The sequence below is a fragment of the Gordonia araii NBRC 100433 genome (genome assembly GCF_000241265.1).
GTDB classification, from domain to species: Bacteria; Actinomycetota; Actinomycetes; order Mycobacteriales; family Mycobacteriaceae; genus Gordonia; species Gordonia araii.
The window spans coordinates 112441-161693 of the sequence record NZ_BAEE01000021.1; the positions used below are offsets into that span (position 1 = coordinate 112441).

The 49253-nt window shown below is 69.5% G+C and carries 51 protein-coding genes (1 of these 51 running past the window's edge); 27 read left to right on the top strand and 24 right to left on the bottom strand.

Annotation, left to right across the window (positions count from 1 at the left end; translation table 11 throughout):
- Positions 1 to 434 carry the 3' portion of an SDR family oxidoreductase gene (locus GOARA_RS03700; protein ID WP_007320951.1) on the top strand. The gene continues 331 nt to the left of window position 1, outside the view, so only the last 434 of its 765 coding nucleotides appear in the window; the start codon falls outside the window, past its left edge; the stop codon is at positions 432 to 434.
- On the opposite strand, the gene coaA is transcribed toward GOARA_RS03700, so the two are convergent.
- Positions 420 to 1358, bottom strand: coding sequence for a type I pantothenate kinase (gene coaA / locus GOARA_RS03705; protein ID WP_007320952.1), 939 nt, complete (start codon positions 1356 to 1358; stop codon positions 420 to 422). The two genes, GOARA_RS03700 and coaA, sit on opposite strands and share 15 nt — an antisense overlap.
- A 92-nt stretch (positions 1359 to 1450) precedes the next feature.
- Between coaA and GOARA_RS03710 the strand changes: the two genes are divergently transcribed.
- The 4 genes from GOARA_RS03710 (at position 1451) to phoH2 (ending at position 6446) form a co-directional block, all read left to right on the top strand.
- Positions 1451 to 2689: a hypothetical protein gene (locus GOARA_RS03710; RefSeq protein WP_007320953.1), complete on the top strand. Its 1239-nt coding sequence runs from the start codon at positions 1451 to 1453 to the stop codon at positions 2687 to 2689.
- 46 nt (positions 2690 to 2735) lie between these two features.
- Complete coding sequence (glyA, locus tag GOARA_RS03715; protein WP_040521668.1) at positions 2736 to 4013, top strand: serine hydroxymethyltransferase; 1278 nt, start codon at positions 2736 to 2738, stop codon at positions 4011 to 4013.
- Positions 4014 to 4034: 21 nt separating this feature from the next.
- Positions 4035 to 4904 carry an acyl-ACP desaturase gene (locus GOARA_RS03720; RefSeq protein ID WP_007320955.1) on the top strand — a complete coding sequence of 290 codons (870 nt, stop codon included), beginning with the start codon at positions 4035 to 4037 and terminating at the stop codon, positions 4902 to 4904.
- A 255-nt stretch (positions 4905 to 5159) separates the two neighbouring features.
- Positions 5160 to 6446, top strand: coding sequence for an RNA 5'-3' helicase PhoH2 (phoH2, locus tag GOARA_RS03725; protein WP_007320956.1), 1287 nt, complete (start codon positions 5160 to 5162; stop codon positions 6444 to 6446).
- A 78-nt stretch (positions 6447 to 6524) separates the two neighbouring features.
- Here phoH2 and GOARA_RS03730 read toward each other — a convergent pair whose 3' ends face one another.
- The 4 genes from GOARA_RS03730 to GOARA_RS03745 form a co-directional block, all read right to left on the bottom strand.
- Positions 6525 to 7385, bottom strand: a complete 861-nt coding sequence (locus GOARA_RS03730; protein WP_007320957.1) for a L,D-transpeptidase family protein — start codon at positions 7383 to 7385, stop codon at positions 6525 to 6527.
- Between the two features lie 246 nt (positions 7386 to 7631).
- Positions 7632 to 8318 carry a PIG-L deacetylase family protein gene (locus tag GOARA_RS03735; RefSeq protein WP_007320958.1) on the bottom strand — a complete coding sequence of 229 codons (687 nt, stop codon included), beginning with the start codon at positions 8316 to 8318 and terminating at the stop codon, positions 7632 to 7634.
- A gap of 33 nt (positions 8319 to 8351) precedes the next feature.
- Entirely contained in the window at positions 8352 to 9746 is a 1395-nt protein-coding gene (locus tag GOARA_RS03740) for a class II fumarate hydratase (RefSeq protein WP_007320959.1), read from the bottom strand.
- Positions 9747 to 9875: 129 nt separating this feature from the next.
- On the bottom strand, positions 9876 to 10445 hold the full coding sequence (locus tag GOARA_RS03745; protein WP_007320960.1) for a Uma2 family endonuclease: 570 nt from the start codon (positions 10443 to 10445) through the stop codon (positions 9876 to 9878).
- A 109-nt stretch (positions 10446 to 10554) separates the two neighbouring features.
- Here GOARA_RS03745 and GOARA_RS03750 point away from each other — a divergent pair, with 109 nt between their 5' ends.
- Both GOARA_RS03750 and GOARA_RS03755 read left to right on the top strand, forming a co-directional pair.
- Complete coding sequence (locus tag GOARA_RS03750) at positions 10555 to 10830, top strand: DUF2191 domain-containing protein (protein WP_007320961.1); 276 nt, start codon at positions 10555 to 10557, stop codon at positions 10828 to 10830.
- Positions 10831 to 10837: 7 nt separating this feature from the next.
- Entirely contained in the window at positions 10838 to 11260 is a 423-nt protein-coding gene (locus GOARA_RS03755) for a type II toxin-antitoxin system VapC family toxin (protein WP_040521669.1), read from the top strand.
- A 10-nt stretch (positions 11261 to 11270) separates the two neighbouring features.
- On the opposite strand, the gene GOARA_RS03760 is transcribed toward GOARA_RS03755, so the two are convergent.
- Positions 11271 to 12971 carry a fumarate hydratase gene (locus GOARA_RS03760; RefSeq protein ID WP_007320963.1) on the bottom strand — a complete coding sequence of 567 codons (1701 nt, stop codon included), beginning with the start codon at positions 12969 to 12971 and terminating at the stop codon, positions 11271 to 11273.
- 83 nt (positions 12972 to 13054) lie between these two features.
- The gene (gene glpX, locus GOARA_RS03765) at positions 13055 to 14047 is read right to left on the bottom strand and encodes a class II fructose-bisphosphatase (RefSeq protein WP_007320964.1); all 993 of its coding nucleotides are present in this window, start codon (positions 14045 to 14047) and stop codon (positions 13055 to 13057) included.
- 115 nt (positions 14048 to 14162) lie between these two features.
- On the opposite strand from glpX, the gene GOARA_RS03770 reads away from it, so the two are divergent.
- Positions 14163 to 14768 carry a DUF4245 domain-containing protein gene (locus GOARA_RS03770; RefSeq protein WP_040521670.1) on the top strand — a complete coding sequence of 202 codons (606 nt, stop codon included), beginning with the start codon at positions 14163 to 14165 and terminating at the stop codon, positions 14766 to 14768.
- Between the two features lie 13 nt (positions 14769 to 14781).
- Here GOARA_RS03770 and GOARA_RS03775 read toward each other — a convergent pair whose 3' ends face one another.
- The 3 genes from GOARA_RS03775 to GOARA_RS03785 are packed head-to-tail and all read right to left on the bottom strand — an operon-like array spanning position 14782 to position 17019.
- Positions 14782 to 15009, bottom strand: a complete 228-nt coding sequence (locus GOARA_RS03775; RefSeq protein WP_007320966.1) for an exodeoxyribonuclease VII small subunit — start codon at positions 15007 to 15009, stop codon at positions 14782 to 14784.
- Positions 15006 to 16241: an exodeoxyribonuclease VII large subunit gene (gene xseA / locus GOARA_RS03780; RefSeq protein ID WP_007320967.1), complete on the bottom strand. Its 1236-nt coding sequence runs from the start codon at positions 16239 to 16241 to the stop codon at positions 15006 to 15008. Before xseA ends, GOARA_RS03775 begins: the two co-directional genes overlap by 4 nt.
- Positions 16242 to 16251: 10 nt before the next feature.
- Entirely contained in the window at positions 16252 to 17019 is a 768-nt protein-coding gene (locus GOARA_RS03785; protein WP_007320968.1) for a lipid droplet-associated protein, read from the bottom strand.
- 70 nt (positions 17020 to 17089) lie between these two features.
- Between GOARA_RS03785 and GOARA_RS03790 the strand changes: the two genes are divergently transcribed.
- Positions 17090 to 18040, top strand: coding sequence for a 4-hydroxy-3-methylbut-2-enyl diphosphate reductase (locus tag GOARA_RS03790; protein ID WP_007320969.1), 951 nt, complete (start codon positions 17090 to 17092; stop codon positions 18038 to 18040).
- An 81-nt stretch (positions 18041 to 18121) separates the two neighbouring features.
- Here GOARA_RS03790 and mycP read toward each other — a convergent pair whose 3' ends face one another.
- Both mycP and eccD read right to left on the bottom strand, forming a co-directional pair.
- A complete protein-coding gene (mycP, locus tag GOARA_RS03795; protein ID WP_040521626.1) occupies positions 18122 to 19501 on the bottom strand; it encodes a type VII secretion-associated serine protease mycosin in 1380 nt (459 codons plus the stop codon).
- Positions 19495 to 20925, bottom strand: a complete 1431-nt coding sequence (gene eccD, locus GOARA_RS03800) for a type VII secretion integral membrane protein EccD (protein WP_040521628.1) — start codon at positions 20923 to 20925, stop codon at positions 19495 to 19497. The genes mycP and eccD overlap by 7 nt, the downstream gene beginning before the upstream one ends.
- Before the next feature lie 188 nt (positions 20926 to 21113).
- Between eccD and GOARA_RS03805 the strand changes: the two genes are divergently transcribed.
- Both GOARA_RS03805 and GOARA_RS18825 read left to right on the top strand, forming a co-directional pair.
- The gene (locus GOARA_RS03805) at positions 21114 to 25160 is read left to right on the top strand and encodes a type VII secretion protein EccC (RefSeq protein ID WP_007320972.1); all 4047 of its coding nucleotides are present in this window, start codon (positions 21114 to 21116) and stop codon (positions 25158 to 25160) included.
- A complete protein-coding gene (locus tag GOARA_RS18825; RefSeq protein WP_007320973.1) occupies positions 25157 to 26044 on the top strand; it encodes a type VII secretion-associated protein in 888 nt (295 codons plus the stop codon). The genes GOARA_RS03805 and GOARA_RS18825 overlap by 4 nt, the downstream gene beginning before the upstream one ends.
- 145 nt (positions 26045 to 26189) lie before the next feature.
- On the opposite strand, the gene GOARA_RS03815 is transcribed toward GOARA_RS18825, so the two are convergent.
- The gene (locus tag GOARA_RS03815) at positions 26190 to 26744 is read right to left on the bottom strand and encodes a YceI family protein (protein ID WP_007320974.1); all 555 of its coding nucleotides are present in this window, start codon (positions 26742 to 26744) and stop codon (positions 26190 to 26192) included.
- A gap of 229 nt (positions 26745 to 26973) precedes the next feature.
- On the opposite strand from GOARA_RS03815, the gene rplM reads away from it, so the two are divergent.
- From rplM to glmM, 3 genes are read left to right on the top strand one after another with little or no spacing between them, the layout of a single operon-like run.
- A complete protein-coding gene (rplM, locus tag GOARA_RS03820) occupies positions 26974 to 27417 on the top strand; it encodes a 50S ribosomal protein L13 (RefSeq protein ID WP_007320975.1) in 444 nt (147 codons plus the stop codon).
- Positions 27414 to 27953 (top strand): 30S ribosomal protein S9, encoded by a 540-nt coding sequence (gene rpsI, locus GOARA_RS03825; RefSeq protein WP_007320976.1) that lies wholly within the window; start codon positions 27414 to 27416, stop codon positions 27951 to 27953. The genes rplM and rpsI overlap by 4 nt, the downstream gene beginning before the upstream one ends.
- A 20-nt stretch (positions 27954 to 27973) precedes the next feature.
- Positions 27974 to 29380: a phosphoglucosamine mutase gene (gene glmM / locus GOARA_RS03830; RefSeq protein WP_050947149.1), complete on the top strand. Its 1407-nt coding sequence runs from the start codon at positions 27974 to 27976 to the stop codon at positions 29378 to 29380.
- Positions 29381 to 29428: 48 nt separating this feature from the next.
- Here the strand turns inward: glmM and GOARA_RS03835 are convergent, their stop codons facing one another.
- A complete protein-coding gene (locus GOARA_RS03835) occupies positions 29429 to 30292 on the bottom strand; it encodes an acyl-[acyl-carrier-protein] thioesterase (RefSeq protein WP_007320978.1) in 864 nt (287 codons plus the stop codon).
- A gap of 23 nt (positions 30293 to 30315) precedes the next feature.
- Here GOARA_RS03835 and GOARA_RS03840 point away from each other — a divergent pair, with 23 nt between their 5' ends.
- Positions 30316 to 30846 carry a hypothetical protein gene (locus GOARA_RS03840; RefSeq protein ID WP_007320979.1) on the top strand — a complete coding sequence of 177 codons (531 nt, stop codon included), beginning with the start codon at positions 30316 to 30318 and terminating at the stop codon, positions 30844 to 30846.
- 3 nt (positions 30847 to 30849) lie between these two features.
- Here GOARA_RS03840 and GOARA_RS03845 read toward each other — a convergent pair whose 3' ends face one another.
- Positions 30850 to 31728 (bottom strand): SDR family NAD(P)-dependent oxidoreductase, encoded by an 879-nt coding sequence (locus GOARA_RS03845; protein WP_007320980.1) that lies wholly within the window; start codon positions 31726 to 31728, stop codon positions 30850 to 30852.
- Between the two features lie 128 nt (positions 31729 to 31856).
- Between GOARA_RS03845 and GOARA_RS03850 the strand changes: the two genes are divergently transcribed.
- The 12 genes from GOARA_RS03850 (at position 31857) to tsaD (ending at position 42320) form a co-directional block, all read left to right on the top strand.
- Entirely contained in the window at positions 31857 to 32138 is a 282-nt protein-coding gene (locus tag GOARA_RS03850; protein WP_138947519.1) for a hypothetical protein, read from the top strand.
- Positions 32135 to 32584, top strand: a complete 450-nt coding sequence (locus tag GOARA_RS03855; RefSeq protein WP_007320982.1) for a hypothetical protein — start codon at positions 32135 to 32137, stop codon at positions 32582 to 32584. The genes GOARA_RS03850 and GOARA_RS03855 overlap by 4 nt, the downstream gene beginning before the upstream one ends.
- Positions 32584 to 32784, top strand: a complete 201-nt coding sequence (locus GOARA_RS03860; protein WP_007320983.1) for a hypothetical protein — start codon at positions 32584 to 32586, stop codon at positions 32782 to 32784. The genes GOARA_RS03855 and GOARA_RS03860 overlap by 1 nt, the downstream gene beginning before the upstream one ends.
- 6 nt (positions 32785 to 32790) lie before the next feature.
- Positions 32791 to 33741 (top strand): dienelactone hydrolase family protein, encoded by a 951-nt coding sequence (locus GOARA_RS03865; RefSeq protein WP_007320984.1) that lies wholly within the window; start codon positions 32791 to 32793, stop codon positions 33739 to 33741.
- A 15-nt stretch (positions 33742 to 33756) separates the two neighbouring features.
- The gene (glmS, locus tag GOARA_RS03870; RefSeq protein ID WP_007320985.1) at positions 33757 to 35619 is read left to right on the top strand and encodes a glutamine--fructose-6-phosphate transaminase (isomerizing); all 1863 of its coding nucleotides are present in this window, start codon (positions 33757 to 33759) and stop codon (positions 35617 to 35619) included.
- Positions 35620 to 35707: 88 nt separating this feature from the next.
- A complete protein-coding gene (locus GOARA_RS03875; protein ID WP_007320986.1) occupies positions 35708 to 37288 on the top strand; it encodes an NAD(P)H-hydrate dehydratase in 1581 nt (526 codons plus the stop codon).
- A gap of 38 nt (positions 37289 to 37326) precedes the next feature.
- Positions 37327 to 38472 carry an alanine racemase gene (alr, locus tag GOARA_RS03880; RefSeq protein ID WP_007320987.1) on the top strand — a complete coding sequence of 382 codons (1146 nt, stop codon included), beginning with the start codon at positions 37327 to 37329 and terminating at the stop codon, positions 38470 to 38472.
- Entirely contained in the window at positions 38469 to 39650 is a 1182-nt protein-coding gene (locus GOARA_RS03885) for an alpha/beta fold hydrolase (RefSeq protein ID WP_007320988.1), read from the top strand. The genes alr and GOARA_RS03885 overlap by 4 nt, the downstream gene beginning before the upstream one ends.
- A complete protein-coding gene (tsaE, locus tag GOARA_RS03890) occupies positions 39641 to 40108 on the top strand; it encodes a tRNA (adenosine(37)-N6)-threonylcarbamoyltransferase complex ATPase subunit type 1 TsaE (protein ID WP_007320989.1) in 468 nt (155 codons plus the stop codon). The genes GOARA_RS03885 and tsaE overlap by 10 nt, the downstream gene beginning before the upstream one ends.
- Positions 40101 to 40787, top strand: coding sequence for a tRNA (adenosine(37)-N6)-threonylcarbamoyltransferase complex dimerization subunit type 1 TsaB (gene tsaB, locus GOARA_RS03895; protein ID WP_007320990.1), 687 nt, complete (start codon positions 40101 to 40103; stop codon positions 40785 to 40787). The genes tsaE and tsaB overlap by 8 nt, the downstream gene beginning before the upstream one ends.
- Entirely contained in the window at positions 40784 to 41275 is a 492-nt protein-coding gene (rimI, locus tag GOARA_RS03900; RefSeq protein WP_007320991.1) for a ribosomal protein S18-alanine N-acetyltransferase, read from the top strand. The genes tsaB and rimI overlap by 4 nt, the downstream gene beginning before the upstream one ends.
- A gap of 4 nt (positions 41276 to 41279) precedes the next feature.
- Complete coding sequence (gene tsaD, locus GOARA_RS03905) at positions 41280 to 42320, top strand: tRNA (adenosine(37)-N6)-threonylcarbamoyltransferase complex transferase subunit TsaD (RefSeq protein WP_040521681.1); 1041 nt, start codon at positions 41280 to 41282, stop codon at positions 42318 to 42320.
- 185 nt (positions 42321 to 42505) lie between these two features.
- On the opposite strand, the gene GOARA_RS03910 is transcribed toward tsaD, so the two are convergent.
- The 9 genes from GOARA_RS03910 to GOARA_RS03950 form a co-directional block, all read right to left on the bottom strand.
- Entirely contained in the window at positions 42506 to 42904 is a 399-nt protein-coding gene (locus GOARA_RS03910; protein ID WP_007320993.1) for a hypothetical protein, read from the bottom strand.
- A 193-nt stretch (positions 42905 to 43097) separates the two neighbouring features.
- Complete coding sequence (locus GOARA_RS03915) at positions 43098 to 44675, bottom strand: polyamine aminopropyltransferase (RefSeq protein WP_007320994.1); 1578 nt, start codon at positions 44673 to 44675, stop codon at positions 43098 to 43100.
- Between the two features lie 7 nt (positions 44676 to 44682).
- Positions 44683 to 45105: a DUF350 domain-containing protein gene (locus tag GOARA_RS03920; protein ID WP_007320995.1), complete on the bottom strand. Its 423-nt coding sequence runs from the start codon at positions 45103 to 45105 to the stop codon at positions 44683 to 44685.
- A 22-nt stretch (positions 45106 to 45127) separates the two neighbouring features.
- On the bottom strand, positions 45128 to 45724 hold the full coding sequence (locus GOARA_RS03925) for a DUF4247 domain-containing protein (RefSeq protein WP_040521632.1): 597 nt from the start codon (positions 45722 to 45724) through the stop codon (positions 45128 to 45130).
- On the bottom strand, positions 45721 to 46236 hold the full coding sequence (locus GOARA_RS20090; protein WP_007320997.1) for a DUF2617 family protein: 516 nt from the start codon (positions 46234 to 46236) through the stop codon (positions 45721 to 45723). Before GOARA_RS20090 ends, GOARA_RS03925 begins: the two co-directional genes overlap by 4 nt.
- Positions 46233 to 46871 carry a DUF4178 domain-containing protein gene (locus tag GOARA_RS03935; RefSeq protein WP_040521634.1) on the bottom strand — a complete coding sequence of 213 codons (639 nt, stop codon included), beginning with the start codon at positions 46869 to 46871 and terminating at the stop codon, positions 46233 to 46235. Before GOARA_RS03935 ends, GOARA_RS20090 begins: the two co-directional genes overlap by 4 nt.
- 181 nt (positions 46872 to 47052) lie before the next feature.
- Positions 47053 to 47829 (bottom strand): SDR family oxidoreductase, encoded by a 777-nt coding sequence (locus tag GOARA_RS03940; RefSeq protein ID WP_007320999.1) that lies wholly within the window; start codon positions 47827 to 47829, stop codon positions 47053 to 47055.
- Complete coding sequence (locus GOARA_RS03945) at positions 47822 to 48463, bottom strand: isochorismatase family protein (RefSeq protein ID WP_007321000.1); 642 nt, start codon at positions 48461 to 48463, stop codon at positions 47822 to 47824. The genes GOARA_RS03940 and GOARA_RS03945 overlap by 8 nt, the downstream gene beginning before the upstream one ends.
- Positions 48464 to 48485: 22 nt before the next feature.
- On the bottom strand, positions 48486 to 49253 hold a 768-nt coding region (locus tag GOARA_RS03950; protein WP_007321001.1), incomplete at its 5' end, for an ABC transporter substrate-binding protein.

A 49253-nucleotide genomic window follows, 5' to 3' on the forward strand; every position in this document is an offset into this window, starting at 1 on the left:
AGGGCAAAGCCGCTCAAGAGCAGACTTACCGCGACATCCTCGGCAACCGGCTGACGGTCGTGCGGACCACGCAGTGGTTCGAGCTGGCGGCCACGATGACCGATCAGATGTCTGTGGGTCCCATCGCGGTCATGCCGCATATGGTGACCGCGCCGATGGCCGCCAGCGACGGCGCGGCGGTCATCGCCGACGCGGCGTTGGGTACCGCGCACCAGGGGCGGCCGGTGGTCGAGGTCCGCGGTCCCGAACAGCTCGACCTGGTCGATGTCGCTCGGGCGCTGCGCGGAGTCCGGGGGGCTCGCGGGCCGCTGATCCCGATCCGCTTCGGCGGCCGGGCGCTGCGCGACGGCAGCCTCATTCCGCAGCATCCCGACGTCGTCACCGCGATGACGCTGGATCAATGGCTCAAGGGTGAGAACTCACAGCTTGCGTAGCCGGACCCGGTTGATCGAGTGATCGGAATCCTTGCGCAGGACGAGGTCGGCGCGGGGACGGGTCGGGAGGATGTTCTCCACCAGGTTGGGGCGGTTGATCGACGTCCAGATGTCCCGCGCGGCGGCGGTGGCCTGGACATCGTTGAGCCCGGCGTAGGAGTGGAAGTGCGAGTTCGGGTCGGCGAAGGACGTGGTGCGCATCTGCAGGAAGCGCGAGATGTACCACTTCTCGATGTCGGAGGTCTTCGCGTCGACGTAGACGGAGAAGTCGAACAGATCCGAGACCATCAGCGTCGGGCCGGTCTGGAGCACGTTGAGGCCCTCGATGATGAGGATGTCGGGCTGGCGGACGTAGTGGTTGACGTCAGGGACGATGTCGTAGGTCAGGTGCGAGTAGACCGGCGCGGTCACCTCGCGCGCTCCGGACTTGACCTCGGTGACGAACCGCAGCAGCGCGCGGCGGTCATAGGACTCCGGAAAGCCCTTGCGGTGCATGATGCCGCGTCGTTCGAGCTCGCGCGTCGGATAGAGGAAGCCGTCGGTTGTGACGAGGTCGACCTTCGGATGGGTGTCCCATCGGGCCAGCAGGGTCGCCAGTAGGCGCGCGGTCGTTGATTTGCCGACGGCGACGCTGCCGGCGATTCCGATGACGAACGGCACCTGGCGAGACGTCTGCAGTTCGCCCAGGAAGGTCGAGGTCGCGGCGTAGAGGCGTTGGCGCGCGGCGACGCGCAGGTGGATCAGACGCGACAGCGGCAGGTAGACGTCGGCGACCTCGGCGAGGTCGAGGCGCTCGCCCAGGCCGGCGATCGCGTCGAGCTCGTTCTGGGTCAGCACCATGGGCATGGATTCGCGCAGCTCGCGCCACTGTCGGCGGTCGAGCTCGAGGTACAGGCTGGGGTCGCGCCCAGAGGATCGCTTCACCGGCGCTCCTGGAGGCGTCCGCGAATCCCTGGTCCGAATCCGAACGGCATCAATCAAGCGTATTTGTCCGGTCCGAACCGCCGCCACGCGGGATGGCCGATTGTGGAAAGCTCGGCATCGTGAACCCCCGCGACGACGACGAGATCGTCACCGAGTACCTCCGCATCGGCCTCGCCTTCGACTTGCTCGAAGAGGGATTCGTCGACGCCTACACCGGCGATCCCGCACTCGTCGCGCAGGTCCGCGACGAGCCCCGGCCCGATCCGGCCGTGCTGGCCCGACGGGCCGCCGCCCTGCGCGACCGACTGCCCGGCGGACTGCCCGCCGACCGTGCGGAGTTCCTGGCGTCACACCTGCGAGCGCTGGAGTGTTCGGCGCGCAAGTTCGCCGGTGAGGACATCGGCTTCGTCGACGAGGTGCGGGCCTACTTCGACGTCGACATCGCGCCGCAGGACCCCGATGTCTACCGCCAGGCGCACCGGGCACTCGCCGATGCGCTCGGGGTCGCCGACGACCCGGCGACGCTGCGCGACGCGTATCGCGCCTACCGGAAGTCCACCGAGATCCCCGCCGACCGCCTCGCCGACTGCGTCGACGCCTTCGCCTCGGCGTTGCGCGACGAGGTGCGCAAGACCGTCGACCTCCCCGTCGAGGAGACCGTCGACTTCGAGATCGTCTCCGACCAGCCGTGGTCCGGGTTCAACTACTACCTGGGCGGATATCGCTCTCGCGTCGCCATCAACACCGATGTACCCCAGCATCTCGCGGCGTTGCCGCATCTGGTCGCACACGAGGCCTACCCGGGCCACCACACCGAGCATTGCCGCAAGGAGAAACTCCTGGTCGGGGGCGGGCAGCGCGAGCAGACCATCTTCCTGGTCAATACACCGCAGTGCCTGATGGCCGAAGGACTGGCCGATCACGCCCTGCGTGCCGCGATGGGCCCGGACTGGCCGTTGTGGGCCGAGACGATCTATGCCGACCTGGGGCTCCGGTTCGACGCGCGGAAGGCGACCGCGGTGGGGGAGGCGACGGCGGATCTGCTCGCCGTGCGCCAGGACGCCGCGCTGCTGCTGCACGACCGTGGAGCTGGACCGGACGAAGTCGCCGCTTTCCTCGCGACCTGGCTGCTGGTCGGCGAGGACCGGGCGCGGCAGATGCTGCGGTTCCTGACGTCACCGCTGTGGCGCGCCTACATCAGCACCTACGTCGAGGGCTACCGATTGCTCGGGGAGTGGCTCGACGCCGGCGACGACCGGCCGGCGAGGTTCAACCGCCTTCTCGACGAGCCGCTGACCCCGGCGCTGCTGAGGGCGGAGTTGGCCAACTAAACTCGCCGGTATGGCTGAGGCGAATGAAGCAACGTCGGTGAACACGATGTCCCTGGCGGAGCTCGACCCGGATGTCGCCGCGGCGATGAACGGCGAGCTCTCCCGCCAGCGCGACACCCTGGAAATGATCGCGTCGGAGAACTTCGTGCCCCGCGCGGTGCTCCAGGCGCAGGGCAGCGTGCTGACCAACAAATACGCCGAGGGCTACCCCGGCCGCCGCTACTACGGCGGCTGCGAATACGTCGACGTGGTGGAGGACATCGCACGCGACCGGGCGAAGGAGTTGTTCGGCGCGGAGTTCGCCAACGTGCAGCCCCACTCGGGCGCGCAGGCCAACGCCGCCGTGCTGATGACGCTGATGGAGCCGGGCGAGACCCTGATGGGCCTCGACCTCGCCCACGGCGGGCACCTCACCCACGGGATGCGGCTGAACTTCTCGGGCAAGCTCTACGAGAACGTCTTCTACGGCGTCAGCAAGGAAGACTTCCGCGTGGACATGGACGAGGTGCGCAAGATCGCCCTCGACACCAAGCCGAAGGTCATCTGCGCCGGCTGGTCGGCTTACCCGCGCACCCTCGACTTCGCCGCCTTCCGCGAGATCGCCGACGAGGTGGGTGCGCACCTGTGGGTCGACATGGCCCACTTCGCCGGACTGGTCGCCGCCGGGCTGCACCCCAACCCGGTGCCGCACGCCGACGTCGTGTCGACCACCGTGCACAAAACGCTCGGTGGCCCCCGCTCCGGGCTGATCCTGGCGAAGAAGGACTTCGCGAAAAAGCTGAACTCCTCGGTGTTCCCCGGGCAGCAGGGCGGGCCGCTGATGCACGTCATCGCCGGCAAGGCCGTCGCCCTGAAGATCGCCGCGGGCGAGGAGTTCAAGGAGCGCCAGCAGCGCACCCTCTCGGGTGCGAAGATCCTGGCCGACCGTCTCACCGGATCCGATGTCGCCGACGCCGGCGTCTCGGTGCTCACCGGCGGCACCGACGTGCACCTGGTCCTCGTCGATCTGCGGAACAGCCCGCTCGACGGTCAGCAGGCCGAAGACCTGCTGCACGAGGTGGGGATCACCGTCAACCGCAACGCGGTGCCGTTCGATCCGCGACCGCCGATGGTCACCTCGGGACTGCGCATCGGCACGCCGGCGCTGGCCACCCGAGGTTTCGGCGACGAGCAGTTCACCGAGGTCGCCGACATCATCGCGACGGCGCTCGCGGCCGGAACGTCGGCCGACACGTCGGCCTTGCGCGCCCGTGTCTCCAACCTCGCATTGGACTTCCCGCTGTACGACGGGCTCGAGCAGTGGGGACTCATGAGCCGGGTCTGACACCGGGTATCCTGGTCGACTGTGAGCATTCTGGAAATCGACGAACTCGTCATTGCCCTCGAGAAGGCCCTCCCCGAACTGTCGGAGGAGCACCAAGCCGACGCGACCCCGTGGCAGCCGCATGACTGGGTTCCGTGGGACCTCGGCCGGAACTTCGCCTTCCTCGGCGGTAAGGACTGGGAGCCGTCGGATAGCGACACCTCCGACGAGGTGCGCGCCGGGCTGCTGGCCCTGCTGCTGCTCAAAGACAACCTGCCCTCGTACCACCGCCTGCTGGCGATGTACTTCCCGGCGTTCTCCGACTGGCGCGCATTGGTCGGCACCTGGACGGCCGAGGACAACCGCCACGCGATCGTGCTGCGCGACTACCTGGTCGTCACCCGCGCCCTCGATCCGGTCGACGCCGAGAACCGTCGTCGGATCCATGTGGTCGCCGGCTACCGCCAGCGCGAGGAAGAGATCGCCGACCTGCGGCCGATGGACGTGCTCGCCCTGCTCGCGGTGCACGAGCTGCAGACCGTCGGCTTCACCGAGAAGCTTCGCGGCGTCGTCGTGGACGACGTGCTGGCGCAGATCCTCACCAAGATCGCGGCCGACGACGCGTCGCAGGCCCGCTACTTCATCGGTTTCCTCGGCGCGGGCCTCGTGGCCGACCAGGACGCGACCGTGTTGGCCATCGATTGGGCGCTGAGCAACATCGACACCATCGGTGCCGACATCGCCGACTTCGACGAGCAGCGCAACCTGTTCGCCCACTATGAGGGTCCGGAGACGCACGCGGAGATCGCCAAGGCCATCGTCGACGGCGTCAAGCTGGAGAGTGTCGACGGGTTGTCGGAGGCGGCCGACGCCGCCAAGAAGCGGATTCTCGCCCTCGCGAACAGCGCGTAGCTCCCCGCCGTTTGCATAAAGTTCACACGCGGGCGCGGCGCGCCACCGCGCATCGTCGCCCGGTCGGCGTAGCGTCGGAAGCGATGGACCGCAGGGGAAGTGGTTCATCCGGGAGGTTCGATCGTGGAGTTCAGCGACACGAGGGGACCGGCCCCGGTCCTCGGCTCGCGCGGCTAGCCCAGTCGCAACGGCACGGATCGTCCGGTCACCTGTAACACCTGTCGGCGCGGGTGCCGCACCGGCGTAGGAGTCCACGTGACTACTCGCACCTATGTCCTCGACACCTCTGTGCTGCTCTCCGACCCGAAGGCCGTCACGCGCTTCGACGAGCATCATGTGGTGTTGCCGCTGGTCGTCATCAGCGAGCTGGAGGGCAAACGCCACCACCACGAACTCGGCTGGTTCGCCCGGGAGGCGTTGCGCCTTCTCGACGATCTGCGCGGTGAGTTCGGCCGGCTCGACGAACCGATCCCCATCGGCGAAGTCGGCGGCACCCTGCAAGTCGAGCTGAACCACACCGACCCGGCCGTCCTGCCGAGCGGATTTCGCACCGACGACAACGACTCCCGCATCCTGGCCTGTGCGCTGAACCTGCGCGCCGAGGGGCGCAACGTCACCCTGGTCACCAAGGACACGCCGCTGCGGGTCAAGGCGGGAGCCGTCGGTCTGGCCGCCGACGAGTACCACGCCCAGGACGTCGTCGTCTCCGGGTGGAGCGGGATGACCGAGCTGGAGGTGAGCGCGGCGCAGATCGACGCGCTCTTCGAAGAAGGCGTGATCGATCTCGACGAGGCGCGCGACCTGCCGTGCCACACGGGTATCCGATTGGTCGGCGGGTCCAGTGCGCTGGGCAGGGTGAACGCGGACAAACGGGTGCAGCTGGTGCGCGGTGACCGCGAGGCCTTCGGGCTGCACGGCCGTTCCGCCGAGCAGCGCGTCGCGCTCGACCTGCTGCTCGACGACACGGTCGGGATTGTCTCCCTCGGCGGCAAGGCCGGCACCGGCAAGTCGGCGCTCGCCCTGTGCGCCGGGCTGGAGGCGGTCCTGGAGCGGCGGACCCATCGCAAGGTCGTCGTGTTCCGGCCGCTCTACGCGGTCGGCGGGCAGCAGCTCGGCTATCTGCCCGGGAGCGAGGCCGAGAAGATGGGGCCGTGGGCGCAGGCCGTCTTCGACACGCTGGAGGGCCTGGCGTCGACGGAGGTCATCGACGAGGTCGCCTCGCGCGGCATGCTCGAGGTGCTGCCGCTGACGCATATCCGCGGGCGGTCGCTGCACGATTCCTTCGTCATCGTCGACGAGGCGCAGTCGTTGGAGCGCAACGTGCTGCTGACCGTGCTGTCGCGGCTGGGCTCCGGCTCGCGGGTGGTCTTGACCCATGATGTCGCACAGCGCGACAACCTGCGCGTGGGACGCCACGACGGTGTCGCGGCGGTGATCGAGAAGCTCAAGGGACATCCGCTGTTCGCGCACATCACGCTGACCCGTTCGGAGCGCTCGCCGATCGCGGCGCTGGTGACCGACATGCTCGAAGAATTCACGTAGGCCCCGGAACCGATCACCGGCAAAGTCAGACCCCGACACCTCGCGGATGTCGGGGTCTGATTCGTCCTGGTTCGGCGGCTAGCTCTGCGCGACCTTGCCCAATGCCTCCGGGATCAGGTTCAGCAGCGTCCCGGCGAGTCCGCCCAGAATGCCGTCGGCGGCACCGTTGGGGGAGCCGTTCTGCTCCTGCGGGCTCGCACCGCCCATGTCACCGGTCGGTGCTTGCGCGTTGACGCCGATGGTCATCTTCGGCGACTTCGCGGGATCGAGCCACTTCAGGATCTGGATCATCGACGCCTCGGGCACGGCGACGCAGCCGAGCGTCGGCTGGTTGTTGGTCACGTGCAGGAACATTGCCGACGCCTTGCCCGGTGTGCGGGCGGTGTTGTGGGCGATGTTGACCGCGTAGTCGTAGACGGGGCCCATGTTGTACAGGTTCTCCGCGTCGGAGCTGGGCTTTTCCTTCTTGGTGACCATGGTGTTGTAGGTGGGGGACTTCATGTCCGAGTCCCACCAGTCCTCGGCGGTCACCTTCTTGTACGGCATCTTGCTGCCCGGGTTCGCCTTGCGGCCGAACGCCTGGTCCAGTGCGAAGGTGCCGGACGGCGTGCGCGGCACGTTGTCCTTGGGTTCGCCCTGGCCCTGGGCGCCGAAGAACGCCTTGACGGGCTGCACGACGATCTTCCAGGTGCCGTTCGCCTCCTTCTCGTAGGCGGTCAGCGTCCCGGTGGTGTCGCTGGCGTTCTTGCCGGTGGCGACGATGAGCTGCGATGTCGGCGCGCCGGTCGGCGACGGGGTTCCGCCACCGGCGATCGCGTCGAGCACGCTGTTCAACGTCTGGTCCACCGACCCGTTGCCCGTACTCGGAGCCTGTGGCTGCGCACCCGCGACTGCGGGGACAGCCACGACGGCCGCGGACACGGCAGCAACGAGTCCCATTAGTCTCAAATTTCTCTGCAGTAACTTCAGCACCACTTCAGTGTGCCAGTAGAAATCGGTGGTTGAGTCACGTAACGGTTACGGTGACGCAAGGATCCGATCAAGCGCCGCCCCTCCGCCGAGTGGGCACCTGACCTTCGCCGAGTGGGCACCTGACCTTCGCCGAGTGGGCACCTGACCTTCGCCGAGTGGGCACCTGACCTTCGCCGAGTGGGCACCTGACCTTCGCCGAGTGGGCACCGTCCGCTAGCCGGTGGCGACCAATTCGAATCCGACAGCACGTCGCCCGCCGAAGTCGTCGCGGGCCTGGGTCGTCGCCTCGACCTGGTCGTACGCCTGCTTGCCGACCGGGGTATCCGGATCGAGGACCCGCAGGTATTCGCGGTGCTCGGCCAGCGATCGCACGGCCGCCTCGATGTCGGCACCGCCCACGGCGACGGCGTGCGTGGCTTGCGGGCTGTTCTCGAACAGCCAGCGCGGGCGCGGGCCGTCGAGTTCGGCGAAAGCCTGGCGGACCGCGGCCGCGAACTCCATGTGATCGCGCTGATTGGGCATGCCCGGACCCCATTCCGGCCCGCCGTAGGTGGCCAGCACGACGTCGGGCGCGACGCGGGAGATCGTCTCGGCGACCTTCGCGCGCAACTCGGGAGTGTTGAACACCTCGCTGTCGGGGAAGCCCCAGAACGTCACCTCGTCGACGCCGACCTCGGCGGCCGAGGCGATCTGCTCGCCCTCCCGCAGCGGCCCGCACTCTTCCGGAGGCATGCCTTCGATTCCGGCCTCGCCGCTCGTCGCGAGCGCGTAGACCACCCGTTTGCCCGCATGCGTCCAGCGATGCACGGCGGCGGCCATGCCGTATTCGGGATCGTCGGGGTGGGCGACGAGCACGAGTGCGGTCTGCCAGTCGTCGGGGAACTCCGCGATGTCGGCCATGGCCTCAGGCTAGGCCGAGTTGCGCCGGGTTCGTCAGCGTTCGCGGTCCAGGTTGGCCATCTTGAGCACGTCGAGCCGCTTGTCCAGCTCCTCGGTGGTCAGGTTATCGCCGATCAGCTCACGGTCGATCACCGTCTGCCGGATCGTCTTGCCTTCCTTCAGCGCCTGCTTGGCGACCGCGGCGGCCTCCTCGTAGCCGATGGCGCTGTTGAGCGGGGTGACGATCGACGGGGAACTCTCCGCCAGCGTGCGCAGCCGATCGGTGTTGGCGACCAGACCGCTGATGCAACGGTCGGCGAACAACCGCGAGACGTTGGTCAGCAACGTGATCGACTCGAGTACGTTGCGCGCCATCATCGGGATGTAGACGTTCAGCTCGAAGGCGCCGTTGCCGCCGCCCCAGGTGACCGCGGTGTCATTGCCGATAACCTGCGCGGCGACCTGCGTGGCCGCCTCCGGCAGCACCGGATTCACCTTGCCGGGCATGATCGAACTGCCCGGCTGCAGGTCTGGGAGCTGGATTTCGCCGAGCCCGGTGAGCGGGCCGGAGCCCATCCAGCGGATGTCGTTGGCGATCTTGGTGAGTGACACGGCGATCGTCTTGAGCTGTCCGGAGAGTTCGACGAGGCCGTCGCGCGCGGCCTGCGCCTCGAAGTTGTCCGCGGCCAGGCGCAGGGCATCGACGCCGGTGAGCTTGACCAGTTCGGCCGTCACCTTTGTGCCGAAGCCGTCGGGGGCGTTGAGCCCGGTGCCGACCGCGGTACCGCCGATCGGCAGTTCGCCGACGCGGGGAAGTGCCGACTGGACCCGTTCGATGCCGGCCTCGATCTGCCGGGCGTAGCCGCCGAACTCCTGCCCGAGGGTGACCGGAACCGCGTCCATCAGGTGGGTGCGGCCGCTCTTGACCACATCGCGCCATTCGTCGGCCTTGGCCGCCAGGGCCTTCCGCAGATGCTCGAGTGCCGGGATGAGACCGGTCACCGCGGCCTCGGTGGCGGCGACGTGCGTCGCGGTGGGGAAGGTGTCGTTGGAGGACTGCGACATGTTGACGTGATCGTTGGGATGAACGTCGACGCCGTTGGCTTTCGCGATCGACGCGATCACCTCGTTGGCGTTCATGTTCGAGCTGGTCCCCGACCCGGTCTGGAACACGTCGATGGGGAACTGGTCGTCGTGTTTGCCCTCGGCAATCTCGCTGGCGGCGGCGATGATGGCGTCGGCCTTCTCCGCGTCGAGCAGACCGAGGTCTTTGTTGACCTGTGCGCATGCCGCCTTGAGGAGTCCGAGCGCTCGGATTTGGGTGCGTTCGAGCGGGCGGTGGCTGATCGGGAAGTTCTCGACGGCCCGCTGGGTCTGGGCCCGCCACAGGGCGTCGACGGGCACTTTGACCTCGCCCATGGTGTCGTGTTCGATGCGGTACTCGGTCATCGTCGGCGCTCCTCCGTTCAACGATTAATTAGGTTGGCCTAACCCTACGCCGCTTGAATGATTGCCTTCCCCGGGCCCCGTTGAACCGTGCGGTCGTCGGTGGCCGCCTGCCGAGCGCCGACGGCCCCGCTAGCGGGTGGTGGCGACGAGCGCGGCGGGAACGAGTGAGATCGGGAACGGATCGGTCACCGTGAATTCGTCGTCGCCGGTGACCTCGGCGCTGCGGGTGTACTCGTCGTCGCGGAGTTCCCAGGCCGTTATGGAGGGGACGGCCGGGTCGACGGTCCAGTAGTGCGGGCAGCCGGCGCGGGCCAGCCGCTCCTTCTTCAGCAGCAGGTCGATCCCCCGCGTGGACGGCGAGAGCACTTCGATCGCCAGCAACGGTGGTCCGGGCAGGTCGCGTTCGGTGAGGTTGGCGTTGCGCGCGACGAGGACGTCGGGCTGGATCACCGTGTCGTTGGCCAGCACCACGTCGAAGGGTGCGGGCAACACTTCGGCGGTGTCGGGGCAGGCGTCGTAGATCGCGACGGACAGGCGCATCACCGCACGTTGATGACGAAGGATCGGGGCCGGACTCACGATCAGCACCCCATCGATGAGTTCGTAGCGGTGGCCGTCGTCGGGCATGAGGTCGAGGTCGTCACGCGTCAACGCCCGCCCGCGCGGCAAGCCCAGGACCTGGGTATTCATGGCAGTCATCGTACTCAAACCTCCGCGCTCCCTGGAACGAATCCGGGGCGCCGGCGTTCATTGTCGACGTCAACCCGCACGGATGCATATAGTCATATCGCGGCGTATGGTTAGACATATGAGAACCACGATCATCTTGCCGGATGGCCTGTATGAGCAAGTGAAGCGCACCGCGCGGGACGCCGATCAAACAGTCACCTCGCTGGTGGAGGAGGCCCTTCGACGCGAGTTGGAACGGCGATCGACGCCGGGGGCGCGACGGAAGAAGGTCGTGTTGCCGGAACCGTACGACCCCGGGCCGAACGGCGGGATGCGCCCAGGGCTCGACCCTGTCAAGACATCGGCACTGCTCGAAATCGGCGAAGAAGGGCTTCCAATCGAGAAGGTGCGCTGACGTGCAGATGCCCGACATCAACGTCCTGATCGGGGCGCTGCGGCAGGAGGCGGACCGTCACGTCGAGTTGCGTCAGTGGCTGCAGTCGGCGTTGGAATCCGACGAAACTCTGGCGCTGACTCCAGCCGTGGTCGCGGGATACATCCGGATTGTGACTAATCGACATATCTACGCTGCGCCCACGCCGCTGGCGGTCGCGCTGGCTCACATCGAATCGCTGCGTGCGAACAACGGGGTGGTTGACGTATTGCCGGGTCCGCGTCACTGGGAGATATTTGCCGGCCTGTGCCGCTCGGCCGATGCGAAAGGGCCCTTGATCTCCGACGCCGATCACGCTGCGACGGCGATCGAGCACGGCGCCACCTGGGTCACCCTCGACCGCGACTTCGCTCGGTTCCCCGGCCTCAAGTGGCAGGTGCCGGGCGGATGAGCTGCCGCGGCTAGCGCTCTTTCGACCGGATTCGCACGCCGCTGACCGGTACGCTGACGGTGCCCGACGGGTCGGTGAAGAAGTCGTTGCCCTTGTCGTCGACGACGATGAAGGCCGGGAAGTTTTCGACCTCGATCTTCCAGACCGCTTCCATGCCGAGTTCGGGGTACTCGATGACCTCCTGGCTCTTGATGCAGTCCAGTGCGAGGCGCGCGGCCGGGCCGCCGATCGAGCCGAGGTAGAAGCCGCCGTGGGTTCCGCACGCCTGGGTCACCTGCTTGGAGCGGTTGCCCTTGGCGAGCATGACCATCGAACCGCCGGCGGCTTGGAACTGCTCGACGTAGGAGTCCATCCGGCCGGCGGTGGTGGGCCCGAACGAGCCCGATGCCATGCCCTCGGGGGTCTTCGCCGGGCCGGCGTAGTACACGGGATGGTCGCGCAGATACTGCGGCATCGGCTCGCCGGCGTCGAGGCGCTCCTTGATCTTCGCGTGTGCGATGTCGCGGGCGACGACGAGCGGGCCGGTCAGCGACAGCCGTGTCTTGACCGGATACTTGCTGAGTTCGGCCAGGATCTCGGGCATCGGCCGGTTCAGGTCGATCTCGACGACCTGTCCGCCCTCGATGTCCTCGGCGACGCCGGCGTCGGGCATGTACTGCGCCGGGTCGGTCTCGAGCTGTTCGAGGAAGACGCCGTCGGCGGTGATCTTGCCCAGCGCCTGGCGGTCGGCCGAGCAGGACACGGCGATCGCCACCGGGCAGGATGCGCCGTGGCGCGGCAGGCGAATCACCCGGACGTCGTGGCAGAAGTACTTGCCGCCGAACTGTGCGCCGATCCCGAAGGACTGGGTCAGCTTGAAGACCTCTTCCTCCAGGTCGCGGTCCCGGAAGCCGTGCCCGGCCATCGACCCTTCCGACGGCAGCGTGTCGATGTAGTGCGCCGACGCATACTTGGCCGTCTTGAGCGCGAACTCTGCCGAGGTGCCGCCGATGACGACGGCGAGGTGATACGGCGGGCAGGCCGCGGTTCCCAGCGAGCGGATCTTCTCGTCGAGGAACTCCAGCAGCCGCTGGGGGTTCAGGATCGCCTTGGTCTCCTGGAACAGGAACGACTTGTTCGCCGATCCGCCGCCCTTGGCCATGAACAGGAACTTGTACTCCGGTCCCTTGGGCCCCTGCTCCGTCGCGTAGATCTCGACCTGCGCGGGGAGATTGGTGCCGGTGTTCTTCTCGTCGTAAACGGTGAGCGGCGCGAGTTGCGAATAGCGCAGGTTCAGCTTCGTGTACGCGTCGTAGACGCCGCGCGAGATGGCCTCGGCGTCGTCGACGCCGGTCAATACACCCTCGGCCTTCTTGCCCATGACGATCGCCGTGCCGGTGTCCTGGCACATCGGCAGCACGCCGCCAGCCGAGATGTTGACGTTCTTGAGCAGGTCGAGCGCGACGAAGCGATCGTTACCCGACGCTTCCGGGTCGTCGATGATCCTGCGCAACTGCCGCAGATGCGCGGGTCGCAGGTAGTGGCTGATGTCGTGCATCGCCTCCGCGGTGAGGCGCGTAATGGCCTCCGGATCGACCTTGAGGAACCGCTGTCCGTCGACCTCGAAGGTCGATACGCCCTCGGTGGTGACAAGACGGTAGGGCGTCTCGTCGGGACCGATGGGGAGCAGGTCTGAATACAGGAAATCCGGAGCTTGGGCTGATGGGCTCACAGGGAGCAATCGTACTTCCCGCCCACTCTGACCTGCGGGTTAGTCAAACCTAACCTCGGTTGTTCGAGGTGTTCGGCGTCTGCCTAGACGTCGATGCGCGCGTACTCCCGCAGCTTTGAGGTGCGGTGGAAGCTCTCGATGCGGCGGATCGTGCCCGACTTCGAGCGCATCACCAGCGAGCGGGTCGTCGCACCGTTGGCCCGGTAGGACACGCCGCGCAGCATGTCGCCGTTGGTGACGCCGGTGGCGGCGAAGAAGGTGTTCTCGCCGCGGACGAGGATGTCGGTGGTGAGCACCTTGTCCAGGTCGTGACCGGCCGCGATGGCTTTGGCCTTCTCCTCGTCGTCGCGCGGCCAGAGCTTGCCCTGGATCTCACCGCCCATGCACTTCATGGCGACCGCGGTGATGATGCCCTCGGGGGTGCCGCCGACGCCCATCAGAAGGTCGACCGAGCTGGTGTCGTCGGCCGCGGCGATCGCGCCGGCCACGTCGCCGTCGGAGATGAGCCGGACCTTGGCTCCGGCGGCGCGGATCTGAGCGATGAGGTCCACGTGGCGCGGGCGGTCCAACACGACGACGGTCAGGTCGGCGACCTCGATGCCCTTCGCCCCGGCGACGGACTTGATGTTCCACTCGACCGGCTTGGTGATGTCGATGTGGCCCTTGCCCTCGGGGCCGACGCAGATCTTGTCCATGTAGAACACCGCGGACGGGTCGTACATCGTGCCGCGCTCGGAGACGGCGATGACCGCGATCGAGTTGGGGCGTCCCTCGGCCATCAGCGTGGTGCCGTCGATCGGGTCGACCGCGACGTCGCAGTCGGGTCCGTCGCCGTCGCCGACCTCCTCGCCGTTGTAGAGCATCGGAGCCTCGTCCTTCTCGCCCTCACCGATGACGACGACACCGCGCATGGAGACCGTGGAGAGGAGTTCGCGCATCGCGTCGACGGCCGCACCGTCGCCGCCGTTCTTGTCGCCGCGTCCCGCCCATCGTCCGGCGGCCAGGGCGGCGGCCTCGGTCACGCGGACCAGTTCCATCGCCAGGTTGCGGTCGGGGGCTTCATGGGTTCCGGACATGGATGCGCCTCTCGTGGCTCGACAGCGTCGTCGAGGTGGGGTCGAGCAATGTGGATATGTCTATCTTTTCATGGCGCCCGACGGCGCCGTGCACCTCACCTGGGATACTGGCGCCATGGCTGACAAACCGCGCATCCTGAACAGCAGCAAGGACATGATCTGGACGCTGCTCGCGTTGCTGGTGCTCGTCGCGCTGGTGGTGATCTCCTCGCGCAACTGTTCGGTCGGGCTCACCGGCACCGCCGCCGACGACAGGATTCCGCCGTTCGACGTGAGCGCGGCGTTGCGCGCGGATGCCATGTCGATGCCGTTCCCGATCCGCCAGCCGGCCCTTCCGTCGAACTGGAAGCCCAATTCGGGGACCAGCGGCGACGTGGCGGGATCCCGCGTCAGCACGGTCGGGTGGGTCACTCCCACCGGCTACTACCTCGGGTTGTCGCAGACCAGCGCAACCGAGTCGGCGCTGCTCCCGACGCTGAACCCGAACGTCGACAAGGATGGTCCGCTGGCCGGCACCGGGAGTCGCGAGATCGAAGGGCGCAAGTGGGTCACGTACGTGACCGGGGACCGCCTGGCCCCCAGCGACGGCGCCCGCAAGGTGTGGGTCGCCGATTTCGGCGACGTGCGGATCGGATTGTCGGGCAAGGCGTCCGAAGCCGACTTCACCACGCTCGCCAGGGCCGTCGTGCAGGCGAAACCCTTGCCGTCGGGTCGGCGATAGCCGGCTAGCGCGACTATTCCTCGTCGTCGGGGTTGAGAACCGCTTCGATCCGCTCGCGCGCGCCGTCGAGGTGCTCTTCGCAGCGCGTTGCCAGCGCTTCGCCCCGCTCCCAGAGCTTCAGGGAGGTGTCCAGGTCGAGGCCGCCCTGCTCCAGTGCGCCGACCACCTCGACGAGTTCGTCGCGGGCCTGCTCGTAGCCCAACTCGGCGACCGGGGTCCACGACGACGGATCGATGCTCACGGCGTACCTTCCTGTTCCTGTTCGGTGACCCGCGCGCCGACGGCGCCGTCGGCGACGCGGATCCGCAGCCGCGCACCGTCGGGCAGGTCGGCCACTTCGCGCGCGACGCGGGAGCCGTCGTCGAGATTCTGCACGATCGCATAGCCGCGGGCGAGTGTTTGCGCCGGTCCCAGCGTGGCCAGGCGGGCGGCGAGATGCTCGTGCCGATGGTCTTCCTTCTCGACGAGCCGGGCGATGTCGCGACGCAGATCCGCGCGATGCCGCTCGACCGCGCCGACGTGGGCGTCGACGAGCCGTAACGGATCGGCCAGCGCCGGACGGGCGCGCAGACCGTCGACGATGTGGCGTTCGCGCTGCACCCAGTTCCGCAACGCTCCAGCGCTGCGGCGGCGCATCGTCGCGATGCCCGCCAGTTCGGCGGCGACGTCGGGCACGACGCGCTTGGCGGCGTCGGTCGGCGTGGCAGCGCGCAGGTCGGCGACGAAATCGAGCAGCGGATTGTCCGGCTCGTGTCCGATCGCGCTGATCACCGGGGTGGTGCAGGCCGACACCGCCCGCAGCAACTGCTCGTCGGAGAACGGCAGCAGGTCTTCGGTCGACCCGCCGCCGCGGGCGATGATGATGACGTCGATGTCGGGATCGTCGTCCAGGATCTTCAGTTCGCCGAGGATGCGGGGAACCGCCGACGGACCCTGCACAGGGGCGTCACGGACGGTGATCCGCGCCGTCGGCCAGCGGGACCGTGCGATGGTGACGACGTCATGGCTGGCCGCGGAGGCGCGACCGCTGATCAGGCCGATGCCGCGCGGCAGAAACGGCAGTGGGCGCTTGCGGCGCGCGTCGAACAGGCCCTCGGCGGCCAAGAGCTGGCGGAGGCGCTCGATGCGGGCCAGCAGCTCGCCGATGCCGACCGCCCGGATCTCGGTGACCCGCAATGAGATCGTGCCGCGCCCGGTGTAGAACGACGGACGGCCGCACATGATGACTCGGGTGCCGTCGACGAGGGGCACGGGCGAGCGGTCGATGACCTCCGGCGGGCAGGTGACCGTCAGCGACATGTCCGCCGCCGGATCGCGCAGCGTGATGAAGGCCGTTCTGGTGCCCGGCCGCCGGGACAGCTGGGTGATCTGTCCCTCCACCCAGATCTGTCCGAGCCGGTGGATCCACTCCGCGATCTTGACGTTGACCGTGCGGACCGGCCACGGCTCTTCTGCGGAGTTGGCGGAGGCCACCGCGGAGGCGCTAGCGGTCGGACTTCGCGGCGATGCGGTTCTCCAGCATCGTCAGGAACGGGGTGCGGTTGCGGGCGTCGCGCTCGTAATCGGCGAGGGTCCGCAGGTCCTCGACATCGACGCTTCGAATCTTGGCGCGCAGCTGGGCCAGCGTCAGGTTGTCGTAGTCGAGGAATTCGGCGACCTCGGGCACCGGGCCCGACGGCTTCTTCTTTGCCGGAGCCGATTCGATCGTCTCCGGAACGTTCGGCACCGAGCTGTAGAGCGCGAACCGGCCGGCCGAGGCGTCGGTCGCGGACTCGTCCTTGATCGGCGCCTTGGCGGGTGCGGCCTTCTTCGCCGGAGCCTTCTTCGCCGCGGCCTTCTTGGCGGGCGCCTTTTTCGCCGGAGCCTTCTTGGCCGGTGCTTTCTTGGCGGGCGCCGCTGCCTCGGCTTCGGCCGGTGCCGGCTTCGGTTCGGCGGTCGCCGGAGCCTTGGTAGCGGGGGCGCCGCGAGGTTCAGCCGCGGGCAGCGCCGGTGCGGTCGCGGGGGCCTCGTCCTCGTCGAAGACGGCCCATGCGGGCTGCTCCTCCGGTTTGTCGAAGAGGTTCTCCAGCGCGGCGTCGCCCTTGATGACGAGTTCGGCGAGATTCTGCTGGAACCGCATGCCCGCCTGAACGGCGTTGCTGACCGCGGTCATCGGCAGCGTGACCAGCTGCGTCGGCAGCTTGCGGGTCTCTTCGAGGGCAGTGACGATCAGGCCGGCGGCCAGGCGCGCCGTGTACGGAGCGTGCTTCATACCTCAACTCTGCCACATCGGCCAACTGCACGTTTAGCCACCGGGCGCTCGAGTCCGTACCCTAGGAGCCATGTCCTCCAAGCGTGTCCTGCTCGCCGAGCCGCGCGGCTACTGCGCCGGCGTCGACCGGGCCGTCGAGACCGTCGAACGTGCTCTCGACAAGCACGGTGCCCCGGTATACGTCCGGAAGGAGATCGTGCACAACCGCCACGTCGTCGACACGCTCTCCGAGCGCGGTGCCGTGTTCGTCGGTGAAACCGACGAGGTGCCCGAGGGGGCGATCGTCGTCTTCTCCGCCCACGGGGTGTCCCCGGCCGTCCATGCGTCGGCCGAGCAGCGCAATCTGAGGACCATCGACGCGACGTGTCCGCTGGTCACGAAGGTGCATCAGGAGGCGAAGCGGTTCGCCCGCGACGACTACGACATCCTGCTCATCGGCCACGAAGGTCACGAGGAGGTCGAGGGCACCTCCGGTGAGGCGCCCGAGCACATCCAGATCGTCGACGGCCCCGATCACGTCGACGACGTGCAGGTCCGCGACGGGGCCCCGGTCGTGTGGCTCTCGCAGACGACACTCTCGGTCGACGAGACGATGGAGACGGTCAAGCGCCTGCGCGAGAAGTTCCCGCAGCTGGAGGACCCGCCCAGCGACGACATCTGCTACGCCACCCAGAACCGCCAGGTCGCGGTCAAGGCGATGGCCAAGCACTGCGAACTCGTGATCGTCGTCGGCTCGAAGAATTCGTCGAACTCGGTTCGGCTGGTCGAGGTGGCGCTGCAGAACGGTGCATCGAACGCCTACCTGGTCGACTATGCCCGCGAGATCGACCCGGCATGGCTCGAAGGCGTGTCGACGGTGGGCGTGACGTCGGGGGCATCGGTGCCCGAGGTCCTGGTCCGCGGCGTGCTCGACCTGCTCGCCGAGCACGACTACGACTCCGTCGAGACGATCAACACCGCCGAAGAGACGCTGACGTTCGCCCTGCCTCGCGAACTGCGCCCGGCGCGCACCGCCAAGTAACAGCAAACCCAGCAGTCCGGGACAAACCCAGCACCTTTTCGGTGTCGGGTTTGTCCCGGAGTCCTGGGTTTGCGAGGTCGGCTAGAGCCCGTCGTCGAACGGTGTGATCCGGTGTCGTGATCGCAGGCAGCCCGACATCACGGCCAACGCCACGACCAGCGCTATCGCGCCCCCGACGGCGACGATCGACGGAATCGAGCTGCGCGCGGGCGCGGATGGGGCTGGGCGGAACCGCACCGCGGCGACACCCTCCGACGCCGGGATTTCGGCGGTCAGCGCCGCGAGCGGGTCGATCAGGCCGTGTCCGACGCGCGCATCCGGGACGTCGCCGTGCCCGGTCGCCGTCGCGGTGATCCGCTTCATGACCGCGTGGGCGTCGAGTTCGGGGTGGCGGGCGCGCACCAGAGCGACCGTCCCGGCGACGTAGGCCGCGGCGAAGCTCGTGCCGCTGATGGGCACCGCGCCGTCGGAGCCGCTGATTCCGCTGACCAGCCCAGATCGCCCGGGGCGGGAATCCAGGCTGGTGAGGTCGGTACCCGGTGCCGCGATGCTCACCCACGGGCCCGCCAGACTGAACGGGGACGGCGCCCCGGTCGTCGAATCCACCGAGGCAACGGTGAGAACGTAGTCGGAGAACCAGGCCGGCGTCGCCACGGTTCGCACCGCTGACCACCGCTGCGCGCGACTCGACGTCGGGTTCTGCTCCCGGCACCCGCCCTCGCCGCTGACGTTCCCGGCGGCGACCACCACGACGACGTTGCGGTCGACGGCGTGGCGCAGGGCCGCCCCGAGCCCGGCGTCGCCGAGTGCCGAACGAGCGGCCGACGGCGAGCAGGCCACCTCGGAGATGTTGACGACGGTGGCGCCGAGTCGCACCGCCCGCATCACCGCTGCCGCCAGGCTCGCGACCGAGCCGTATCCGCTGCCGACCGTCGCCTCGGTGCGGTCGTCGGCGCGGCGTGCCGGCGAGAATGCCGCACTGGACTGGCGGATGGAGATGAGCGCGACGTCCGGGGCCAGCCCGACGAAGCCGTCGGCGCCGCCGGGCCGCGCGGCGATGAGCCCCGCGACCAAGGTGCCGTGCGCGTCGCAATCGTCGCGTCCGCCGCGTGCGGTGACGTAATCGCCGCCGTCGCGCACGGCCGGGAGCCGCGGATGCGGGGTGACGCCGGTGTCGATGATCGCGACGGTCTGCCCGCGTCCGGTGCTGATGCGGTGCAGCCGGTCGATGTCGAGCAGTGCGCGCACCGCGCGCGTCGCCGGGGTGACTCGCGACGACGCGACCGGGACGGCGCAGCGGGTCCGCTGCTCCGCGCGCCCCGGCGGTCCGGCCTCGTCGGGCGGCGCGACGAAAGCCACGGCCGGGGGACCGAACGGATTGGCCCCGACCGGAGCCGTCCCCATCATCGTCGTCGCCGCCCAGCAGGCCGCGAGGAGCAGCGCGGACGACCGCCTCACCATGCCTCCCGAATCATCCGGTAGACCTCCATCGCCCACAGCAGCAAGGGAAGCAGCACGACGAGCAGTCCGTACTCGGCAAGTTCGGCGGCCCGGCGTTGCAACGGCGAGAACGTGCGCCCCGCCGCCCATCCACCGATCGCCAGGGCGGTCGCCGCGACGGCAAGGGCGGCGGCCGCCGTCGGCAGCGGAAGTGACGGGGCGTCGAGTGTCACCGCTCCGACGATGGTTGCGGTCAGGTACCCGAGCAGCGCCGCCGCGCCGCTGCCGACGAGCGCCGCGGCCTGCGCGAGGTCGGTGTGGGACCGTCCCCGCAGTACCAGCGCGAGTGCGACCCCGATGCCGATGGTCGTGAACCGCCAGTCGGGCGGGTCGATGCCCGTGATCGTCACCGCGATCGCCGCGACCGATGCGGCGCCCAGGCACAGGCCCGCCAGGCATTGCCGGGCGTGCTCGGCTCGACCGACCAGCGCGTCGAGATCGGGCAGGGCGCTCAGCGAGATGGCGTCGACGGCGTCGATCGTGGGCAGCAGCGGCGTCTCGACCGGCTCGAACGGCTCGCCGGGCGACGGCACCGGCGGCAGCGGGATCTTCGCGAGCACGACGGTCAACCGTGGTGCCGCGAGCACCACCAGCAGGGCGACGACGGCGATCAACGCCGCCGCGGGGGCACGGCTCATACCCGCCAGGCAGACTGCCGCTGTCGCCGCGGCCAGGCAGCCGGCCGTGATGGCGGCGAGGTGGGCGACCGGTGCGATCCTGGTGTAGCGCAACGTGATCGCGGCCGAGGTGCTCGCCGCCGCGGCTGCCAGCAGCGCGTTCGCCGCGCCCGGGCCGCCCGGCACGACGACGAAACCCGCGGCGGCCGACAGCGTCGCCGACATCACGCACAGCGCTGTGGGTATCGGGCTCCTCACGCGTGCGCGCCCGGCGAACAACGCGGCGGCGAGCAAGGCCACGGCGCCGAGCACCGCGACGGCCGTCGCGACGTGCTGGCCGCCCGGCGTCGCGCAGAACCGCGCGACCGCCAGCCCGACGGCAGCGACGACGGTCGCGCAGGCCGCCGTCGCCGCCGCAGCGATACCCGCCGTCTCCGGTGACCACGAGCGGTGACGCGCATCGGCCAGCTCGGCGAGCGCGTCGAGTGTGTCGTCGACGAGCACCGCGGGCTCCTCGGCCGGGCCTTCCCGCAGCACCAGCCAGGTCCCGTCGTCCACACCCGCCTCGCGCAGCGTGTGGTGCGGCGCAAGGGCGTCACCGCCCAATGGGCTCAACGTCCACTCGAACGGTGGCCCGGCGATGTCCGGAGGTCCGGCCAGTCGGTCCACCAACTCATCCAGAAAATCGGTGATCGGAAGATCGGACGGCAAACCGACGTCGATGCTCGACTCAGGTCCGACGACGGAAACACGTGCCCATGCGGTCATGGATCATCCCCCCAGATGAAACTCCCCTTGGCCGACGGGTTTACCAGCGAGCCGACGAGTGCGGAGGGGAAACCGGCAAATCGCGCTCGCCGATTCGCCACCGCCGGGCGGGGCCGGGCGCTACTGTGCCGACAGACCGGGGCGCGCGGGGGAGCGCGACCTCGGCCGTCTGAGATCTGGGGGGATCGATGGCTGTATCGACGCGTCCGTTCGTGCGCGAGGCTCGTATCGCACCGCCGCCGGCTCCCGGCGGTGACGTGGATCTTGTTGCACCGCCGGAGGTTTCGCGGCCCGTGCCCAATGGGCTGGCGGCTGCGGCCCTGCCCGCGCTGATGGTTGTGGCCGTCGTCGGGATGATCGCGCTGATGTTCGTCACCGGAGGCCGGTCCGTCTTGGCCAATCCGCTCTTCCTGATGTTCCCGATGATGATGCTCATGTCGATGTTCGGCATGTTCGCCACCGGTGGCCGGGGCAATGGCAAACGGGCGGCCGAACTCGGGGCCGAGCGGCGCGACTACTTCCGCTACCTGGCGCAGCTGCGCGGGCAGGTCAGCAGCACCGTCGACGAGCAGTCGGCCGCGCTGCGGTGGAGCCACCCGGCACCGACCGCCCTGAGCAGGATGGTCGGATCGCGGCGCATGTGGGAGCGTCGGCACAGCGATCCCGACTTCGCCCACCTGCGCGTCGGCGTCGGATCTCAGCGCCTCGCGACCCGGCTCGTCCCCGCGGAGATGGCGCCGCCGGAAGATCTGGAGCCCGTCGCGATGGTCGCGTTACGGCGCTTCCTGCGCGCCCACGCCGCGGTCCACCGATTGCCGATCGCGGTGTCGATGCGCGGGTTTCCGGTCGTCGCCGTCGACGGTCCGGCCGATTCCGCACGTGCGCTGGTGCGGGCCATGCTCGTTCAGCTCGCGGTGTGGCACGGGCCCGACCAAGTGCGTATCGCGATCGCGGCTCACCCCGATCGGTGGACCGACTGGGATTGGATCAAGTGGCTGCCGCACGCCGCCCGGCCGGACCGGCCAGAGGACGACGCGCACCTAGGAGCGCCACCGCTCCTGGTCGAATCCCTGCACGAGGTCGAGACCGAACTCGCAGGCGAACTGACTCAGCGCACGCGCTTCACGCGCGGCGAGCCGGGGACCAGCGCGTTGCCGCACGTCCTGATCGTGCTCGACGGCGGACGGGTGACCGGCGACGAACGTCTCGCGGGGGAGGCGGGCATCGACGGAGTCGCGATCTGCGCTCTCGACGGCGCCCTGGCGAGGGTGGCCAGTCGCCGCGGCCTGTCGCTGGAGCTGGTCGGCACGTCGCTGGCAGCCCGTACAGCACTCGGCGTCGAGGAGTTCGCGGTCGCCGATCAGTTGAGCATCGGGCAGGCCGCGGCGTGTGCGCGACGATTGGCCGCGTACCGGCCGTCGACGCAGTTGCGGGCCCTCGTCGACCTGGACGACGCGGCCGCCGCGACCGACCCTGGGCTGGCCGAACTTCTCGACATCGACGACGCGCGGGATTTTGATCCGACGACCCGGTGGCGGCGTCGGGTCGGACGGGAGCGATTGCGCGTGCCGATCGGCTATACGCCCGACGGCAGTGCCGTCGAACTGGATCTCAAGGAGAGCGCCCACGGCGGCATGGGGCCGCACGGGCTGTGCGTCGGCGCCACCGGCTCGGGGAAGTCGGAACTGTTGCGGACCCTGGTGCTCGCCCTGATGGCCACGCACTCGCCCGACGAACTCAACCTGGTTCTCGTCGACTTCAAAGGCGGTGCGACGTTCCTCGGGCTGGAACGCAGCCGCCACGTCGCGGCCGTCATCACCAACCTGGAGCAGGAACTCGCGCTGGTCGACCGGATGGCCGATGCGTTGCGCGGCGAACTGAACCGGCGTCAGGAACTGCTGCGCTCGGCGGGGAACTTCGCCAACGTCACCGAGTACGAGCAAGCGCGTGAGTCGGGCGCCGCATTGCCGCCGCTGCCGGCGTTGTTCGTCGTCGTCGACGAGTTCTCCGAGTTGCTCGCCCAGAAGCCGGACTTCGCGGAGCTGTTCGTCGCGATCGGACGGCTGGGCCGCTCGCTGCACATTCACCTGCTGCTGGCGTCGCAGCGCCTGGAAGAGGGCAAGCTGCGCGGACTCGATTCGCACCTGTCGTACCGGATCGGGCTGAAGACGTTCTCCGCGAACGAATCGAGGTCAGTGCTGGGCGTGCCCGACGCGTACCACCTGCCCAACGTGCCTGGCTCGGCGTATCTCAAATGCGACTCCGACGCGCCGCGCCGGTTCAACACCTGTTACGTCTCGGGGCCGGTGGTCGACGAGGCTGCCGCCGTGGCCGATCCGGCGTCGGCGGCCCGGGTCGGTCGCCGACGGAACGGCTGGGTGCTTGACTTCACCGCCATTCCGCCGACCGTGCCCACAATCTCGCCGACCGTGCCCACAATCTCGCCGACCGTGCCCACAATTCCGCCGACCGTGCCCACAATCTCGCCGACCGTGCCCACCCGCGCGGATGAGCCCACCGCCCGACGCTCCGGACCATCCCTGCTGGACCTCCTCGTCGACCGCATGGCCGGATACGGTTCGTACGCGCACGAGGTGTGGCTGCCGCCGCTGGACGAAGCACCACTCCTGGGCGACCTCGTCGAACCGCTACCCGCGGAGATGACGGGAATCACCGGTGCGCTGCGCTTGCCGATCGGCATCGTCGACCGCCCGTACGACCAGCGTCGAGAGCTCCTCGTCGTCGATCTCTCCGGTGCCGCGGGGAACGTGGCGATCGTCGGCGGACCTCAGTCGGGCAAGTCGACGGCCGTGCGCACGCTCATCGCCGCCGCCGCACTGACGCACGCCCCGGCGCAGGTGCAGTTCTACTGTCTCGACTTCGGCGGTGGCGGACTGGCCGGACTCGGCGGGTTGCCGCACGTCGGATCGGTCGCCACCCGTTCCGATCCCGAGCGGATCCGCCGGACGCTCGCCGAGGTCCGGGCGATCATGGCGCGGCGCGAGGAGATCTTCGCGCGCCTCGGCGTCGAATCGATGCGCGACTATCGCGCGCGCCGCGAACCCCACGGGACGGATCCGAGCGATCCGCACGGCGACGTCTTCCTGGTCATCGACGGTATCGGGGTGCTCCGCGAGGAGTACGAGGAACTGGAGGCGGCGCTGGGGTCAATCGCTCTCGGCGGACTGTCCTACGGTGTGCACGTCGTCGTGACGGGCACCCGGTGGGCACAAATCCATCCGTCGGTTCGCGACCTCCTCGGCTCGCGCGTCGAGCTGCGCCTCGGCGATCCGCTCGACTCGGAAATGGACCGCCAGGGTGCCGACTCGGTACCGGTCAACCGGCCGGGTCGGGGCATTACCGCCGAGGGCCTCCATCTGCTCGTCGCACTGCCCGCGCTGACCGCCGACGGAGGTGCGGGCGAACTCGTCGAGGTGGTCGCGGAACAACATCCCGGCCAACCAGCCCCGCCGGTGCCGCTACTGCCCGCCGACCTGGACCTCGGTGAACTGCGCCTCCGACTCGCGTCGGCCGGTGCCGTCCTCCCGCCGGGAGTCGTGCCGATCGGCGTCGGAGAAGAGGACCTGGCCCCGGTACTGCTCGACCTCAGGGCGCGGCCACATCTGATGGTCTTCGCCGACGTCGAGCACGGCAAGACCAGTGTGCTGGCGACGTTGGCGTCGGGATTGGTCGAGGGAGCGACTCCGGACGAGGCCAAGCTGGTCGTCGTCGACTATCGGCGCACGATGCTCGGCCAGGTGCCTGATTCGCACCGTGCGGGCTATGCGAGTTCGGCGGCTTCGGCGGGGCCGCTGATGATGGAGCTGGCGACGCTGCTGGAGGGCAGGCTGCCGCCCGAAGACATCACGCCCGAGCGACTGGCCGCGCGGGATTGGTGGTCGGGGCCGGACGTGTACCTGTTCGTCGATGACTACGACATGGTCGCGACCAGTTCGGGTAACCCGCTCCTCGTCCTCGTCGACCTACTGCCCAGTGCTCGTGACATCGGCTTTCACGTGATCTTGGCTCGCCGTTCCGGCGGCGTGTCGCGGGCGTTGTTCGACCCGGTGATCGCCCGGTTGCGCGACCTGTCCACCGACACGCTGCTGATGAGCGGCGACCGCGACGAGGGATACATCGTCGGTCAGACGCGGATGAGCCGCCGGATTCCCGGTCGCGGCGAGTTCGTGACCCGCACGGGCAGCGAGGTCATTCACGTGGCGAGGCAGTCGTGAGTCGGCCGCTGGCCATCGCGCGCAGTCATGCCGACGCCGGTGTGCGGGCATTGCTCGTCGTCGCGACGGATGGGCGCGAGTGGGCGGTGCATCGGGTCGCCGGTGCCGGGGCCGAGTCGGTGACGACGTTGCTGCGTGGATCCGTCGACCACGTTGTCGGTGGACTGGCCGCGCTGTTGTCGGGAATCGACCTGGTCGTCATCGACGCCCCGTCCGACTGTTCTCGCTTTGCGATGCGCCGCGTCGCCTCGGTGGTCGGCCCGGTTCGGCTGCTGGCGGTCGACCGGTCGCTGCTCAACCGATTCGGAGCGCACCGGCCGTTGCCGCCCATCGGCCCGGTCATCGTGCCCTTCAGTAGACGGCGGGTCAGACGGTGGCCGGCAGCCGTCGCGGTGGTGACGGTCGCGGTGGGGATCGTCGGCGGTGTCCTGATATGGCCGAAACCGGCGGCGACGACCGCGCTCGTCGACATCGGGGGAGTGCGCATCGACGTCCCCGGCGACTGGCGCCGCACCGACCTGGCCGGGGAGCCGGCGCCGCGCGCGGCTTTCGTCGAACCGGAAACCGGCAGCCGGATCGTCGTGGCGGTCAGCCCGCTACGGGCTGACGCGACCATCGAATCGGTGGCAGCGAGCCTGGGGGAGCGGATCAAGCAGCGCGGCGACGATGCGGTCAGCGAGTTCGCCGAGCGCGCGATGTTCGCGGGGCAGATGGTCGTGGCCTATCGCGAGACACCCGACTCCGGGGCTCCGATCCGCTGGTACGTCCGCGTTCTTCGACTGCCGGAGCAGGGGCAGCGCCAGGTCAGCGTCGGATGTCAGGATGCCGGCTCGCCGCGTCTGGAGCAGGCGTGCCGGCGAGCGGTTGCTGTTATTCGCGCCTAGCGGTGGGCACGGTCGGCGGGATTCTGGGCACGGTGGGCAGAAATGTGGGCACGGTGGGCGGGATTCTGGGCACGGTGGGCAGAAATGTGGGCACGGTGGGCGGAAATGTGGGCACGGTGGGCGGAAATGTGGGCACGGTCGGCGATTACGGGCGCGGGAGAGTAGCCCGGAAGTCCAGCTCGACCTCGTCGGCGACCTTCAGCGCACCCATCGCCAGCGAATACGGCTTGAGGCCGACGGCTTTGTGGCTGACCGTCGTGTGAGCGCTCACATCCCAGGCGGTAGCGGTCTCGGCCACCTCGACGTCGACGCTGTGCGGGACGGAGGTGCCCGCGATGGTGAGATCGCCGGCGACCCGGTAGCCGCCGTCGGTCGGCGAGACGGAACTGCCGACGAAAACGATCTCGGGAGCCTTCGACGCCTTCAGCGACTTCACCGCGTTGGACCGCGCCATCGCGCGCTCGGCGCCGCTCATCGGCGTCACACCGCCCTCGCCGCTGCGCACCTCCAGCGAATCGACGACGACGCGCAGCGAAACCCGCTGCGGCACCCGGTCGTCGTCGACGGTGACGGTGCCCGTCCAGTCGGTGAACCCGATCGTCAACCGGTGCCCGGTCTTGGCGGCGGGACCGGTCTTGTCAGTCTTGAGGACCAGTTCGCCGTCGGCCGCCCCGAGGGTCCACTGTCGCTGTGCGCTCATGTTCGCCGAGCCTAACGGCGCCGCGACGGCGGCGTCGGCCGTTCTGACCGCCGTCGCCGTTTTGACCCTGCTCAGGGCCCTCCCGTAAGCTAGTCCGCTGGTGCTTCGGCATCGTCGTGCGCCCAGCGCGTGCGTCGATAACCGGAGTCCTCGGGTCCCAACTGGTCGCCGAGGCACACTCCGCCGCCGCGCCCGACCAGCAGCAACGACAAAGAGTTGAGGATCAACCGTGTCTACCTACACCCCGAAGGCGGGTGACGTCACGCGCACGTGGCACGTCATCGACGCCACCGACGTGGTGCTCGGCCGCCTCGCTGTGCAGAGCGCGACGCTCCTGCGCGGCAAGCACAAGCCGACCTACGCCCCGCACATCGACGGCGGCGATTTCGTCATCGTCGTCAACGCCGACAAGGTCGCCATCACCGGCAACAAGGCCACCGGCAAGATCAAGTACCGCCACTCGGGGCACCCCGGTGGCCTCAAGTCGCAGTCGATCGGCGACATGCTGGCAACCAAGCCGGAGCGCGTCGTCGAGCAGGCCATCAAGGGCATGCTGCCCAAGACCAAGCTCGGTCGGGCCATGGGCTCCAAGCTCAAGGTCTACGCCGGCCCCAACCATCCGCACGCGGCCCAGAGCCCCGTCCCCTTCGAGATCAAGCAGGTGGCCCAGTGAGCGACGAGAACGTGACTGAAGAGAACATCGAGGTCGACGCCGTGGACACCGACGACGCCGACGCCGTGGAGATCGCCAGCGACGACTACACCACCGAGTCCGAGGCCCCAGCCGCCTCGCCGGTGGAGCGCGCTCCGGTCGTCCTCGACCACCCGATCCAGACCGTCGGCCGCCGCAAGGAGGCCGTCGTGCGCGTGCGCCTGGTGCCCGGCACCGGCCAGTTCCACCTCAACGGTGGTCGCGACCTGGAGACCTATTTCCCGAACAAGGTGCACCAGCAGCTCGTCAAGTCGCCGCTGGTGACCGTCGACCGCACCGAGTCGTTCGACATCTACGCCCGCCTGGGCGGCGGCGGCCCCTCCGGTCAGGCCGGTGCCCTGCGCCTGGCCATCGCGCGTGCGCTGATCGAGGTCAGCCCTGAGGACCGTCCGGCCCTGAAGAAGGCCGGCTTCCTCACGCGTGACCCGCGTGCCGTCGAGCGCAAGAAGTACGGCCTGAAGAAGGCCCGCAAGGCCTCGCAGTACAGCAAGCGCTGAACCGCGTGTCCGACTCCGATCTGCAGGAGGGATTCGGCCCGCTCGCTGGCGCTCCCAGCGCCGGGGCGAAGCCTCGCCTGTTCGGAACCGACGGCGTCCGCGGCCGGGCCAACGCCGAGCTCACCGCAGAGCTCGCGTTGCGCCTGGCCGCGGCCACCGCGGAAGTCTTGGGTCCGCAGGGATCCGAATCCGGTGCGTCCGCACCCCGCCCGACCGCCGTCGTCGGCCGCGATCCGCGCGCCTCGGGTGAATTCCTGGAGGCCGCGGTCTGCGCCGGCCTCGCCGCGCACGGCGTCGACGCGATCCGGGTCGGCGTTGTGCCGACGCCCGCGGTCGCGTTTCTGACCGCGGACTACGACGCTACCTTCGGCGTCATGATCTCCGCGTCGCACAACCCCATGCCGGACAACGGCATCAAAATCTTCGGCGCCGGCGGGCACAAGCTCGACGACGCCCTGGAGAACCGGATCGAAGCGGCGATGGAAACCGTCGAGCAGATGCGGCGGCCGACCGGATCGAGCATCGGCCGCCTCATCGACGCTCCCGACGCCGCGCAGCGCTACCTCGACCACCTCGCCGCGCAGCTGTCCACCGACCTTTCCGGTTTGACCGTCGTCGTCGACTGCGCACACGGCGCGGCATCGCACCTGGGGCCGGAGGCGTATCGGGCCGCCGGCGCTACGGTCATTCCGATTTTCGCCGCCCCCGACGGTCTCAACATCAACGACGGGTGCGGTTCGACGCACATGGGCAAACTGCAGGCCGCGGTCGCCGAACACGGCGCCGATCTCGGTCTGGCGCACGACGGGGACGCGGACCGCTGCTTGGCCGTCGACGCGAAGGGCGACCTCGTTGACGGCGACATGATCATGGCGATCCTGGCCACCGCGATGGCCGACCGCGGCGGTCTCGCCGACAACGTCCTCGTCGCCACGGTGATGAGCAACCTCGGCCTGCATCTGGCGATGGAGAAGGCGGGCATCGAACTGCGGACCACCGCAGTCGGCGACCGTTACGTGCTCGAAGAGCTGCGCAGCGGCGGCTACTCGCTGGGCGGCGAGCAGTCCGGCCATATCGTGATCCCCGGCGCGGGAACGACAGGCGACGGCATCCTCACCGGCCTGTTGCTGATGGAACGGATCGCCGCCACGCGGGAATCGCTCGCCGAACTCGCGTCGATCATGACCGTGTTGCCGCAGGAGCTGATCAACGTCCGCGTCTCCGACAAGCACTCCGTCGCACAGGCCACCGCGGTGCGCGACGCCGTCAAGACCGCCGAGGCCGAACTCGCCGGCGAGGGGCGCGTGCTCCTGCGCCCGTCGGGCACCGAGCAGTTGGTGCGCGTGATGGTCGAGGCGCCCACCGCAGACGCCGCACACGGCATCGCGGCCCGCATCGCCGACGTGGTCGCCGCGGCCGGTCGCTGACCTGCCGCTACTGGGCGGCTGGCGCGACGGGGCACCGCGGACCGCGGGTCAGGGCACCCGCGGGATCGTAGCGGCGAGAGCCGCCGCGTTGCGGTCTCCGGCCATCAGCCAGGCCGACAGCGTGTCGCCCTCGCGCCGCGCGAGCAGCCGCGGTTCGTCGGCAGGCACGAGCGGCGAGTTGTATTCGATGATTCCCCGCAAGGGCATCCGGTCGCGGAGGTCCGCATGTCGGCTGAGTGCCTCTTCGAGTGCCGACCAGTACACGGCGTTGTTCACGTGTTCCATCATGTCGAGGTCGGAGGCCCGCAGCGTGAAGGGAATGACTTCGGCGTCGGCGTGGGGCTCCGGATCCAGCAGGGCTTTCCAGCGCAGCGGCCCTGGCTCGGCCCTCGCGCCGAAGATCTCGACGAACCGGTCGTCGAGGCGCGAAGGGGTCGCGGTCTCCGCGTTGAAGTTGACCCAGAAGGCCTCGGTCTCGATCCTGGTCCCGGCGTCGCCGTCGAGGTCGACGCGCACGTTGCACCACCGCGATCCCATCTTGGATCCCCACCGGTGCATCGCGATCTGTTCCGGCCATCCACCGGCGCCGTGCATGTCGATGACCGTGCGCCGCGCAACCCAGTGCGGATGGATATCGGTGTAGTCGAGCGCGTCGAGATGGTCCTGGCCGGCGTCTTGCAGATAGCGGGCGACGGCGTCGAACTTCACCCGTCCGTTCGGGCGGACCGCGTCGATCCGCACCGTCCGGTGCAGCTTGGACATCGTGCCTGCCGCGATCAGCGGCTCGACCGGTTCTGGCCTGACCTGCAGTGGATCTCCGATCATCGGATCAGTGAACCACACCGGCGCATCGATGGTTTCGCGGCGGTTGCGATTGGGACTCAACGCGCTATCGGCGCTGGTAGAGGCCATCTCCGGACAATACTGTTACCCGTGTGACTGGTGTGACTAAACGACGCAAGGGTTCGGCACTGACCCGGACCGCGGTTGCCGCTGCCGTGGTGCTCGGCGTCGGCGTTGCCGGTGTGACGGTGGCCGGCGTCGTCGGTTCCGACCGTCGGCCCGCTCTCGCCGCGCATTCGGCATCGACCGTCTTCGACCCGCTGTCGCTGATCCCGACGCCGGCGGATCGTCCCGCAACCAAGAAGCCGGGGAAGAAGTCGAAGAGCAAACCCAAGGCGAAGCGACCGGGTCAGCGCAACAACGCCCGCCCACGGCGCAACGCGACGCCGGGCGTCGGGCGCGTGTGCGGCCGCGCGCAGGCCAACCGCATCCGCACGGCGCAGGGCCGCACGACGGTCTGCACGCACATGGGGTCGGGCCGCTACCGCTGGGTTCGCGTCACCGGCGTCGACCCGCAGGTGCGCAAGCCGGGAGGCAAATGCACCGGGCAGTACACGACGGCGCGCGGGCCGCGGGGCAAGGCCATGGTGTGCGCTCGCGGCCGCTGGACGGCTCGCTTCTGACCCTCAGATCGATCCGCGCGCGAGGATTCCGTCGGACCATGACGCGGAGATCGCGGTGATCCCGCGCAGCGCCTTCGCATAACGCGGCATGATCTCCAGCGGGCGGTGCTTGGCGGCGTGCACGATCCACTCACCCGCCGCCTCCGAGGACAGCGCGGGTGCCTTCGCGTACTCGGTGGTCGGGGCGATCATCGGGGTCGCGACGAGAGGGAAGCACACGTTGGTCACTTTCACGCCGGTGTCGGTGAGCTCGGCGGCGAGACTCCGGCCGAACGTCGCCAATGCGGCCTTCGACGCGCCGTAGGCGGCGAACTTCGGCATCGCCCCGTTCGTCACGCCCCAGGTGCAAACGTTGATGAAGTGACCGCTGTCGCGGCGCAGGAATTCGTCGAGCACGCCGAGCGTCAGTCCGACCGGGCCGAAGTAGTTGATCGCCATCGTGCGCTGGAAGTCGTGCAGGCGCTGGGTCGAATCGGCCACCGTGCGGCGGATCGAGCGTCCGGCGTTGTTCACCACGATGTCGGGGGTGCCGTAGCGGGTGAGCACGGCGTCGAGCACGTCGCCGACGCCTTTCTCCGTCGAGAGGTCGCCGCTGACCGTGTACGCGGTGCCGCCGCCAGTGGTGATCTGCTGCGCCACCCGGTCGAGTTCGGCGACCCCGCGGGCGACGAGGATGACGGTCGCGCCCTCGGCGGCGAGCTGCTGTGCGGCTTCTTCGCCGATTCCCGACGAGGCGCCGGTCACCAGAACGGTCTTGCCGGACAGGGTGACCGGCGCGATCGCGTCGGTCACGTCGTGCAGGGTGATTGCGCGCTGCAAGGCGGTGCGGGTCGCGAACTGCCGGGAACCGCGCGCCAGCGAGGAAAGGATCTTGTTGGCCACACATCGAGGCTAGTGCCCTCGAGGAACCGGCCGCGCACCGGAGGGAACCGTTCGGCGCCGCGCTGCGTCTAAGGGATATGGGGTCCGGGGGAAACGCGACACGGCTGGAATCGGTTCGGCTCGACTCGATGGAGTCCGCGCGTCTGGCGGTGGACTGTCATCGCGTCGCCGATTCGATCGACGAGCACGTCGCGCTGCTGCGCTCGGGCGCGTACGGGAGCGTGCGCACGCAAGGATCAACGACGGGCTACCACCGGGCCGTCGAGTCGGTCGCGTCCCGGCTGGCACAGCGCGCGACGGAGCTGCGCGCGGCGGCACGCGGGCTGACGGCGCGGTCCGGTGAGATCGCCGAGGCCGACGACGCGGCGGCCCAACGGATCGTTCGGCTCGACCGCGGACGGTGGCGATGACGGTCGCGGCGCGCGTCGCCGGCGTCGACCTGTCCGGGCTGGAGGTCGACGTCGGAGTGCTGCGCACCGCGCACACCGGTCTCGGCGAGCGATGGGCGGATGCCGTCGGCCTGACTGCGCGGGCGCAGGACCTGGGTCTGCGTGACGAGCCGACGGGCATCGCGGCCGAGCTGCCGGAGCGTCTGCGCGCCGACCTCGACGCCCTCGGTCACATCCTGGAGGCGGCCGAAGCCGCGTTGGACGGTCTGACGGCAGTGTGCGGCAAGCTCGCCGCCGCGCTCGGTGACGCGATCGACGACATCGCCGATGTCTTCGACGAGCGCGAGGGTGCGGTCGTCGCCGATCCGGTCGATCCCGCGGTCGACGCTGCTCGTGCCGGGGCGGCGCGGATAGATGCGGCACTCGGCAAGCTCGACGGGGAGCTGGTCCTGATCGGCGGCCGGTGATGACCGATATCGACGTCGCCGCGCACATCCGGGTAGTGGTCGCCGAGACTGTGGCGGAGATCGACGCCGTGGAACGAGTCGGACGAACGCACACCGTCGAGGCGATGACCGGCGTCCCGGAATCGCCGGCGGGCGTCGAGAATCAGGTAGCGGGCTCGTCTTCGCGGCGCCTGCTGCATCCCGCGGCCTGGTGGGCCTAAGCTCGGATGGTGTTTGGCAGCAAGAAGAAACCCGCCCCGCCGCCCGACGAGCTGATGACGCGGCTCAGTCGTCGCGGACCCTACAAGGTGCTGCGCGGCGACCTCGGATTCGTCGGCGTGCCCGGTCAGCTCTTCACGCCGGCAGCGGGCGCCGGTCTGCCGCTGGTGGCCTTCGGCCACTCCTGGATGGCCGACAGCGGACGCTACCGAGATCTGCTGTTCCACTTGGCCAGCCACGGCATCGTCGCCGCCGCGCCCGACGTCGAGTGCGGGCTGACGCCGTCCGACGTCGAGCTGGCCGCCGGGCTGCGCACCGCGGTCGCCAACCTGCCGAAGGTGCGCCTCGGTCTCGACGAGTCGATCACCGTCGACCCGCGGCGATGCGCTGTGGCGGGCCACGGCTTCGGTGCCTCGGCCGCGGTGCTCGCACTGGGACCCGACGTGCTGGCCGGCACCGAGCCGATCGGCGTCGAGAGTCTCGCGGCGATCTTCCCGAAGCCGTCGACACCGACGGCCTTCGCGGCCGCCGACGCGGTGCGCGTACCCGCGATGGTCGTGGCGGCCGGGTCGGAACTCGACACGGTCGATGCGAACCCGTTGCCGCTCGCCCGCGCCCTGGCCGGTCCGGTGGTGCTGCGCTCGGTCCCCGGCGCGACCGAACGGGGATTGCTGCAGCGACGGTCGTTGCGCTCGCTGGTCGGCATCAACGGTGCCGACAAGACGACCCACTCGGCGGTCCGCGCGCTGTTGACCGGATTTCTGATCGCGACCGCCGACGGCGACGACGAGTACGCGGCGTTCACCGATCCCGAAGCGACGCTGGGAGCGGTGCTCGCCGTCGACCCCGACGAACCGGACGCCGACGACCGCGACCACATCGAGAAGCTGTTCGGCGGCGCGCCGAGCGCTGGCCGGACCGGTGCTCTTTCGTCGATTCGGGCGCTGCGCGGCGGCTAGGTACGCTTTATAGCTATGTGTGGAATTGTCGGGTACGTGGGCCAGCGTCAGGCGCTGCCGATCGTCGTTGACGCCCTGCGTCGGATGGAATACCGCGGATACGACTCCGCGGGCGTCGCCGTCCTCGACGGCCACGGCGGCCTCGTCGTGGAGAAGAAGGCCGGTCGCCTGGAGAACCTCGACAAGCAGATCGCCCTGGTCGGGGCCGACACGCTGACCGGGACGACCGGGATGGGCCACACCCGTTGGGCCACCCATGGCAAGCCCACCGACCGCAACGCGCACCCGCACGTCTCCACCGACGGCAAGGTCGCGGTCGTCCACAACGGCATCATCGAGAATTACGCACCGCTGCGCGCGGAACTCGAGGCCACGGGTGTCGAATTCGCCTCTGACACCGACACCGAGACCGCCGTCCACCTCGTGCAGCGCGCCTACGATTCGGGGCCGACCGCCGGTGATTTCGTCGCCAGCGCCTACGCGGTGCTGCGCCGCCTCGACGGTGCCTTCACCCTGGTGTTCACCCACGCGGACCACCCGGACCAGATCGTCGCGGCACGCCGTTCCACCCCGCTCGTCGTCGGCGTCGGCGACGGCGAGATGTTCGTCGGTTCCGACGTCACCGCGTTCATCGAGCACACTCGCGACGCCGTAGAACTCGGGCAGGACGAGGTCGTGGTCATCACTGCGACCTCGTACGAGATCACCGACTTCGACGGCAATCCGCGCACCGGCAAACCGTTCCACATCGACTGGGACCTCGCCGCCGCCGAGAAGGGCGGTTACGACTACTTCATGCTCAAGGAGATCGCCGAGCAGCCAGACGCGCTGACGAACACCCTCCTGGGCCACTTGCGCGACGGCCACATCGTGCTCGACGAGCAACGCATCTCCGACGACGACCTGCGCGACGTCACCAAGGTCTTCGTCGTCGCGTGCGGCACGGCCTACCACGCCGGATTGCTCTCCAAGTACGCCATCGAGCACTGGACCCGGCTGCCGGTCGAGGTCGAATTGGCCAGCGAGTTCCGCTACCGCGACCCGGTGCTCGACCGGTCGACGCTCGTCGTTGCGATCTCCCAGTCCGGCGAGACGGCCGACACGCTGGAAGCGGTGCGGCACGCCAAGGACCAGAATGCCAAGGTACTGGCGATCTGCAACACCAACGGCGCGCAGATCCCGCGCGAATCCGACGCGGTGCTCTACACGCACGCCGGCCCCGAGATCGGCGTGGCGTCCACGAAGTGCTTCCTCGCCCAGATCGTCGCCGCCTACCTGGTCGGTCTTGCCCTGGCGCAGGCACGCGGCACCAAGTTCACCGACGAGGTGACCCGCGAGTTCGACGAGATGACGGCGGCGGCAGCCGCGGTCGAGGAGGTGCTCGCCTCGATGGATCCGGTCCGCGAGCTGGCGCGCCAGCTGGCCGACCGCGACACGGTGCTGTTCCTGGGGCGCCACGTCGGCTACCCGGTGGCGCTGGAGGGGGCGCTCAAGCTCAAGGAGCTCGCCTACATCCACGCCGAGGGTTTCGCCGCCGGCGAGCTCAAGCACGGCCCGATCGCGCTCATCGAGGCCGGGTTGCCGGTCTTCGTTGTCATGCCGTCGCGCGAAGGCCGCGCCGTGCTGCACTCGAAGATGGTCAGCAACATTCGCGAGATCCAGGCGCGCGGCGCCGAGACGATCGTGATCGCCGAAGCTGAGGACGATGCCGCGCGCGCGGTGGCCGACCACTTCATCCCGATCCCGCGCACGTCGACGCTGCTTCAGCCCCTGGTCTCGACCATTCCGTTGCAGGTGTTCGCCGCCACTGTCGCCGACGAGCGCGGCTACGACGTCGACAAGCCGCGCAACCTCGCGAAGTCGGTCACCGTCGAATAGTCGGGAGAATATCGTCGTCGCAGGCGCGGCCGGTGGCCGATATGTCCACGACGGCCCGCCCGCACGACGAATTTGTACGGAGGACGCGGTGCGATATCCGACAGTGGATCAGATCAGGTCGGCTGAGCAATCCACCGGGCTGCTCGACAACGGCGTCCTCATGGGCCGGGCCGCGCACGGACTGGCGTCGGCCATCCTCAACGACCTCCGCGCGAGCGGCGGCGTGTACGGCCGCCGCGCCGGGCTGATCGTGGGCTCCGGCGACAACGGCGGTGATGCGCTGTACGCGGGCGCGATCCTCGCGCGCCGAGGCGTAGCCGTCTCCGCCCTGCTTCTCGCCCCCGAACGGGCGCACCACGGCGGACTCGCCGCCTTCCGCGCGGCCCGCGGGCGGGTCGTCCGGGGATTCGAGACGACGTCTGGGCCGCTGGACGTGGTCGTCGACGGCGTGGTCGGGATCGGCGGCAACGGGCCGCTGCGCCCGGACGCCGCCTCCGCGTTCGCGGCCGCCGCCGCGGACTCACCGGATGCGCGAGTCGTCGCCGTCGACCTGCCCTCGGGCGTGGACGCCGACACCGGGGTCGTCCACGACCCGGCGGTGCGCGCCGACCTCACCGTGACGTTCGGCGTGCCGCGGCGCGCCCACGTCCTCGCGGCGCCGCAGTGCGGGCGGATCGTCGTCGTCGACATCGGCCTGGACGAGGTGCCCGACGATGCGGGCGTCACGACGCTGGCATCCCTCTCCGACGCCGAGGTGGGGGCGAGGTGGCCGATCCCGGGGCCGACGGACGACAAGTACCGGCAGGGCGTCGTCGGGATAGTTGCGGGATCGGCGGCCTATCCGGGAGCCGCACTGCTGTGCACCGGCGCGGCGGTGGCCGCCACCTCGGGAATGACCAGGTACGCGGGCCCCGCGGCGTCGGCCGTCGTCGCCCGGTATCCGGAAGTCGTCGTCGCCGACGAGCCCGGTCCAGTCGCCGGGAGCGGAGCGAGCGGGACGGATGTGGCAGTCGCCGGGAGCGGAGCGAGCGGGACGGATGTGGCAGTCGCCGGGAGCGCAGCGAGCGGGCCGGCGGTAACCGTCGCGGGCAAGGTGCAGGCGTGGGTCGTCGGACCTGGCTTCGGTACCGGCGAGGCGGCGTTGGCCCGGTTGCGCACCGTGCTGGCGGCCGATGTCCCGGTTCTCGTCGACGCCGATGGAATCACGCTGCTCGCCCGGCACCGCGATCTGCTCGCCGCGCGCAGCGCGCCGACGTTGCTCACCCCGCATGCCGGTGAGTTCGCCCGGCTGACCGGTGAACCGCTGGCAGCCGACCGCGTGGGGGCCGTGGCGGCGTGTGCCGCGGATCTCGGGGCGACCGTGCTGCTGAAAGGCCGGGCGACGCTGATCGCTTCGCCGCCCGGCGACGTCGACGGGGGAGCTGTGCTGGTCAACGAGGCCGGATCCTCGTGGGCCGCGACCGCCGGTTCGGGCGACGCGTTGTCCGGGATCGTCGGGGCGCTGTTGGCGACGGGACTGCGCCCGGCTCTCGCGGCGGCCATGGGAGCCCGCGCGCACAGTGTCGCCGCACACATCGCGGCTGGCTCGCCCGGCGCCCCGATCGGGGCGTCCGCACTGGTCACGGCCATATCGGATGCGATCCGTTTGCTGCGGTCGAAGGCCGGGTGACGCGTCCGGGGGCGCGGGTCTGAGACAATATCTGTTCGATGCACACTTCAACCGGCTCCACCGCCATGGGCACCGCGACCGTCGATCTGCGGGCCATCGCGCACAACCTCCGCGTCCTGAGCGACGTCGCGGGGGCGGGGGTGCTCGCCGTGGTCAAGGCCGACGGCTACGGCCACGGTGCGCTGCCGGTCGCGCGGACTCTCGTCGACGCCGGTGCCGTCGGATTGGGAGTCGCCCACATCACCGAGGCGCTGGCCCTGCGCGAAGGCGGGATCGACGCTCCGATCACGTCCTGGCTGCACGCGCCCGACACCGACTTCGAGGCGGGGATCGCCGCCGACGTCGACATCGCGGTTTCTTCGACCCGCCAACTGGCGGCGGTCGTCGACGCGGCAGGGCGACGGGGAGAGACCGCGACGCTGACGGTCAAGGTGGACACCGGGATGAACCGCAGCGGGGTGGCGCGAGACGAATGGTCGGATTTCGTCGACGCGTTCGCCCGCGCCCGCGCCGCCGGCGCGGTACGGCTGCGCGGCGTGATGGCGCATCTCGCCTGCGGTGACGAGCCGGCCAACCCGGTCAACGATGCGCAGGCCGCGGCGCTCACCGCGGCGGTGGCCGATTTGCGGAAGACCGGGGCAATCGCCGAACTCGTTCACCTGGCCAACTCGCCCGCCGCACTGACCCGTCCCGACCTGGCCTTCGACGCGGTCCGCCCCGGAATCGCCGTCTACGGCCTCAACCCGGTGCCGCAGCACAGCGACGCCGATCTGATTCCCGCCATGACGCTGCGTACCCGCGTATCGCTGGTCAAGAAGGTGGCCGCCGGGGAGGGGGTCTCCTACGGGCACACCTTCGTCGCACCCGTCGACACGGTCGTCGCGGTCATTCCCGTCGGCTACGCCGACGGCGTGCCGCGTGCCCTGTCCGGGCGGCTGCGGGTCCGGATCGACGGCCGCGACTTCCCCGGTATCGGGCGCATCTGCATGGACCAGTTCGTCGTCGACCTCGGACCCGACGGCGGCGGCGTCGGCGAGGGGGACGAGGTGACGGTGTTCGGCACCGGCATCGACGGCGGCCCGACGGCCCGCGAGTGGGCGGACCTGACCGACACGATCGACTACGAGATCGTCACGGGGATCGGCCCGCGCATCGCCCGGCGCTACCTCGGAGGCCTGCCATGAACGCGCTGCGTCGCCCGCGGCGGTCGGGGAATCCGATCACGAAGTCGAGTGCCGGTGTCTCGGTGCTCGGCAACCTGGCCGCGACCGGCGTCGCCCGGCAGGTGACACAGGCGCGGGCCGGCCTCACCGACCCGTACGCCGACGTTCACTTCGACTCCCTCTACCGCGAGGAGGAGCACACTGTCGCCGCCGACGACGGGGTCCGGCTCGCGGCGCGCGTCGTCCACGGCGACGACGACCCCGACCTGACCGTCGTCTTCGTCCACGGGTTCTCCCTGCGGATGAGTTCCTGGTATTTCCAGCGGACCGCGTTGGCCACGGCCTGGGGCGAGAAGACGAGACTGGTCTTCTTCGACCACCGGGGCCACGGCCGCAGCGAGCCGGCATCGCCGGAGACCATGACGATGTCGCAGCTCGGCGACGACGTCGCCGCGGTGATTCGCGCCCTGGCGCCGACCAGTCCGGTCGTGATCGTCGGGCATTCAATGGGCGGCATGGCGACGATGGCGCTGGCGCGCAGACAACCGGAGCTGTTCGGCCCGGGCGGGCGCGTGATCGGCGTCGGTCTGGTCGCCAGCGCCGCGCGCGGGATCACCGAGGCGGGCGTCGGCGAGGCCCTGCAGAATCCGGCGGTGAAGGCGTTCCGCCTGGCGGTGCGCCACGCGCCCTGGTTCATTCAGGCGGGTCGCACGCGCGCCCGCCGCGCCCTCGAACCGGTACTGCTCGCGGCGAGCTTCGGCCCGGATTTCTACAGTCCCTCGGCGGCGCGCGCGGTGGAGCGGATGATCCGTCAGACGCCGCTGACGACGATCGTCCACTTCCTGGCGGCGCTGGAGGAGCATGACGAGATGTCGGGTCTGCCGGTTCTGTCGCGCGTGCCGACGGTCGTCGTCTGCGGCGACGAGGACTGTATGACCCCCTACCCGAATTCGTACGCCATGTACGGCGTGCTGGGGGACAACTGCCGTCTGACGATCGTGCAGGGCGCGGGACACATGGTGCAGATGGAGCGCCCGAACGAGGTGGACGAGGTCCTCGACGAACTCGTCACGCGGGCGCGCGCCGAACTGTCAGCCCGCCGAAAGTCGCCGAGGCGAACGAGCGAACCGGCACGCGCCGAGTCGCCGAGGCCGGTCGAGACCGAACAGTCCCGGCGCTGGTGGGCCCGATGGCGGTGACCCCGGGCGTCTCGGGCAGTGCGACGCTGCCCGAGACCGCCGATACCGAGGCGTTCGGCCGCGACGTCGCGGCGGCTCTCGATGCCGGCGATCTGGTGATCCTCGACGGTCCGCTCGGCGCAGGTAAGACGGCGCTCGCCCGTGGGATCGGCGCGGGACTCGGTGTCGTCGGGCGCGTCACGTCGCCGACCTTCGTCATCGCACGTGCTCATCGTCCAGGCGAGTCGGGGCGTCCCGGCATGGTCCACGTCGACGCGTACCGCCTCGGCGAGGGCGCCGACATCCTCGACGAGCTCGACGCGCTGGACCTCGATACCGATCTCACCGACTCGGTGGTCGTGGTGGAGTGGGGCGCCGGTGTCGCCGAGCGGCTCGCCGGGCGGTATCTGCTCGTGCGGCTGTCCCGCGAACCGGAGGGCGACGAGCGCACGGTGGAATGGCGGTGGGTCGGTGAGTGAGCGACGGGTGCTGGTGATCGACACCGCGACGGCGGCCGTGGTCACCGGACTAGCCACGGTGGGCGCCGCGGATGTCGTCGGGATCTGCTCACGAGTCATCGCCGACGAACGCCGGCACGCCGAAACCCTGACCACCCTGATGAAGGAGTGCCTGGACGAAGCGGGGTGGAGCGGATCCGATCTGGACGCGGTCGTCGTCGGGTGCGGACCGGGGCCGTTCACCGGGCTCCGCGTCGGCATGGCCACCGCCGCCGCCTACGGCGACGCACTGGGAATCCCCGTCTACGGGGTCTGCACCCTCGACGCGCTCGCCGCCACGGTGCTGTGGGAACGGGCGGCGAAATCCATCCTGGTGGTCACCGATGCGCGGCGTCGCGAGGTGTACTGGGCGCGCTACGTCGACGGAACCCGCGTGGACGGTCCGGGTGTCGCGGCTCCGGCCGCGCTGGTCGGGGAGCTCGCCGACGAACGGGTCGACTGGGTGGCCGGTGTCCCCGCGCTGCTTCCCGACGACCGGTGGCCGGGTGCCCAGGCGACCCTCGACGTCGTCGGACTGGCCGTCGTCGCGGCGGATGCCGTGCGGTCCGGTGCCGCGCCCGAACCCCTGGTCCCGCTGTATCTGCGTCGACCCGACGCGGTCGAGTTGGCCGATCAGAAGAAGAAGCGGGCAGGCGCGTGACCGTCATCGACGAGCTGAAGGGTGCCGATATCGCCCGGTGCGCTGAGCTGGAGCAGCAGATGTTCGCCGGTGATTCCCCGTGGCCGGCCGCGGCGTTCCGCGCCGAGTTGAATGCCCCGTACAACCGCTACTTTGCGGCACGCGACACGCTCGGCGCCCTGCCGATCGGCTACGCGGGCGTCTCGATCCTCGGTGCTGCCGGGGATCACGAGTGCGAGATCCACACCATCGCGGTGAGCCCGACGCACCGGGGGCGCGGGATAGGGCGGGCGCTGCTCGACCGGATGCTGGAGGTCGCCGACGCCCGCGACGCGCCGGTGTTCCTGGAGGTGCGGGTGGACAACGAGGCGGCGATCGGGCTGTATGAGAGCGTCGGTTTCGTCAAGTCGGGTCTGCGCAAGGGCTACTACCAGCCGTCGGGCGCGGATGCGTACACGATGATCCGTCCCGCACCCAGTGGAAAGATGCCGGAGAACCCCGATGAGTGACCGCTTGATCGTGATGGGGATCGAGAGCTCCTGCGACGAGACCGGCGTCGGGATCGTCGAATGGGCTCCGGGCTCGTCCGACGGACCGGTCCGCCTGCTGGCCGACGAGGTCGCGTCGTCGGTCGCCGAGCACGCCCGCTACGGCGGCGTCGTGCCCGAGGTCGCGTCGCGCGCTCATCTCGAGGCGATGGTTCCGACGATGCGTCGGGCGCTCGCCGCCGCCGGTGTGGAGAAGCCCGACGCGATCGCGGTGACGATCGGACCCGGTTTGGCCGGGGCGCTCCTCGTCGGCGTCGCGGCGGCGAAGGCGTATGCGCTGGCCTGGGATGTGCCGCTGTACGCCGTCAATCACCTCGGCGGACACGTGGCCGTCGACACCCTCGAGCACGGGCCGATGCCGCCGTGCATCGCGCTGCTGGTGTCCGGCGGGCACACGCACCTGCTGCGCGTCACCGACCTCGGGCAGCCGATCGAAGAACTCGGCACCACCGTCGACGACGCCGCGGGGGAGGCCTTCGACAAGGTCGCGCGACTGCTGGGCCTCGGCTATCCGGGAGGACCGCTGATCGACGCGCTCGCCGCGGACGGCGATCCGAGTGCGATCGCGTTTCCGCGGGGTATGACCGGCCCCCGTGACGCGCGCTACGACTTCTCGTTCAGCGGCCTCAAGACCGCCGTCGCGCGGTATGTCGAAGGGTGTGAGCGGCGCGGCGAACCCGTGCCGACGGCCGACGTCGCCGCCTCCTTCCAGGAAGCGGTCGCCGACGTGCTCACCATGAAGGCGCTGCGGGCGTGTGCGGACTTCGACACCACGACGCTGGTGCTCGGCGGCGGTGCGACGGCGAATTCGCGCATCCGGTCGCTGGCGCAGGAGCGTTGCGACGCCGCCGGGATCACGCTGCGCGTGCCCAAGCCGAGATTGTGCACCGACAACGGGGTGATGATCGCCACGCTCGGCGCACACGTCATCGCCGGTGGGGCAGCCCCGTCGCCGCTCACCGTGGCGACTGATCCGGGGATGTCGGTACAGGTCAGCGCATACTGACTGACTGCCTGACTGACTGACATCCCGCCGACCGTGCCCAGTTTTCCGCCGACCGTGCCCAGTTTTCCGCCGACCGTGCCCGGATTTCCGCCGACCGTGCCCGGATTCCCGCCGAGCGTGCCCAGATTCCCGTCGACCGTGCCCGGATTTCCGCCGATCGTGCCCGGTTTTCCGCCGGCCGTGCTCTAGCGACGAACCGGCCGGCGATAGATCACCGCTCCGAACAGCGACGCCTGGACGACCTCGTCGGCGATGTAGCTGTCGATGTCGAGCGGCGAGGCTTCGGGCGCGGCCGACCGGAACTCCCGCAACTCCGACGCCAGGGTCGCCAGGGTGAGTTCGAAAGTCTCGCCGCCCAGATCGCGTGCGACCGCTCGACGCTCGCCGTCCCATTCCACGATCTGGGCCCAGTGGCGTATCCCGCAGCCTTCGACGGCTTCGATCAGGATGCGGTGGACGAAGGACGAGTCGTCGATCTGGTCAGCATCGTTTCGTCGGATCGCTTCGACGGCTTGTCGGTAGGCCACGCCGTGCTCCTGCGCGTACGCCCGCGCCGCTCGCTTCTCGGCCGAATTCCTGGTCATGGTGCCAACTCCCGCGACCGCCCGCATCCGGTCGCCGGATGAAGGGTCAACGACGAACAGCTTGCCTCGATCGCAGATCCGGCGAACCTTGCCCTCAATCGTCGGGCGGACACGATGCGGGCGTGTCCAACCGACTCGGGTGGCTGTGCGTGCAGCGACTGCCGATCACCCTATCCGGTGCCGGGCGCCGCCGTCAGTATTGCTTCCACTCGCCTTGGGCGTAGCGCAGGATGCGCGGGTCCATCAGCGTCGACGGCGGCATATCCAGCGGTGGCCGGTCGCGCGGGAAGATCTGGGCGGCGCGCAGCTCGTCGTCGCTGAGGAATCGTGGCTCGGTCGGCGGGTTCATGCGCAGAACGGGCTGGTCGCGGGCGGCGAGGAAGTACCCCCAGTCGCCGAACGACGGGACGTCGACGTGGTAGGGCAGGGTGCGCAAACCCGCCGAGCCGAGAGTGGCGCCGACGCACCAGTACGACCGTGGCGCGAAGTACGGCGACCCCGCCTGGACCGAGATGACGCCCCCGTCGCGCAGATGCGCGGCGACCATGGCGTAGAACTCGGTCGAGTACAGCTTGGCCGTCGGGGTCTCGTCCGGATCCGGCATGTCGATGATGATCGCGTCGAACTTCTCGTCGTTGGTCCGCAGCCAGGTGAACGCGTCGGCGGCGACGACCGTCGCGCGCGGATCGTTCATCGATCCTCGGTTGAGCCGGGTCAGTCGCGGGTCGGTGCGGGCGAGGTCGATCATCGCCGGATCGAGGTCGACGAGGGTGATCGACTCGGTCGGATAGGCGAGCACCTCGCGCAGCGCGAGGCCGTCGCCCGCGCCGAGGATCAGCACCCGTTTCGGGTGCGCGGCCATCGCCGGGTGGACGAGCGCCTCGTGGTACCGGTACTCGTCGGCCGAGGAGAATTGCAGATCACCGTTGAGGAACAGGCGCACGTCGTCGCCGTCGGGCGTCGACCGCGATGTCAGCACGATGTCCTGGTACTGCGACTGCTTCGACAGCACGATCGGGTCGCGGTAAAGCGCCTGGCGAGCGGTCACCTCGAAAGTCGTCGAATAGGCGAAAGCCGCGACCAGGATCGCGATTACCGCTGCGGCACCCGCGCCGACGGCCCACGCTCCGCGTCGGGAGAGGTCGCGCCGGAACAGCAGGAAGACCAGTAGGAGTCCGGCGACCGCGTTCACCAGTCCGACGACGAGCGCGCCGCGCAACTGTCCGAAGGCCGGCAGGAGCAGGAAGGGAAAGGCCAGACCGCCCAGGAGCGCGCCGATGTAGTCGGCGGCGAACAGATCCGCGACGGCAGAACCGGCATCCTGGCGGCGAATGCGCTGCAACAGCACCATCAGCAGGGGAATCTCCGCGCCGATCAGCAAGCCGAGGACGAACGCGACGACGACGAGCGCCTCGGTGTACATCGACAGGTACGCGAAGGCCGCGTAGAGGCCCATCACCGACAACCCGCCGAGAAGCGCGAGGGTCAGCTCGACGACCGCGAACCAGACGACGGGACGGTGCTGGAGCGGCTTGGCGGCAAGCGAGCCGATACCCATCGCGAACACCATCACCGCGAGGACGATCGAGGCTTGTGTAGCCGTGTTGCCGATCAGGTAGGAGCCGAGCGAGACGAGCGCCAGTTCGTACACCAGGCCGCAGGCGGCGCAGACGAAGACGACGGCGAGCAGGGCGGCCCGGGCGGCTCGTCGTCGCGGAGTGACGCGGGTGGTCGTGGCCGGCGCAGTGTCAGCACCGGCGTCGGGGGTCACCGCGGCGTCAGAGGATGGCCGCGGCGACGATCGCCGCGACGGCGACGTGCAGCACCGCGTGGACGCGGATGGCCGGATGAGGCTCGTCGTCCATGATCGCGTCGCCGAGCCGGCCGGGCGTCACCAGCGTTGCGAAGCCGAACGTCACCGCCATGAAGACGATGCCCAACGCCGTGTAAGCGGCCGTGTAGAGCAGGCCGCGGACGAGCCCGCCCTCGCTGGCGACGATCGCCGCGACGACGATGATCGCGACGCCGGCGAGATTCGACGCGACCAGAGTGGCCGCGTTGCGGTTGCGGTCGACCCACACCTGCGTGCGGAGGTGCCCGGGCGTGAGGGCGTCGACGACGATGAAGCCGACGGCCATCGCAGCGATGCCGACCGCGGAGTAGGCGCCGGCGGCGATGAGGTTCTCGAGGAATTTCGTCACGGAGTGTTCCTTCGGTTGATGGTTATTTGCCGAAGCCGCTACCGCCGCCGCGGTAGCCGCTGCCGCGGCCGGAATAGTTGGGTGTCGGCACCCAGAAGCCGCCGACGTAGCTGTGGTAGTGGTTGTAGCCGCTTCGGTAGTCGGAGCTGAGCATGACCCGGGTCTGGTTGGCGCCGTAGGGGAACAGGCCGACGAGGTAGTCGGGGTATTGCAGGAACCGTGCTCCGTCGACGTTGCCGACCGCGTTGGCCCCGGCCCGGTTGTCGGTCGGGCGTTGCGCCGACGAGATGTCTTTGGCCACCGCGTTCACGTCGCCGTCAGCGACGTACGCGACGATCGAGGACCCGTCGTCGAGGGCGGCGTTGCGTGCGTAGGTCGTCTGGATGTACTTGCGCGCGTCGCCGTTGTTGTCGACCGCGCACGTTGCCATGAGCGTGATCACCGTGACGGCCGTGATGATCCCGATGATCACATTCCGGACGAGTCGGAGCTTCGATGCCGCGTCGCGACGACGCCCGTCGTCGGAGAATCCGCGGGGCGACCCGAATCCTCCCGGCGGTGGAGGTGGGGGAGGCGGCGGCCCGCCCGGTGGCGGACCGTTGGGAGGCGGTGTCGTCATGCGAGCCGCCCGGACAGTGCGCTCTCGGTGTACACGACCTCACTCGACTGCGGGTACGTGTGCCAGGTCTGCCATCGCAAGGCGTCGGAGGCGACGTCGTACCCGGCTCGGATCGCGGTCACGGCCAACGGCCGGCCCGGGTACGACCCGATCAGATGCAGGGAATCCGCTGCGTCCGCGGGGGTTCGCAGCCGGTCGACGAGTTCGCTGAGCGACTCGTCGTCGTGGACAGACACCTCAGCGCGGAAGGCGTAATCGTCGCGGACCCACGTCGACGGGAGGTGCGGCCGATCTCCGGGCAGGCAGGCGAGGGTTTCGCGCAGCAAGCCGCTGGCCCGACGGTCGACGGTCAGCTGGTGGCTCGCGCCCAGCAGGCGGAGTTCCACGTCGAAGGGACCGAGGCGCCCGCGCCGGGTGGCGAGTGCGGGCTGCTCGTCGGCGTCGAGGGTCAGCGTCAGATCGGCTGCCCGAGTGTCGACGAAGCTGCCCTCCAGTTCGAACAGTGCCGTCACTGCGGTCCCTCGGGTGCCGGGTTCGACGGGTAGATGCGGTATTCGCTGCGGGCGAGCACCTCGCCGCGGGAGGCTTCCCAGCCGGACCCGAAATCCTCGAACGAGAGCCGGATGCTGCCTGCTTCGTAATCGTGGTAGCGCATCGATCCGCTGGTCGCGACGCCGGTGGTGCCCGCGGAGGTGAACGTCGCGGAGCCGTCTTCGTCGTAGCTGAAACGATGCCCGTCGAGTTCGAGGGTGGCCGGTCCAGGGGTGAGTGTCACGCCGTCGAGCTCGTTCCACATCACGACCTCGAGGTCGGGGTCGTCCTCGACCGAGATCCACGCACGCCGGCCGGTCCCGGTATCGAGGTGGGCCTCGATCCAGTTGTAGCCGTCCTGGGTGAACCGGATGACGCCGCGCACGGCGAACGTCGCGCCGCGGATGTCGACGAGGTCGGACGGTTTGAGCTGGCGCGGGTCGCCGAACACGGCATCGTCGTCGGCGCTGGAGAACGGGTCGCCCGGTCGGTACGTGCGATTGCGCAGCGCTTCGGCTTCGGCCTTGCGCGCCGCGTTGGCCGCCAGCACGTTGAAGACGACGGCGACGGCGATGATCAGCAGGAGGGCGATGATGATGATGACGGCGTACTTCACGTCTGCCACGCTACCAATTCGGACATCGGTCGGGTCGTCCGATCGGCTCCGCGGGCGCGGCCGGGCACGGTGGGCGGGAATGTGGGCACGGTCGGCGGGAATCTGGGCACGGTGGGCGGGAATGTGGGCACGGTGGGCGGGAATGTGGGCACGGTCGGCGAGATTGTGGGCACGGTCGGCGTCACTGGTCGAGCGTCGCGCCCCCGTCGACCCGGAGGTCGTGCAGCGTGATGTGGCGCGCGGCGTCGGAGGCGAGGAAGACCGCGGAGGCCGCGATGTCCTGCGGCTGAGCCAGGCGGCCCAGCGGAATGCCGAGCCGGAACTGCTCGGGACTGCCCGCGATCACGGCTGCGGCACTCTCGTCGGCGGGCGCGGAGTCGGGCCACATGCCGCGCAGCATGGCCGTGTCGGTCGACCCGGGCGAGATGACGTTGCACCGAACCCGGCGCGCGGCGAGTTCGAGCCCGGCACTGCGGACCAGGCTCGTCACGCCGGCTTTGGTCGCCCCGTACGCGCCGAGCCCGAGGCGGGGCGTCGCACCCGAGTTCGACGAGACGACGGTGATCGATCCGTCCGTCGCGACGACGTCGGCCGCCGCGCGCAACAGCGCCATCGTCGCGGTCAGGTTGACCGCGACCAGCCGGTCCCACTCGTCGTCGACGATCTCGCCGATCGGCCCCTGGGCCAGGACCGCCGCCGTGTGGACCACCGTCGTCAGCGGCCCGCCCACGAGATCGGGCGCGGTGGCGACGAGATCGGCGACCGCGGCCCGGTCGGTCAGGTCGACGACCGAGCCGGACGCGTCGAGGTCGCGGGCGAGATCGGTGACCGCGGGATCGATATCGCTCAACAGGACTCGCGCCCCGGCCGCGACGAACGCGCGCGCGACCGCCGATCCGATGCCGCCGGCGGCGCCGGTGATCAGGGCGCGCTTTCCAGAGAGGGTTTGCTCAGCCATCGGATTTGATTGCGCGCAGCGCGTCGTCGGTCGACACCGCCATGCCGCAGGTGGTGTTCACGTAATCGATGGCCCCGCTGTGGAACGCGGCGTTGAAGTCGGCAACGCCGTCGGTGACGAAGAAGGCCTGAACGTCGTGCATGAAGGCGTCGGCAGCCGTGAGCAGGCACCCGATGTGCGCGTAGATGCCGGTGATGAGCAACTGGTCGCGGCCGTCGTGGGCCAGCAGCGAGCGCAAGTCGGTGCGGGAGAACGCCGAGTAGCGCCACTTGACGACGGTGATGTCCCCGGGCCGTGCGCTGAGCTCCTCGATGACCTGCGCTTCCTCGTCGGTCCGGATGCCGGGGCCCCACCGGTCGGTGAGCAGACCGCGGCGCGACGGATGCTGCCGGGGCGGCTGCGCGGTCAGGATGACCGGCATTCCCGCGGCGTCGGCGGCATCGCGCAACGCGACGATGTTCGGGACGACCGACGCCAACGGCTCGGAGTCGGGTTCGTAGACGTCGACGAAATAGTTCTGCATGTCGTGGACGAGGAGCGCCGCTCGATCGGGGTCGACCTTCCAATCGAGCTGCGGAGTGCTCCGCGGCGCCAGGTCGCCCAGCGCGTAAGGAGCTATCGGGGGGATGGACATTGGTCTCCGATCGAAACGCCGGCTATAAGAAAGCCGCTGAGATATCGGCGAGGATCGCCTCGACACCGAGGGGGCCGGTGCCGCTGGTCCACGGCGTGCCGTCGACCGGGAAGACGTGCCCGGCTTCGACGGCGCGCAGTGCGCTGAACCCGGGTCTGGTGCGGGCGGCGGTGAGTTCGCCGCGCGCCTGCGTTACCCCGCCGAGGACGCCGAAGAAGATGTAGTCCGCATCGATCAGATCGAGGTTCTCCATGCTGACCTTCTGCCCGGCGCGATTCGCCGAGTCGATCTTCTCCTGCGCCTCGGGCCGCTTCATCCCGACCCGGTTGAGCACCCAGGTCGAGAGCGAGTTGCCGCCGACGATGGTCGGGCCGTCCGACGACCAGCGCACGACGCTCGCGGTGATCGGTTTGGGCCCGGGCTCGGCGGCCACCTTCCGGGTGGTGTCGTCGAGCTTGCGGTCGATATCCGCGATGACCTGCCTGTGCTGTTCGGGACGGTTCAGAACGTCGGCCATGGCGGCGAAGTACTTCTCCCAGCCGCCCGTGTAGCGCGCCACCAACACGGTCGGGGCGATCTTGGCCAGGTCGTCGAGGCTGTTGCGCGAACCCGTCGTGTCGTCGACGACGATCAGGTCGGGCTTGAGCTTCAGGATCTGGCCGAGGTTCGGCGAGCGGGTCGACGCGACGACCGGGATGCTCTTCGCGCCCTCGCTGGGCAGCAGGTAGCCCGGGATGCCCAGCTGCCCGCGTCCGGCCGTCGAGCCGATCGGGTGGACGCCCAGGGCGAG

What these genes read in the sequence shown, in the direction of transcription:
- GOARA_RS03710 (WP_007320953.1), top strand. Translation starts at nt 1,451, where the DNA reads ATGGCCGATTGTGGAAAGCTCGGCATCGTGAACCCCCGCGACGACGAC.
- glyA (WP_040521668.1), top strand. Translation starts at nt 2,736, where the DNA reads ATGTCCCTGGCGGAGCTCGACCCGGATGTCGCCGCGGCGATGAACGGC.
- GOARA_RS03730 (WP_007320957.1), bottom strand. Translation starts at nt 7,385, where the DNA reads ATGGGACTCGTTGCTGCCGTGTCCGCGGCCGTCGTGGCTGTCCCCGCA.
- GOARA_RS03735 (WP_007320958.1), bottom strand. Translation starts at nt 8,318, where the DNA reads ATGGCCGACATCGCGGAGTTCCCCGACGACTGGCAGACCGCACTCGTG.
- GOARA_RS03740 (WP_007320959.1), bottom strand. Translation starts at nt 9,746, where the DNA reads ATGACCGAGTACCGCATCGAACACGACACCATGGGCGAGGTCAAAGTG.
- GOARA_RS03745 (WP_007320960.1), bottom strand. Translation starts at nt 10,445, where the DNA reads ATGACTGCCATGAATACCCAGGTCCTGGGCTTGCCGCGCGGGCGGGCG.
- GOARA_RS03750 (WP_007320961.1), top strand. Translation starts at nt 10,555, where the DNA reads ATGAGAACCACGATCATCTTGCCGGATGGCCTGTATGAGCAAGTGAAG.
- GOARA_RS03755 (WP_040521669.1), top strand. Translation starts at nt 10,838, where the DNA reads ATGCCCGACATCAACGTCCTGATCGGGGCGCTGCGGCAGGAGGCGGAC.
- glpX (WP_007320964.1), bottom strand. Translation starts at nt 14,047, where the DNA reads ATGTCCGGAACCCATGAAGCCCCCGACCGCAACCTGGCGATGGAACTG.
- GOARA_RS03770 (WP_040521670.1), top strand. Translation starts at nt 14,163, where the DNA reads ATGGCTGACAAACCGCGCATCCTGAACAGCAGCAAGGACATGATCTGG.
- GOARA_RS03785 (WP_007320968.1), bottom strand. Translation starts at nt 17,019, where the DNA reads ATGAAGCACGCTCCGTACACGGCGCGCCTGGCCGCCGGCCTGATCGTC.
- GOARA_RS03790 (WP_007320969.1), top strand. Translation starts at nt 17,090, where the DNA reads ATGTCCTCCAAGCGTGTCCTGCTCGCCGAGCCGCGCGGCTACTGCGCC.
- mycP (WP_040521626.1), bottom strand. Translation starts at nt 19,501, where the DNA reads ATGGTGAGGCGGTCGTCCGCGCTGCTCCTCGCGGCCTGCTGGGCGGCG.
- eccD (WP_040521628.1), bottom strand. Translation starts at nt 20,925, where the DNA reads ATGACCGCATGGGCACGTGTTTCCGTCGTCGGACCTGAGTCGAGCATC.
- GOARA_RS03805 (WP_007320972.1), top strand. Translation starts at nt 21,114, where the DNA reads ATGGCTGTATCGACGCGTCCGTTCGTGCGCGAGGCTCGTATCGCACCG.
- GOARA_RS03815 (WP_007320974.1), bottom strand. Translation starts at nt 26,744, where the DNA reads ATGAGCGCACAGCGACAGTGGACCCTCGGGGCGGCCGACGGCGAACTG.
- GOARA_RS03835 (WP_007320978.1), bottom strand. Translation starts at nt 30,292, where the DNA reads ATGGCCTCTACCAGCGCCGATAGCGCGTTGAGTCCCAATCGCAACCGC.
- GOARA_RS03850 (WP_138947519.1), top strand. Translation starts at nt 31,857, where the DNA reads ATGGAGTCCGCGCGTCTGGCGGTGGACTGTCATCGCGTCGCCGATTCG.
- GOARA_RS03855 (WP_007320982.1), top strand. Translation starts at nt 32,135, where the DNA reads ATGACGGTCGCGGCGCGCGTCGCCGGCGTCGACCTGTCCGGGCTGGAG.
- GOARA_RS03860 (WP_007320983.1), top strand. Translation starts at nt 32,584, where the DNA reads ATGACCGATATCGACGTCGCCGCGCACATCCGGGTAGTGGTCGCCGAG.
- GOARA_RS03865 (WP_007320984.1), top strand. Translation starts at nt 32,791, where the DNA reads ATGGTGTTTGGCAGCAAGAAGAAACCCGCCCCGCCGCCCGACGAGCTG.
- glmS (WP_007320985.1), top strand. Translation starts at nt 33,757, where the DNA reads ATGTGTGGAATTGTCGGGTACGTGGGCCAGCGTCAGGCGCTGCCGATC.
- alr (WP_007320987.1), top strand. Translation starts at nt 37,327, where the DNA reads ATGCACACTTCAACCGGCTCCACCGCCATGGGCACCGCGACCGTCGAT.
- GOARA_RS03885 (WP_007320988.1), top strand. Translation starts at nt 38,469, where the DNA reads ATGAACGCGCTGCGTCGCCCGCGGCGGTCGGGGAATCCGATCACGAAG.
- tsaE (WP_007320989.1), top strand. Translation starts at nt 39,641, where the DNA reads ATGGCGGTGACCCCGGGCGTCTCGGGCAGTGCGACGCTGCCCGAGACC.
- GOARA_RS03910 (WP_007320993.1), bottom strand. Translation starts at nt 42,904, where the DNA reads ATGACCAGGAATTCGGCCGAGAAGCGAGCGGCGCGGGCGTACGCGCAG.
- GOARA_RS03925 (WP_040521632.1), bottom strand. Translation starts at nt 45,724, where the DNA reads ATGACGACACCGCCTCCCAACGGTCCGCCACCGGGCGGGCCGCCGCCT.
- GOARA_RS03940 (WP_007320999.1), bottom strand. Translation starts at nt 47,829, where the DNA reads ATGGCTGAGCAAACCCTCTCTGGAAAGCGCGCCCTGATCACCGGCGCC.
- GOARA_RS03945 (WP_007321000.1), bottom strand. Translation starts at nt 48,463, where the DNA reads ATGTCCATCCCCCCGATAGCTCCTTACGCGCTGGGCGACCTGGCGCCG.